The sequence below is a fragment of the Chryseobacterium sp. 22543 genome, from assembly GCF_052044565.1.
In the GTDB taxonomy this organism is placed as follows: Bacteria; Bacteroidota; Bacteroidia; order Flavobacteriales; family Weeksellaceae; genus Chryseobacterium.
This window is the reverse complement of record NZ_JBQENH010000006.1, coordinates 115,343-173,013: the sequence shown is the minus strand read 5'-3', so window position 1 is coordinate 173,013 and position 57,671 is coordinate 115,343. Positions and strand designations below refer to the sequence as shown.

Below are 57,671 nucleotides of genomic sequence, written 5' to 3'. Positions count from 1 at the left end.
CTCAAAGAATTTCTTTGAGGTTTGATTTATAAAAAATGTATGCCCAATTACGGTTTACATATTTCTTCTGTATTTACCACCCACTTCAAATAAAGCGTTGGTAATTTGTCCTAGAGAGCAGTATTTTACAGCATCCATCATCACTTCAAATAAGTTTTGCTGGTTGATGGCTGCATGTTGAAGTTGTTTCAGAGCTTCTTCAGATCTGTCGTCATTCGCTTGCTGGAAGTTGTGTAGAGATTCAATCTGTGATTGTTTTTCTTCTTCAGTAGAACGAATAACTTCTCCTGGTAAAACAGTTGGTGAGCCATCTTTTCCTAAGAATGTATTTACCCCGATAATCGGATATTCACCGGTGTGCTTCAACCATTCATAATGCATAGATTCTTCCTGGATTTTTGAACGCTGATACATCGTTTCCATGGCTCCAAGAACACCACCTCTTTCAGTAATTCTGTCAAATTCTGTATATACAGCTTCTTCCACAAGATCCGTTAATTCTTCAATGATAAATGATCCCTGAAGCGGATTTTCGTTTTTAGCCAGTCCTAATTCTTTATTGATGATCAACTGAATTGCCATCGCTCTTCTTACAGATTGCTCAGTAGGAGTCGTGATCGCCTCATCATAAGCATTGGTGTGAAGTGAATTACAGTTATCATAGATCGCATAAAGCGCCTGAAGAGTTGTTCTGATGTCATTGAAATCAATTTCCTGAGCGTGAAGAGAACGTCCTGAAGTTTGAATGTGATATTTTAGCATCTGGCTTCTTTCGTCAGCTCCGTATTTTAATTTCATAGCTTTTGCCCAGATTCTTCTTGCTACACGTCCGATTACCGAATACTCAGGGTCGATACCATTGGAGAAGAAGAAAGATAAGTTTGGTGCAAAATCATTGATGTCCATTCCACGGCTTAAGTAATATTCCACATAAGTGAAACCGTTGGCCAGGGTGAATGCCAATTGAGAAACTGGGTTTGCTCCTGCTTCAGCAATATGATATCCTGAAATGGAAACAGAGTAGAAGTTTCTTACTTTCTCTCGGATGAAATATTCCTGAACGTCGCCCATGAGTCTAAGGGCAAATTCAGTAGAGAAGATACACGTATTCTGAGCCTGGTCTTCTTTTAAGATATCAGCCTGAACGGTACCACGAACGGTAGCAATCGTTTTAGCTTTAATTTCTGCGTATACATTTGCAGGAATTACTTCATCACCCGTTAATCCTAAAAGCTGTAATCCTAAACCATTATTGGATGGAGGAAGTTCGCCTTTATATTTTGGTCTTTCTAAACCTTTATCGTCAAATTTCTCCTTAAGTTTAGCCTCTACTTTAGCTTCTAAACCGTTTTCTTTGATATATTTTTCAACATTCTGATCAATGGCAGCATTCATAAAGAAAGCCAATAGCATCGGTGCAGGACCGTTGATCGTCATGGAAACCGAAGTCAGTGCATTAACCAGATCAAATCCGGAATACAGTTTTTTAGCATCATCCAACGTCGCGATAGAAACTCCTGCATTTCCGATTTTACCATAAATATCCGGTGGTAAAGCAGGATCCTGACCATATAAAGTTACCGAGTCAAATGCTGTGGATAAACGTTTTGCAGGCATTTCTGCAGAAACATAATGGAATCTTCTGTTGGTTCTTTCGGGACCTCCTTCTCCAGCAAACATTCTTGTCGGATCCTCACCGGTTCTCTTGAACGGATAAATTCCTGCTGTATAAGGGAAACTTCCCGGAAGGTTTTCCTGTCCTTTCCATTGGATCAGATCACCCCAGTCATTGTATTTTGGTAATGCAATTTTTGGAATTCTCAAATGAGATAAGGATTCTGTAGAAGTTTCCACCTTAATCTCTTTTCCTCTTACAAAATAAGAGTAGAATTCTTCCTGGAAAGCTTTTTTAGTATCATCCCATGTCTTCAGGAAGTCGATATTATCCTGTTGAAGATGTTTTTCTGCCTTTTGATATTCAGCCTCTAACACCTCATTGGAAATTATTTTTTTTACGCCTTCAATATGATACATTGTTCTGGCCAGCTCAGCCTGTTTTTCGATATTGATGTCGTATTGCTTGTTGTTTTCAACAATTTCAGAAAGGTAACGAACTCTTTTTGGAGGAATAATTGTTACTTCGTCTGTGATTTCCTGTTCTACGAATGTATTTAGTTTTAAATCAGCAAACTTTTCGTTTACTTTAGAAACCAATCTGTTGTAGAGTTCCGTTGTTCCGTGGTCATTAAACTGAGATGCTTTTGTAGCATATACAGGCATATCTTCTAATGGACTTTCCCATAAAAGGTGGTTTCTCTGGAACTGTTTTCTTACCGCCTGAAGAGCATCAAGAGCCCCTCTTTTGTCAGATTTATTTAATGCGACAAGATCCGCATAGTCCAACATGTCGATTTTTTCCAGCTGTGTAGACGCTCCATATTCAGGAGTCATTACATACATAGAAACATCGGCAAAATCTGATACTTCTGAACCAGACTGCCCGATCCCTGAAGTTTCAAGGATGATAACATCAGGATGAGCCAGTTTCAGTACATTCAAAGCAGAATGAATGAATGGAGAAACGGAAACGTTATTTTCTCTCGTTGCCATAGAACGCATATACACTCTAGGATCATTGATCGCGTTCATACGGATTCTGTCTCCTAATAAAGCCCCTCCGGTTTTCTTTTTTGAAGGGTCAATAGAGATAATGGCAATTTTCTTATTAGTATTTGAACGTAAGAAACGTCTTACCAATTCATCTGTTAAAGAAGACTTACCAGCTCCTCCAGTACCTGTAATACCAATAATTGGAATGGTTAAATCTTTAGACTTTTCGTCAATTGCTTTTACAAGCTCAGGTTTTTCTTCTGAGAAGTTTTCAACAGCAGAGATAATACTGGCGATGCTTGTTGAGTTTTCAAAACTGATGGCATCCAGGTCTTCTGCAGTTACATCTTTTCCTGTCGCAAAATCTGATCTGTGCACAAGATCATCAATCATTCCCTGAAGACCAAGTTCACGACCGTCATCCGGAGAATAAATTCTGTCTATTCCATAAGACATCAGATCTTTGATCTCTTCCGGAAGGATTACACCGCCACCACCGCCAAAAATTTTGATCTGTGGTGAATTTTTTTCTCTCAACAGGTCGTAGATATATTTGAAATATTCTGTGTGACCTCCCTGATATGAAGTTAATGCAATAGCATTGGCATCTTCCTGGATTGCTGTATTTACAACTTCCTCTGCTGATTTATCGTGTCCTAAATGGATCACTTCGCATCCTGTTCCCTGAATAACACGACGCATAATATTGATCGCAGCATCATGCCCATCAAATAATGAGGCAGCAGTTACGATTCTTACCTTGTTGGTTGGAGTATATTTTTGGGTTTCCATAAAAATTCTAGAAAGTTTCTAAGTTTTCAAATATAACAATAAAAAAAGAACCATGTGTTTGATTTTATTCTTTTGATTGTCAATTGATTGTTTGTGTTTATTTAATTATATATCCCCTTTTTGAGCGGGATACTTTGAAAGTTGGGAAACCACAGAGTTAAAACAAGTTGCAGTGACTTCGCTTTCAAAGTTCCTCATCTTTACATTCTCAAATTAAATTCTCTACTTTTGCAGAATATTTTTACAGACATGCAAAAAGCTTTGATGTACTTTGGATTAGGAACCGTAATTAGCTTCCTGATCAACTATTTCTTTTTAAGTTCAGAGAATATCGGACTGGATATTTATTATGCTGTTGCCTTTGGTTCTGCCTGGGGACTTGCTTATTATCTTGATACACCCAATTTTTCACTACCTAAGAAATTAGGACTGTCTTTTATAGGAATGGGAATTCTTGTTCTTGTAGGAGCTTTAATTTTTAATCTTGAATTGGCAATTCCATCTATCCTGAAATTTTCTACCGTTTTCGTTGCGTATTATTTATTTGCGAGTTTCAGAGGGAATAAATCCCTTAGAAATTAATGAAGCATAATAAAGCTTAAGTACATCAGTATCATAAACATCAGAAGTAATCCGATATAGTTAATAATAAATAATAAGGAACCTTTGAGTATGCTTATTCTTTTTTTTGTTTCATATACCCTGTGATGTGCTACAAAGAAATAGATCGTCATATAGACTGCCAGTGCTATACAGGCTAAAACATATAACAGGGTAAGTATATTATTTTCAGGAAGAAAGCTTACTATCTTTTCTCCTACTATAAATACTAATATTCCTAATAAAAGGAAAGAGAAATAGTGAAGGGTAAATATACCGTGGTCAAAGTACCACCATTTTTTCTTGTTATGGAACAGCCATAAAAAGAATGCAAATATAGGAAGGTATACAAAGAGCGCTTTAGGAATCGTATGAATGAAATTGTCTTTATATTTTTCCCAGATCTGATGTTTGCTGTATCCTTCTTCCTTTAAAGAAAAAGCTTTTTCTGCCAGGGGTCTCGCTAATGAATATACCCCTGTTTTATCCTTTGCAAGTATAGAATCATACTGTTTTATTGTATAGGCATTCATAATAGACTCTTCTTTCGTATCGAACGTACGGTCAAAAAGTTCAGTCTTTTCTCGGGTGTCTTTAATTTTTAGGGTATCCAAAGTTTTTAAAGTATCCAACACCTTTTGAGTATTTGTTGCTACTTCATGGGACAGAACGCCTTCTTTTTGTAAATCTTTTACAATGTCTTGTGAAATTTCTTTTGGCTTTTTTGCCTTTGTTTCTTTTTTTATCTGGCTTGGTCTTTCTGTTTCTTCTTTGGCATGAGGTAAGATGTTGGGTAGAAAAAATGTAATGAAGCTTATGAATATGTACAGCTTTACAGGAGCAACATACAATTGTCTTTTACCAGCCAGATATTCTTTGGTAAGTGTCCCCGGACGGGTAAACAGATACTGCATAGTTTTCCAGAACTGCCCGTCATAATGGGTGAAATCCTCAATGAAATGAGTAAAGAGAAAATGAAAGGGCTGTCTGCTTTCAATATTTTCCTGTCCGCAGTGTGGGCAAAATCTTTCATCAACCTGATGTCCGCAGTTCAGGCAGGTTTTATCATCTCTTAGTTTTCCGTGGCTCATGGATTATGAAATATGATTGACACAAATATAATTATTTCAGCGAAACTGTAATTATATTAATGTCTTTTACGGAAATCTTTAAAGTAAATTTAATAAAAGAAAGAGTTGAGGGAATGAACTCTTTGCTGTATCACTTGTGTTTTTAGAATCTTCTGAGCGTTTTTTTCATCGCCACAACATTTTACAAGATGCATGCCAAATTATAATAGTGTTAAAATCTATTGATATAGGGGTGTGTAACCATGATTATATAGATAAAATAAAATATGTTTTTGGGTTACAAAAATAATGTGTACCTTTGCACACCCTTTTAGGGGTAAATTATGTTTAATCTTTAACTAAAACGTGTGAATACATTAAGTTACAAAACTGTTTCAGCGAACAAAGCTACTGCGAATAAAGAATGGGTTGTGGTAGACGCTGAAGGACAGCCGTTAGGTAGACTAGCTTCTACGGTTGCAAAGATTTTGAGAGGTAAGCACAAAACGAACTTTACACCTCACGTAGATTGTGGTGATAACGTTATCGTTTTGAATGCTGGGAAAATTACACTTTCCGGAAACAAGTGGGCTGATAAGACTTATATCTGGCATACAGGATACCCTGGTGGACAGAAGTCTATGACTGCGGCTGAACTTCAAAAGAAAGATTCTTTAAAGGTATTAGAGAAGTCTGTAAAAGGTATGTTGCCTAAAAACAGATTAGGATCTGCTATCCTTAAGAACCTTTATTTATATGAAGGAACTGAGCACAAACATGAAGCTCAACAGCCTAAAACAATTAATGTTAACGAATTTAAATAATTAATTATGTCTATAGTTCACAAAATCGGAAGAAGAAAAACTTCTGTAGCAAGAGTTTATGTAAGACCAGGTTCTGGTGTTATTACAGTAAACGGTAAAGATGCTAAAGAATATTTCTCTACAGACGTGATGGTTTATAAATTGAACCAACCGTTTATCCTTTCTGAGACTGTTGGCCAGTATGACGTTACCGTAAACGTATTCGGTGGTGGTAATACAGGTCAGGCAGAGGCTATCAGATTGGGTATTTCAAGAGCTTTATGCGAAATCAACGCTGAATTCAGATTAGCATTGAAACCAGCTGGTTTACTTACAAGAGACGCAAGAATGGTGGAAAGAAAGAAGCCAGGTCAGAAAAAAGCAAGAAAGAGATTCCAATTCTCAAAACGTTAATTTCGGGATTCAGGATATCAGGCACAAGATTCAAGACTTTGCTCTCAGATCTTGGCTCATGGTTCTTGGTTCTATTTTATCTAAACAAAAAAATTGCCCGTTACGTTTAGCATCCAAACGCTTCTCCCATCTAAAGAAGTTGTTGATTGTTTAAAAGACGGAAAGTAAACTAACAAAAACAGAAAACATGGCAAAAGCAAATGTAAAAGACCTTTTAGAGGCTGGCGTACACTTCGGTCACATGACTAGAAAGTGGAACCCAAATATGGCTCCATACATTTTTATGGAGAAAAACGGTATTCACATTGTAGACTTACATAAAACAGCAGTTAAATTAGATGAAGCTTGCAGCGCTTTAGAAAAATTAACTTCTGCAGGTAAAAAAGTTCTTTTCGTAGCTACTAAGAAGCAAGCGAAAGAAGTTGTTGCAAAACACGCTTCTGAACTTAATATGCCTTATATTACAGAAAGATGGCCAGGAGGTATGTTAACGAATTTCGTTACTATCAGAAAGGCTGTAAAGAAGATGAATGCTATCGACAAAATGAAAAAAGACGGTACGTTCGAAACTTTATCTAAAAAAGAAAGATTACAAGTTGACAGACAAAGAGCTAACTTAGAAAAGAACTTAGGTTCTATCTCTGACATGGTTCGTCTTCCTTCTGCAATCTTCGTTGTAGATATCTTGAGAGAACACATCGCTGTAACTGAAGCTAAGAAATTAGGTATTCCAGTTTTCGGTATTGTTGATACAAACTCTGACCCTAGAAAAGTTGATTTCGTTATCCCAGGAAACGATGATGCTTCTAAATCTATCGATATGATCTTGAGCATTGTTTCAGAATCTATCAAAGAAGGTCAGTCTCAAAGAAAAGCTGATAAAGAAAAATCTAAAGAAGAAGGAGAAGTAGTATCTGCTGATAAAGATGCTGACTTCGATGCAGAATAATTAAAGATTTTCTTTACTATAGGAAAAACGCTGGATTTCGATCCAGCGTTTTTTTTTTGTTTATAACTAAGGTTTTTTAGGGCATACCGTTAATTCAGGGAAATCAGGATCTGTTGTTGGTACAACGACTCCAATTCTGCATACGCCGCTGCAGCACATTTCTCCCATTTCTATATTACAGCCGTCTATACAACTTCTGTATCCTCCTTTGATGGTTCTTAGCTCACTTCTTGAGACTTTTTTTAAATTTTTCATGGTTTTAGTTTTAGCTTTTTTCCTACTCTATATGCTTTTCGGATACCGCAATTATATTTCTAAATATATGGAAATATTTTTATGTGTATGATTTACAATGAGATATTTTTTATTTTACTTCGTTTAAACTTTTAATAATGGGATTTTGTGATCGCTTTTAAAGCGATGAAATGAGTCTGTTCAGACGACTTTAACGTTTTTAGTTGGTTTAGAATAAGAAAGAACATTAAAAATAAAAACCCACAGAAATCTGTGGGTCATATTTTAGTTTGAAAGCTTTATAGAATATGAGGTTGTGACAAACTTTGTAGACTGATAGGTCGAGTTACAAATAAGTCCGGATAATCTGTAGTTTTGATTTTTAGGAACCATTGTATATCCTACTTTTCCAGAGCCGATAGGGATTTTCTTGAAGAAATTATTTCCGCTTACCGTAAGTACCATGTTGCATGGAGATTTGTTTTCTACTGAAATGGAGGTTCTGGGATTTTTCGGATCATCATTGTTAAGAAGATCATTAAGAACGTCTGCTGTTTCCGGTTTATAGGTCTTTATAAGTTCGTTATATTCTCTTTCCGTATTGGCTCCGTTACCTGAATTACTGGTAGAGGAAGGGTAGGAGGTTCTTACCGGATAACTGCCATAATTTACATTACAGCTGGCAAGGATCATTGAAATCCCGGCAAAAACTAATAGTCTTTTCATACTAGTTTACTTTTTGGTTTTTCTTTTTTTCGAAGACTTCTTTACTTTGGCAGGTTCCTTTTTGGAGGGTTTTGCTTCTGTGTCAAGGAGTCTTGGATTATCAATCGTTACAAATATACTTTTTTTAATGTCTTTCTGGGAGATGTATTTCATATCGCAGATATTGCTGTTGAGCATATATGAACCCTTATTGATCACAATGAAATTTTCTCCGTGAGCGGGAACGGCAAGATTGTAATAATCTTTTCCTTCAATCCTCAGTACAATATTGCAGTCTGAATTATTTTTGAATAAGAGTATTGCTTCCTTGCGGGTAATATCTTCATTGAACATTGCATTCAGAAGTTTCACCGTTTTTTCTTTGTGCTCAGCAGAGGTTTCAGCGATGAGCTTTTTAAACTCCTCAGCATCATCTGAATGAGGTTTTCTCATGATACTTTTAGGAATATCGGAGATAATAGGCCTTGCTTCCATCGGCTTGGCTGTACGGGCTCCTTTTGTCCATTCTGCGTTTTTTAAAGCGATAAGCTTAGGTTTTAGCACGCTTTTCTTTGGATCATCAGGATGGGTGTTCTTAATATACTCTTCAATTTCTTTAATATCAATGCTTTTCAGGATGTCATTACCTCCTTTATTCTGAGCAGATATTGAGTTGGGGAACAAAAATGTGAAGAATAAAAAGAAAACAGGGAAAAGTTTTTTTTTCATCAATTATTATTTTACTTCATCAGCTTATCCGGAATTTAATGTAAGTAATTGTTTTTCCTTTCGCTGAGAAAAGTTCTTCATAATAGGTTTTAATGTCTCTAAGGTGCTCCGTATCAGGGTCATATTCTGGTGCTCCGTAGATATCATGATGGGCACTAATGATTTCATAGCCAGCCCCCTGCAGATATCCCAGTGTATATCCATGTAAAAATTCTGAATCAGTTTTTAAATGAATAATACCGCCAGGCTTCAGAAACTTTTTGTATCGGTTTAAGAAATCAGGGTGAGTCAATCTGTGCTTTGTTCTTCTGTATTTGATCTGTGGATCCGGGAATGTAATCCAGATTTCATCTACTTCATTTTCAGCAAAAAAATGATCAACAAGCTCGATCTGTGATCTCAAAAAAGCCACATTATTCATGTTGCTGTCTACCGCTTCTTTAGCTCCAAACCAGAATCTTGCCCCTTTAATATCAATTCCGATAAAGTTTTTTTCAGGAAATGTTTTTGCGAGTCCTACAGAATATTCTCCTTTTCCACAACCTAATTCCAATACAATTGGATTGTCATTTTTGAAGAAATTTTCTCTCCATTTTCCCTTAAGTTCAAAACCTTGTAAGGCATCTTCCCTTGTAGGTTGGATTACATTTGGTAATATTTTGTTTTCTGCAAATCTTGCTAATTTATTCTTGCCCATTGAGTTATAAAATGAGTGCAAAAATAGTGAAAATTTATGGAGAATCTCTGTCTTTTGAAAGTAAAAGACAGAGAGATAATCCGTGTATGATTGTAGCTACTGGCTTCCTAAAGCCACCATAATAGGTCTTTCAATTGTTTTTTGTGAAGCATATTGAGCACCACAAACCAGGCTGGTGAAAAGATACTGGCCTTTTTCTATAACAATTGAACCTTCACCCTGAGCAGGTACTGCCAGTCTGTACTTGGTTGTACCTACACCTTCCATTCTTACAATGATATTACAATCTGATTTATTTTGAATCAGAACAATACATTCTTTAGAATTGGGGTCATTATCAAACAAAGAGTTGAGGATTTTTACCGTTTTATTTTTGTGCTCTATGGGAGATACAGTCATAAGCATATTGAATTCTTCTGCTTCAGTATTGGGAATTGCTGTATTGGCTGAAGCATTTACAACAAATGTATTCTGTGCGGTGCTCGGAGTATAAGCAGTGCTAGGCTGTTTTGCAGCTAATTCGGCCTTGTATTTGGCAATTTGCTTCTGCTTGATGATCGCATTCATTTCATCAAAGGTGATCTTTGTGGAAGGTCTTCTCCTTAGCATGGCAAGCATTTCCTGCATATCTTTTACTTTCTGATCGGCTGGATGTGCATCTTTGATGTATTCTTTCATCATATCCATTACCCTTGGTTTCAGAACAGATCTCCGCGGATCATCAGGATGGGCATCTCTTAAGAAGGCATTGATTTCATAGATATTCTTACTTTTCAGAATATTACTATAGTCTTTCCCTTTTTTTTGAGCAGACATAGTAAAGAAAAACATACAGCAAAGAAGTAAAAGTACTTGTTTCATTAATTAATATTAAGTTAAAAAATAGGTGCTTCTCTCTTAATTTGCGTTTTGGGTTGGTTAGTTTTTATTTGGATAACGAAATACAAGTGTTTTTATTTTTAAACACCTGTTTGTGAGATAAAATTAAACATATTTTTGAATATTGAAGAATGATATGTAATAAAAGTTGAATAATCTGTATCGGATGTAGTGTGGAAGGGTTATACCACGGAATTTCTGTTTATTTCAAAAAAAATAATCCATGTGAAAGACATGGATTATTTATATATATTGGAATTATTTCTTTAATTACTGCTTACAACTTCCTGAAGATGTGAACTTCTAAGTCTCTTCTGATAGATTGGCAGATATTTTTCAATAGGAATCTTTACGGCTTCAAAATTTCCGGCCAATACATAAGCCTGAATATTTTCAGAAGTATAAACGAATTGAAGGAAATTATCAATTAAATTCTCAGGAATTTTAAACCTTGTGAAATAATCTTTCCCCAGATAGTTTTTGATCTGTGTAACGGAACTGTTCATTCTTTCGTATTCCTGATAACGCTGTTTTTTCTTTCTCTCACCGGAAAGAATATCATAGATACTTTCAAGACTGAAGGTAAGCCCGCCATCTCGCAATCCGGCAACAGGAAGTTCAGGAGGAGTTCCGTCACCTTTGGGTTCCGGAAGCCCGATTACTTTCTTAAGAGCATGTGCTTTGTCTTCTTTTCTTAAAGAATTGACATCATACCGAAGGTTTCCGGTAGGTTTGAACCTGCTGAGTACAATTTCCTGAATTTCATAGTACGCAATTTTTAGCTCAACCAGATTTTTTTGTGTCATAGATTGAGGCGTGAGCTTAATATCTTTTCTTTCCGTAACAATAGAAGTAAACCGGATCACATCTCCGGTATTGGCAGGGATATTAAAATTACCATTAAAGTCCGTAAGAACGGTTTTCTGGGTATTTAGGTTAGTGACATATACCTGATTGAGATATAAAATAGAGTTGTCTCTCAGAAATACCTCTCCGGAATATATTTGAGCATTAATTTTTGCCAGAAAAACCAATAGCAGTAGAGTAAACAGTTTCTTCATATAATGCGCAAAATTACATAGAAATATAGCAATTTTGTCTAGTTAGATGAAGAATAGTGGTTAAAGTTATATTAAACTTTAACATTAAACTGTTAAGGACTGTTAGAAATTTACAGTTGCCTTAAAAAAGTGTGTATATAAGTAAAGAAGCCGGAAGAAAGAAAGCTGAATTTTCAGCTTTCTTTCTTCCGGCTTCTTTTTTACCTATGTTTTACAAGCAGCCAGCTTGAATATTTTACAGTGAGGGAAGAACCATACTCTGTCCAGGTGATAAAATACCAATAGGTTGCTGTAGGGACATATCTTCCACCTATCCTTCCGTCCCAGGTGTATCTGTTTTCAGGAGTTCCTCTGAAGACTTCCGCACCGTACCGGTCAAAGATCCTGAATACAAGATTATCATTGGCCATTAAAGCAGAATAGTCTATTCCTTCGTTATAACCATCTCCATTCGGAGTAATTGTGTTGATCAGGTTAATAATGGCAAATGGTTTCTTTACTTCTTCACACATTTTAGAGTCTCTTACAAATACATTGTGTGCTCCTCTTTGTACATTGTAGAATACATTGGAACTCTGCCATACCACACCATCCAAAGAATATTCATAAGGCGGGGTACCACCACTTACTCCGACTTTTACCGTTGTACCATCAATTTCAATAGATGTAATCATAGGAAGCGGCAATTCTGTAACATTCACATATTGTTTGTAAACACAGCCATTGAAGGTAAGCTCTACCCAATAACTTCCAGGGGCAACATTGGTGATGGAAGGGGTAGTAGCTCCCGTGCTCCATAAATATCTTTCAAAGCCAGGTCCTGCATCCAGTGTGGTAGTGGTTTTCGGACAAATGGCTTTATCTTGTAATACATCCGACTTTTTAGGAATTTTAATGTTGATTTTAAGAGTCCCTACTTCCGGACAAACCCCATTTTTTTCAAAACGGATATAATAGGTTTGTGAATTTGTAATATTAACAGGTGATGAAACGATGTTCACATTATTCTGAGCATCCGCCAAGGTTGCATGAAAAGTGAAAGTAACATTGGGATCTAAAGTAAACTGGGGGATAAACTGAGCCAGGTTCACACTTTTTATTCCATCCAGGTCATCATCACAAACACTTTCCGTAACAGTTTTGGTAATTAATGTTACTTTAGCTCCGATACTGAACTGTAAAGGCTTGATCACAGAAGCACAGCCATCCGGAGAATCTACTCTGATGTAAATGGTAGTTGTTGCGATATAACTCCAGCTGTTAGGAAGAGTATTATTGTTTCCTGCGTTAGCATCCGCCAGATTTGCATAATATCTTACATTGGTAAAATAATTAGGATTATTAAGTACAATAGGAGTGACATTGGAAAGGATGAGAGTAACAGTTCCGTCCAGGTTATCATCACAGAAAATACCATTGTAGTTGTCCAGGACAATCGCTTTATTGTAAAGAGACAATGTGATCTGCGCGATACTTTTACATCCAATATTGTTCTTTACAACAGCATATATGATTGTTCCATTAGGTGCAGGATAAGCTGTAGTATTGGTGATCAATGCTGCGGTATTTTCATTCTGAGCATCCAGAAGAGTCGGATAGTAAGTAATTGTAACGGGGGAGTTATTAGTAATATTTGCTGTCGTCAAATTGAATGTTCCCTGTCCGTTGATATCACAGGCAAATAATGTTGTATTCATTACTGTAAGCGCCTGAATATTGATGGTAACTGTTATTGTTTCACAATCCGGAAAGTCCGGATCATTTCCGCAGAATGTATAAGTGAATGTATCTGTTCCTGATGTACCGGGAGTATTTACAGTATAAGTAATGATTCCTGTAACAGGGTTTATCACAGCAGTACCCAAAGAAGGAGCTGTTGTAATCGCTACCGTGCCAGGAACAGGAGTTTGTGATGAAGTACTGAAGGCCGGTGTTATAGTCTGTGAAGTGCATACATTGTAGGAAGCATTGCTGAGTTTTGTACAATTCAGAACCTTAAATTTTTCAGTAATTAAAGGTGCGCAGCTTCCCATTGTTACAGAACAGGTATAATTTCCGGGTAGTGTAGGGGTAATTGAAGATGCCGTAGCTCCCGGAACAAGTGTGCCGTTTCTATACCATTGATAAGTGTCATAGATAAGTGGATCCACAGTAAGAACAATACCAGGAATACAGCCGTCGCCTGATTGTAAGATAACGGGCTGCGTAGGAAAACCGGCGAAAAAACCTCCATATCCTACGGCATCACTTCCGGCAGTTATGCCTGCCATAATGGCCTTGTTTGAAACCACAGTAATAGTACCCGTCACATTGGGAATTCCATAAGTAACCCAGTTGGTAGTTCCGGTCATATTGTAAGGACCTGTTACCGCAGGAGGATTGGCTCCATTTACTGTAATAATAGCTCCCCTTTCTGTTATAAGATTTAGTTTTGTTGGGATGTTCAGAATACCGCCGGGATTACCATTGGAATGAACAAAATTTTCATTGATAAGTCCCAGTTCATTAATCTGTTTCGGAAGGTAGCAGTTCAAAGCCGGAATGAAATTGAATCCTCCGGTAGCCGTTTCATTTCCCGAATTTGAATCTCCGGCTAAAATCTGGTAGACATAAGCATTTTTTGATGTTTTTAGATATAAATTATAATGTCCGTTTCCCTGAAGGATATATTTGGAATCAGGAATAACGAAGTATTTTCCTGCATTAATGGTAGCTACGGGAGGTATTTCATTATTGACAAAGATCTGAGTGTTGTCCTCTGTAGCAATAACAACAGCGCCTTCCATATTGGAACCAAGCGGGCCGTTACCTTTTACAAGGGCAAATTCATTTCCAAGCCTGTTGACAGGTACTGCCTGGTCCATTAAAATATCAGAACTGGAGGGGAAATTTCCTGCATATTGCCCGTTAAAATTTCCATTGGTAACATTGACAGGTTTGTTTGAAATAATTTTAGAGCCGATGAAACCATCAAAGTTTCCTGCTATATCCCCCATTCCGTCAATGATGTAAGACTGCCCTTTATTTAAAGTGAAAGTCATTGTCGGGTTGGTGGCTCCTGTTGTTCCATTAGAAAACTGAACGGCAGGGGTGTATCCGGAAATAGTAACGGTTGTGTTATCTTCAGTTGCCAGTACACTGGTCATGAAGTTCAGAATATTGTTGCTCACCGTAATAGGAGCGGAGGCTGCATAAAATGTTTTTCCTGTGGAAGGAATCCCTTTGGAAGTGATAATTTCTGCGTGGTTGAATACCGAGAACCTTAAATTGGCATAAAAAGGAAATTCTGCTTTAAGATATAACCCTTTGGTTGTAGGGGTAAATAAATCCGTCTGCTGTGTGGTAATTATATAATTCCTTAGTACATCGAATTTCTGTGGATTATTTTTACTGATGTTCACCGTTCCGATGAGAACATTATTGTTATAAATATTTACAGGAAAAGGAGTTGTTCTGCTGGTGGATAAATACAGTTTCTGATAAGGATTGGGAGCGCCGGTCCTGTCTACCATCGGAGAAAACCAATGCTCTCGGTCCAATTGGGCAAAAGCAGAGGTGAAAATATAAAATATAAATAAAAAAGATAGAATTTTCTTCATTCAGTAGTAGTATTTATCACAAATTTAATAATAAAAAGTATTAAATGCTTGAAAATGTAATAAAAAAGCCACGATTATGAAATCGTGGCTTACCATTATGGTTTTAACTAATTATTACTCTCTGTTTTTAACAAGAATCCAACCTGTATATTTTATTGGAGTCTTTTCTTTATTGGATTCAGTCCAGTTGATATGATACCAATATGTTCCTGTTCCAAGTTTCTTATCAAAGTGTTTTCCGTCCCATCTGTAGTTGTTGAATTTATTTCCGGTAAATACCATATTTCCATATCTGTCATATACTACAAAACTTAGGTTTTCTTTATAAGCAAGCTCACTGTAATCTATATAGTCATTTACGTTATCTCCATTAGGAGTAATGGCATTCAATAGATTAGGAACTGTAATTTCTACCTCAGTAGGAGTACAGTTATAGAAGTCTTTTACATAGAAAGTATGTTGTCCTCTTGTTAAGCCTGTGAAGGTATTTGAATCCTGCCAGTTAGCAGTTCCGTCAACGGCATATTTATAAGGTGCTTTACCTCCGCTTACAATTACTGTTGCGGTATTGTTGTTGAGCTCAATCGTTTGGATTACCGGATCTTCAACTTTTTTAACTTTTACTGTCTGAGTAAGGAAACATCCGTTCTTACCAAGTATTACCGTGTATTCTCCAACACCTATATCTCTGATACCTGAAGTGGTAGCGCCTGTGCTCCATTGGTAAGAGTCATATCCGGAACCAGCATCCAGGTTGGTTTTAGCATCCATACAGATATATTGATCTACCAATATCGGAGATTTTTTGATTGGAAGTACAATTAATTCGATTTTTGCATTTGCTGTACATCCTTCAGCAGTTGTTACTTTCACATATACAAATCCTCCTGTTGAAGGGAAGTTATCTGGTGTTGTGATTTCATTGATACCTGCAGTAAGGTCATTCAGAGTACGGTAGTATTTTTTAGTAACGGCATTATAATCTGTTACTTTAGCTTTCGTAAGATCAAAATAAGCGTATGGAGCTACATCATACCAGCATGCCTTAATAGAAGTATCCGTTACAATGAATGGTACTACAGTAAGGTTTAGTGTTATCTGCTCACAATCTGTAAACTCAACTGAGTTTCCACAGAATTTATAAACTATTTTATCAGGTCCTAAATATCCAGGATTTGGGGTATAAGTGATTGTTCCGTTTGGATTAACCACTGCTGTTCCTTTTGTAGGAGGAGTTAAAATTACTACGGTAGTCGGTACCACAGTCTGTGTTGACGAAGTAAACGCAGGGGTAATAATTTTAGTAGAACAAGCATTAAGCGCTTGAGTTGTTTCCTTTAAACAGGTTTGTACTTTATAGATAGGAGTTGTCACAGGAGGACATGTTCCCATTGTTACTTTTACGGTGTAATTTCCTGATTGTGTAGGAGTATAGGTATAAGAAGTTGCACCCGGAATAATTACTCCGTCACGGTACCATTGGTATGTTTCATACCCATCATCAAGTTCAAGAACGATTCCCGGTACACATTCACCTGTCTTTTTAGCAATTACAGGGATAGATGAGAATCCGGCAAAGTAACCTCCGTATCCTGCGGAACTAAATCCTCCGTTGATACCTGCTGTTACAGCCTTTGTAGAAGTAATTTTAATATTTCCTGTTACTCCGGTGATCCCATACGTTACCCAGTTAGTATTTCCTGCTACCGGATAGGGGCCGTCTGTCGCTGCAACTGGGTTATCATTTACCATTACTGTTGCTCCTGTCTCTGTTAAAATATTTAATTTTACAATAATATCCTGAACAGCACTGGCTCCTCCTGTACCAATAGGCATTTCATTGATCTTTCCGATTTCATCAATTTTTCTCGGAAGGAAACAGTTCAATGGGGGTATATAGTTGAATCCGTTCGTAGCATCACTTCCCATAATTCCAATAAATTGGTATAGGTATACATTTTTAGTAGTAGAAATGAACATATTTGAATGCCCTGAAGTACCTTGAGCCACATAGCTGGTTTCATTTATTCTGTACCATTCTCCGGCAGCAAGTGTCGCAACAGAAGTACCACCTCCATTTAAAAACACATCAGTATTATCTTCAGTGGCAACAATAAGCCCTCCTTCCATATTTAGGTTAGGAGCAGTAGACCTTGTTTTTACCATTGCAAAAGTATTTCCAAGCCTGTCAACAGGTACAGACTGATCCAGAACCGGATCACTTCCTGAAGGGGCAGTGGAGAAGTTAGCATTACAGCTTCCGTTGGTAAGTGTTACCGGTTTGTCAGCAACTATTTTTGCACCGATAAAGCCTGTCTTGTTTGCAGACTGAGTTCCGGATCCTGCAAGAATGAAAGATTGTCCTTTCTGCAATGTAAAAGATTGAGTGTTACCAGTAGGAGTTCCATTGATAAAAACTACTCCGGCAGTAGGGTTCCATGAAACGGTTACATTGGTATTATCTTCAGTGGCAAGTACACCTGCTGTAAAGTTTTGAATACTGCTGGTATTGGTATTGGGAGCAGTAGCAACAAAGAATGTTTTTCCAATTCCTGCCCTTCCTTTACTGGTGATTACTTCCCCGTGAACACTTTGAGCAAGTCTTAAACTGCAGTAGAAAGGTTTTGCTGCTTTTAGATAAAGTCCTTTATTGCCCACATTGAATGCATCAGTAGAGGTACCTGTAGAAATAAGGCTGTTAGTAACCTTATAGGTTTGTGGGTTAGTTTTACTGATGGTAACCGTAGTAACTACGGCGTTATTATTGTAAATGGTTACATCAATGGGAGTTGGTGAATCAGTGGATAGGTATAGCATATTGTTATACCCTCCGACACTGTCATAATAAGGAGCAATCCAATGCTCGGTATCCCTTTGTGCAAAGAGTGTATTAATTGTAAAAAAAATTAATACCAAACTGAGTAGAAATCTTTTCATGTGTATGGAATTAGGATTTCTACAAAATTAAAATAAAAAATGAAATACTTTTAATAAAATGTAAATAAATGTTAAAAAAATATTACCAATTTTTAAATAAATGCCATCTTGAATATGAAACTGGTAATTCGATTTCAAATCAGTCTGTCTGATAATATGTAAATATATCTCTTTATTAGGACTTATTTTATTCGGTTTTCCGATGAATACAATTTTATCAGAAAGGCTTATAAATGGATGCTCTTTACCGGCCAGCAGCTTCAATGGTGAGATTCTGCTTAATTCCGCCCGATATCAGTCTGTGTAATATTGTAGTTGAAGGGTTTTGTGAATAAAAAAATCCCGGTGAAATTCACCGGGATTCAATATTTTTTTGAAGATAATAAGCTTATAGGCTTACTCTTACAAATCCTGTTACTTTTAGATCTGCATTTACAGATTTTACATAATCAGCAACTGAGATACTTCCGTCTTTAATGAAGTCCTGGTGTACCAAAGTGTTATCTTTGTAGAATCTCTGCATTTTACCTTTAAGGATATTGTCGATAATGTTAGCAGGCTTACCTTCTTCAGTAAGTTTATGTCTTTCGATCTCTAATTCTTTATCAATAGTCTCCTGAGAAACTCTTGTTTCGTCCAAAGCAATTGGGTTCATAGCAGCAACCTGCATAGAAACAGCTTTAGCAGCTTCGTCAGCTCCGTCTACTTTAGCAGAAAGAGAAGAGATTGCAGCGATTTTGTTTCCAGCGTGGATGTAAGCTCCTAAGAAATCTCCCTGGATTCTTTCGAAAGATCCGATTTCGATTTTCTCACCGATAACTCCTGTTTGCTCTACTAATTTCTCAGCAACAGTCATTCCGTGGAAATCAGTAGCTAAAAGCTCTTCTTTAGTAGCAGCGAAGATAGCCATCTCAGCTAATTCGTAAGCTAGCTCGATGAAAGCTTCATTTTTAGCAACGAAGTCAGTTTCGCAGTTTAGAGAGATAACTACACCTAAAGTGTTGTCTTCGTTTACTCTTGCGATTACTGCACCTTCAGCAGATTCTCTGTCAGCTCTGTTAGCAGCAACTTTTTGTCCTTTTTTTCTAAGGATATCTACCGCTTTTTCGAAGTCTCCTTCAGCTTCAACTAGAGCTTTCTTGCAGTCCATCATACCTGCACCTGTTTGGTTTCTCAATTTTGCTACGTCTGCAGCAGCTGGTGTATAAGACATAATATCTATTATTTTTTTTATTTAAGATTAGTATTAATTTTTAGCTTAAATTTAGAGCAGTGCAAAGATAATGATTTTAATGATAAACTAAAAAATGACTTTTCACGTTATTAATATATTTAATACTATTTTAAAGATTTGATTAATGAAAAAAATCTTATTCCTTCTATTTATATGCATTTTCTCACTTGGTTTTTCCCAAAAAAAGAAAAAAACAAAATCTAAAGCTGTTGTTGAAAAAGAAACTGTAATTATCTATACAGAGCAGGAAGCTGAGATTTCAAAAGAAGCCAGAGTAATTGCAGGCTTTTTGAAGCAGAATCCTGGACATGCTAAAACTGATTATTTTAAAAGAAAACTTATTGATATTATTATGGCAGGTAATTCTCCGGAAGCAAAACCTACAATTAGACCAATCAGTAAAGAAAAAATTGAAAATATCGTTAAGAATAATGAGTTAAACAGCGGTAAAACACTTGCTGCAAATAAAACTTATACAGCGAATGGCAAGCCTGTTTCTAATAATACAGCAGCTGCTATTGAAGCTTTAAAAGAAGAAAGAAGAACAACTACGTTTGCATCGGTAGGTTCTGCCGGCTCAGCAAAAAGTGCCGGTACTTCTACAGGAGCATCTAAAGCAGGCCCAAGTGAAGAAAATAAAAGAACAGCAGCAATGCTTACCCATCTTTTTAATAATGACACTAGCAAAAATGAAGCTTATATCAATATTAAAAACAGATCTACCTGCAATCTTATTGTAAAGATAAGCGGTAAAAAATATTATAATCTGAGTGTTCCTGCAAAAGGAGAGAACTTTATTCTGGTAGATAAAGGAGAGTATGTCATGACAACAATGGTATGTGATGCCAAATATTCTGCTTTGAAAAAGATTAGCCAGGATATTGAAATAGCACTTAATGTTGCAGATTAGAATAGAAGAAAGCTAAAGTAAAAAAGGTTAAGAAGAAATTCTTAACCTTTTTATTTTTATCCTTTAAACTGACCCATCGCAATGAATTTATCTTGTCTCTGGGTTTCAAGCTCCTGTCCTGTAAATTTGGAGAAAGCTTTGATGTTTTGTAAAATTGAATTTTTCAGATTTAGGTAGGTAGTCTCCTGATCATACTGAGCTCCACCAAGTGGTTCCTCAATGATTCCGTCGATGAACTTTTCTCTTAAGGCATCTGCTGGAGTAAGGTTCAATGCATTGGCTGCATCTTCCTTGTGATCCCAGTTTCTCCATAAGATAGAAGAGCAACTTTCCGGTGCAATTACAGTATACCATGTATTTTCCAACATATACACTTTATTTCCAACACCTATTCCTAATGCACCACCACTGGCACCTTCTCCAATGATGTAAGTGAAGATAGGAGTTTTCAGCTGAACCATTTCAAAAATATTTCTTGCAATAGCTTCTCCCTGTCCTCTTTCTTCAGCTTCCAATCCTGGATATGCTCCCGGTGTATCTACCAAAGTTACCACAGGAATATTGAATTTTTCAGCAAGCTTCATTAGTCTTAAAGCTTTTCTGTATCCCTCAGGATTTGGCATCCCAAATCTTCTGTACTGTCTTTCTTTAGTTGTTCTTCCTTTTTGAGTCCCTATGATCATTACTTTTTGACCATCAAGGGTAATCAATCCTCCAATCATTGCCGGATCATCAGCGAAATTTCTATCTCCATGAAGTTCTAAGAAACTGCCTTTGTCTGCCATTCCGTTGATATAATCCAATGTATAAGGACGATCCGGGTGACGGGACAGTTGTACTCTTTGCCAAGGTGTAAGATTTCCATAGATTTCTTTTTTCTTTTCTAAAATCTTATCCTCAATCTGGCTGCATGCTAATTTTACATCAACACCACTTTCTTCTCCTACTAAAGAACACGTCTGGTATTGATCCATCAATTCTTTGATAGGAAGTTCGAAACTTAAATATTCCATTTCTTGAAGTAAATTAAATCTTTCAAATGTATGAAAAATTATGGTTATTCTATTTAAAATTATTTATAGCATTGCTTATTCTGGAGGTACTTTCCTCTTTACCAAGGGTTTCCAGGATATCGGGAACGTCCGGTCCTTTTAATTCTCCTACTAAAGCCAAACGTAGCGGCATCATTACTTTACCCATACCCAGTCCTTTGCTTTCCGCGAAATCATGCATTGTATGTTTCAATGTCTCTGAAGTAAAGTCTGTAGATGCAAAAGCTGATGCCAATTCTGCTAAAATTGCAGATGTTTCATCATTCCATGCTTTTTTAGATGCTTTTTCATCATAAGAAGCCGGAGCTTCAAAGAAGAATTTTCCGTTTTCATAGATGTCTTTAGGGAAAGTTGCTCTTTCTTTCATCAGATGAATTACTTTCAACAGTTTTTCATCAGAAGCTCCTGCAAAATCAATAGCTGTGTTTTTCAATATCTGAAGAAGCTCTTCGTCAGATTTCATCTGAATATACTGATGGTTGAACCACTCCGATTTTTCTTTACTAAATCTTGCTCCCGCTTTATGTACTTTATGAAGGTCAAATTCCTTAATCATTTCCTCTAAAGGAAGAATTTCTTTATCATCTGCCGGAGACCATCCCAATAATGCTACCATATTGATGAAAGCATCAGGAAGATAACCGTTTTCTCTGTATCCTTTGGAAACTATGCCAGTAGCTGGATCTTTGAAGTCAAGCGGGAATACCGGAAATCCAAATTTATCTCCATCTCTTTTACTTAGTTTTCCTTTTCCTTCAGGTTTTAAAATTAAAGAAAGGTGTGCAAACTGTGGTGCTTCCCACTGCATTGCTTCATATAATAAAGTGTGGAGTCCTAAAGATGGCAGCCATTCTTCTCCACGGATGACGTGAGAGATTTCCATTTCATGGTCATCAATGATGTTGGCGAAATGATAAGTCGGCATTCCGTCATTCTTTACCAAAACTTTATCATCTAAAGTATTTGTATTTACAGAGAATTTTCCACGAATGATATCCTCAAGATTTAATACTCTGTCAACAGGCATTTTGAATCTTACGACATACGGAGTCTTTTCGTCTAGTAGTTTTTTAACTTCTTCTTCAGAAAGTGTCAGGCTGTTTCTAAGACCGTTTCTTGTTTTATTGTCATATGAGAAAACATCACCTTTGGCTTCATATTGTGCACGAATGGCATCCAGTTCTTCTGCAGTATCAAAAGCAATATAAGCATAATCTGTTTTTAAAATCTGCTCCGTATAGCGGTCATAGATGTCTCTTCTTTCAGACTGTCTGTAAGGAGCAAATTTTCCTCCTTTCTTAGGACTTTCATCCGGGATGATTCCGCACCATTCCAAAGCTTCTTCAATATATTCTTCAGCTCCTTCCACATATCTGGCAGTATCTGTATCTTCAATTCTCAATACAAATTCCCCTCCCTGGTTTTTAGCAAAAAGATAATCATATAATGCGGTTCTTACGCCTCCCAAATGTAATGGTCCTGTAGGACTTGGAGCAAAACGTACTCTTACTTTCTCCATTTCAATTTTAATTTTTGCAAATTTACTTAAAATTATGCGTTTAAGAGGTGATTTATGACCTGGTATTCTTTTTTTTAATTCCAATTTTTGTATTTATTTCTGCGGATTTTCGTGAAATACTGTTTTAAAGCTTTCAATCTTATTATTTCGGATTATGATTTTAATTCATGGAGGATCATGTATGACTGATCATATTATGAAAATTAAGCTCATAAAGGAAAAGTATTATATTAATGTTTGTGTCTTCTAATGGATGTAATAAAGTTGGTTTTTATAATTTGTTTTTGTTATTAAATCACAAATAAATGATATATTGTTTCTTTATTAATGGTGTGTTAAACCATATTTGAATTCACTAAATAATGATATATATCATTGTGTGATTCCTTTTTTCACTAAGTGTTGAATATTATATTTGCCGGAAACTTTTAATTAATACTATGAAAAAACAAATTTTATTTTGCTTCAGTAGTTTACTGATGCTTTTCATGAGTTCATGTTCAACGGAAGAACTGAGCAATGAGGCAACACCTGAAAGCCCGGCGGCAAAAGCTAATCACCGATTATCAGCAGCCAAATTTGCAGGAGATGGAATTTACGATGTCTTAGGGCATGGTTATAATGTTGCCGGTGAATATGCCAATGCAACTGCAGCTGGTTTTAAAGTGATTGATATTGATCGTTTTAAAGTGGAGCAGACAAACAGATTGATCAGCGAAAACACTTTCTCACAGGAATATACTGAAGAATATGGTGAAAATGCTGAGGCATATTCTAAAATGGTTTCAACCAAAGTGAATGTTACTGCCGGTATTCCATTATTCAAGAAAACACTTTCAGTAGGATTTAACTCTGCAGTAACTACAAACAATAAGTTTGAAGGAAAATACATCTACGGAAGTTATAACCTTACCATTAAACAAAAAAGAGTAAGATTCAATGCAACTACAGACATGTTGGGAGACTATCTTACTCCAGAATTTGTTCAGGATCTGCAGACAAAAACGCCACAACAAATTGTACAGGACTATGGAACTCACGTAACACTTGATATCTATACAGGAGCAAAACTTGATGTTTTATTCCAGGCGGAAACAAGAAGCCAGAGCCGTGACCGTGCTGCAAGAATTGGAGTAAAAGTAGGAATGAAAGATATCTTTGATGTAGATGTAACCAATGATGTGAATACTTCAGAATCCTCTATGAACTATTCTAAAAAATTATCCTTTAAAACAAGAGGAGGAGATCCATCAAAAGGGTTATTAGGAGAACTGAATCTTGATATGTCAAATCCAAAAATCAACTTTTCCAACTGGCAGAACAGCTCTAATACGAGCAATTCTGTTTTGGTAGATTTCGGAAACAACGGATTGGTTATTATCTATGACTTAGTGAAAGATGCTGCTAAAAAAGCTCAGCTTAAGGCTTATGTAGATCAGTATCTGATAGACAATAAAGTTTATATGGAATTCAATACCATTCCGGTATACAGATATTACAACGGAGTAGATCATTATTATACAAAAACTCAGGGAAGCTACAGTGGCTATTCTTATGAAGGAACAGAGTTCAACGCATTCTTATATAAAGCTCCAAATACAGTTCCTGTTTATAGATATTATAATGGGAAAGATCACTACTATACAAAAACTCCTGGATATTATCAGGGGTATGTAGATGAGGGAATTGAGTTTAATGCTTTTGCTACTCAACAGCCTAATACAGTTCCTATTTATAGATATTGGAATGGGAAAGATCATTATTATTCAAGATCAAGTGTAAGACCTTCTGGTTATGTTTCTGAAGGAATTGAATTCTACGCATACTAACTAGATAATATTAATATTTTACAAAAAACCGTCTCAGCTTTGAGACGGTTTCTTTATACAACGAAAAACCAAAATAAATATTTGTAAAATATTTTCGTTGATATTAGGAACACTGAAAGAATATTTCCGGCAGTCTTATCATTAAAAATGTATTTTTGTACCTTATAAGTTTAGTTTATCAATGAAAGAGCATTTTGTCTTTACAGATGAAATCTGTGTCAGAAACTACAGAAATAAGATTATCGTATTCCTGTTTCTGTCATTGAATAGGATAGAAGCTAAATAATTTAACTTATTTACTAACAAATGAAAATTATTTTCCACGAAAATCAATTATGTTATAGAGGGACTTCCAATGCCCTTTTTGATTACGCTTATTATAATGAGGAAATGCTTGGCAATGAATCAATGATTCTTTATCCCCAAAATAGTCCGAATAATGCAGAAGAAGCTATCGGGCGTTTTAAAAAGAGGTTTAATGTTGTTGGATATAGTGATATAAAGGAAAGAGATGCTCTTATTAAGAAATCAAATGCTGATCTTTTTTATGCGATAAAATCTGGTGAAAAGGAAACGGATACCCCACAAGATCTTATTAAAACGGTTATTCATGCGGTTTTTAAGTATAATGAGCCTTACGGTGATGTCTACGCATATGTCTCCGAATGGCTGGCAAAAACCATGAGTGATGGAAAGCTTCCTTTTGTTCCTCATATCGTAGATCTTCCTGAAATAGGAGGTGATCTTCGGGCCGAATTGAATATTCCGAAAGATGCTGTGGTATTTGCAAGATACGGAGGAACCGAAACTTTTGATATAGATTTCGTAATGGATGCTGTAAAGAAAACAGCCCTGAAAAATAAAAATATATATTTTGTTTTTATGGGAACCGATGCATTTGTAAAGAGAAACTTTTTCAGGTCTTACAAGAATATTATTTTCCTTCCTCCTACAACAGATGTTGAAAGAAAAGTGAAATTTATTAATACTTCTGATGCATTTTTGCATGCCCGTAGACAGGGAGAGAGTTTCGGAATGGCGGTAGGCGAGTTTTCCATTAAAAATAAACCTATTATAACATGGTCCGGATCTGATGAAAAGTCACATCTTGAGATTTTGGGAGATAAAGCGTTCTTATACAGCGATAAAAAAGATATCCTGCAGATTCTGAATAATTTTGAACCGGATCCTGATAAAAACTGGGATTGTTATTCTGAACTTTTCAATCCACGGACAGTCATGGAGAAATTTGAGAATGTTTTTATCAAATAATAAAAAAGGCTAGTGTTACAACAACATTAGCCTTTATATTTTTGGTCTGAAGGAATTAAAAAAGGCTTTTAATTCTCATCTTTATTTTTTTTGTGAAAGATAAGTTCAGATTGAGTTTTTGCTGAGGATATTTCTTAGAAAAGGACAGAATAAATTCATCAATGTTTTTTGCCGGGAAAAAAGAAAGTTCTTTCCAGATCCCTTTATATAATGGATGGAAATCTATGAATGTTTTGTAATTATCAGAATTGACCTCTTTCCAGGAATTTAAAAATTTTGAAGTGTCAAAATCATTTTTATGCCCCCAGTTATTGATCTTTTCTGAAATTTCCATTTCTTCACGCGCCCAGGACTGATGAATTAAATAAAAATCTAATGGGAGAATTCTTCCCTTATTGGTATTTCTGGCATATTCATATTTAGGATAGTTTGTAATAAGCATACACTTCTCATCAAAAGGTGTAATAACGAAGAAACCTTCAGTATTATGTTTGAATAATGTAACGAAGTTTACCTGAAAATTAAAAGGATTTTTAGCTGGATTCTTCAATAAGAATTTATTTTTTTTCAAAAACTGAGCTAATACCTTGAAATCATAGGCATATTCATCACCATCCATCTGGATATGCCATCCGGCAGACCCCATCTTTTCAGCCATCATATTTCTTTGTCTGGTCTCCAGATCCATCGGCTGCATACCTTCAATAAAAAAAGTGTCTTTATAAAAGATGATTTTATTCTTAATATCCAATTTTTTGATATCACTAAAAACATTTTCAGGAATATGGATGTCATTTCCCGCCCATGTTTTATTATTGGCATCATAGCTTATCACGATACAGTCTGCATGCTCATAAATATGCTGAAGAGATGTAAAGATGTAAGAGTAGTCATACGATAAAAGATATCCTACTTTAATAATATTTTTTTTATTACTCATTTTTTATTTTCTCTAAATTGGAATAAAGACCGTCTAATATACCTTTAATGTATGCTTTCGCCATAGAAAATTTTCCTTTTTTAAGTGCTTTCCTTGCGAATTTCCATCGTTCTTTGGTTACATATTTTATATTTCCATCGTATAATCTGCACATCCAGATTCGGTTTCTGGTGATATAATATTCGTAAAAACTGCCTTTATCACTGGCAAGGTTGAAAGCTTCACATTGGGTATTCACCGCAATCTTCCATTTGTTATTCCTAAGGAGGCGCAGACACCATTCAGACTCTTCATAATACATGAAAAAACGGGTATTCATTAAACCCACATCATCTAATATTTCCTTTCTGAACATTAATGCACTTCCATCTACATATTGTATGTTGTAGTTATAATGAGGAGCATTTACATGATTCTTATCCTTTTCAGAATTGGTATGTCCACCCTGAAAACCCTCTTCAGGGAATAGCAGTCCGCCGTCTGAAAATATTCTGTCACGAATGTTTCTGTAGCAGATGCGGGGACCTATTATTCCAATATCTGGAAGCTCTTTTAAATCTTTGTATAATTGGCAGATCGTACTACGCGATATTTCAATGTCCGGATTTAATAATAAAAAATAATTCTTACCGTCTTCTATCGCTTTTTTTATGGCCAGATTATTACCGAAAGCGTAACCTCCATTATAATCACTTAAAATATAGTCTATGTGTTTTTGAGATCCCAGTTTCTCAATTTCTTTCCTGTCTTTTGAATTATTATCTACTACATAAATAGATTTTTGAGAAATTCCTTCGCTTAATAATGAATTAACTTCCCTGTTGGTGTCATCAAAAGAATTGTAATTCAATATGATAATTGCTAAATCATCCATTAATGTAAAATGTTTTTCCATTTTTCTATCGCTTTTTCTTCAGAAAAATTATTCTTAAAATAGACTTCAGCCTGTATTTTCATTTCCTGATAAGAAGATTCATTTTGTAGTAAAGACATTATCTGATCCCTAAAAAATTCCGGATTGTCAGTTACTAAGCAGCCATTTGAAATTTTTGACGGAAAGCCATCAATAGCTCTTTCAGTTCCTACAACAGGAAGACCGTAAGATAATGCTTCTATTACTTTTATTTTGATACCCGTACCTTCCAGCATCGGGCAAATTGCAATTTTCGACTGGTGGTAATATTCTTCTAAATTTTCTGCAAATTCTACCAATTTGACCCCTTCCCGTTCTTGGAAGTGTTTGCATATCCTTCCAATAATTACCATATGAATGTTTTTGGGAAGTAATGGATATACATGATCAAAAAACCATTGCATTGATTGTATATTGAAAATATTTTCAGACCCCACAAAAATTAAATCATACTTTTTATCAGTGTCATTTTTCTCGAAATGAGGGGTGAAAGAAGGAGGAATATTGATTACCTTTTCTCCTAAAAATCTTTTAAAAACAAGATGTTCATCTTCTGATATGGTGATCACCTTATCAAATTTTGAAAGGTTATTTATCTCCTCATTGAAGCGCTTTCCAATATCTAATGATTTATTTTTGTAGAATTCATTGAGTGTAATCCAATCATGAGTGTCAATGATTTTTAAAGTATCTTTCATAGACTCATTATCAATTAATCCGGCCCAGAACTCATAATTGATGACGATGGCATTATATTTTTCTTTATTGAAGATATTCGTAAATTCTTTCTTTGCAAAATCTGTCAATAAGTGGTTATACTCATTAGATTTTTTAGAAAATTTTGATATTTTGTATTTCCAGTAATCTGATGACGTTTTTATTTTCGGTGGTTTCTGATTGATTAAGAACAGATTGTCAACAATACTTTTATCAATTTCCGTAGTGTCGTTTTGTCCCTTATAAATCTCAGCAGCCCCCACCAGATCAATACTATAACCCAGATTTTTTAAAACAGTAAGAGTCGTTTTTGCTCTTGTGGTATTTCCGGCCCTGTTTGAAAAAGGATTTTCAGGGAAAAAGAATAGAATTTTTCTTTTCATTATAAAGATTTGATGGCTGAATTAAATTTATTGATAATAGTGTCCCATGAATAGTTTTTCAAGACGTAATCTTTTGCTTTATTACCCTCTGAAATCAGATTTTCCTGTGTTTGCTGTAAGTAAAAAGTCAGAGCCTCGGAAAATTCATTACTGTCTGTGAAGCTTTTCCCGGTTTCACTCTTTTCAATATGCGAATACAGTACTTCACAGTTTTTGTTTACAATGACAGGAACTTTCAGTAACATGGCTTCTAATGTAATTAATGACAGACTTTCATAAAACGAAGGCATTATAAGTGCACTTGCATTTGCCAGCAACGCATTTTTAAGCTCATGATCTACAAATCCTGTCAGGATAATATCATCTCCCTGAGTTATTTTTTCATCAAGAGAATTTTTACCTACCAAAACTAACTTTATATCGCGATATTCAGGTTTTTTTTCTTTAAAATCTTTAAAATATTCAATCATCATGACACAGCCTTTGTCTTCAACAATTCTTCCAATATAAATGAAATATTTGTTCTGATAAAGATCCTGCGGTAATGTGCCTGATGTAACGTCATAATCATCGAAACCAATTCCTGCAATTTCAGATTTTAATTTTTGGGCCTGAGGGTAAACTTTCTCCACAAAATCCTTTTCAATCTGAGTATTATACATGATGAATTCTGGAAGAGAAAACAATTGAGAATAGCCATCAAGATAAAACTGAGGCTCATCGTGTGCCGTAGGAATGAGAATGCTTTTATCAGCAACTTCTCTTATACCTATATTGGTAGGGTGGTATAAATAGGTGAAGAAAATAAAAGCCTTATAATTTTCTTTTTTGTCTTTTATAAATTGAATTAAATCATTGGAGTAGGGTCCCTGTACTTCTAACCATTCATTGAAATTAAAATCTTTTTTGTTGTATTTAAATCTCTTATAAAGCAAATAAGGGAAGTTTAGAACACTTAGCTTTCTGCTATAATACTTATATAAGTTACGAGCTATTTTACTTAGCTCGTTGAATTTTTTTAAGTCTTTTTTTAAAGTTTTAAATCTTCTTACTTTAATGTCGTTGATGATTTCAATTCCTTCCGGATAATGATTATCCCAACGTTCGAATTCTATAGCACAGGTTGTAATAATTTCAATATCATAGATGGCAGATAATTTTTCAGCTAGTAATCTTGCGTGAAGCTCTGCGCCTCCGTTGATCTCCAATCCATATCTTTGGACTACTATTGCAATTTTGTCTTTCATATGAAACATGATTATTATTTCATTATTAATCTATAGACCTGTCCATTGGATGACGGCCCGGAAAATTAACCAAATAAAATTATTTTCTGCCTTTTTTAAAAAACGCGTTTACTTTTTTTCTTATTTTATTATAAAGAGTACGTTCAAGATAATTGACTCTGGTGTTTAATCTTTCAATTTCGCTCAAATAGAAAACATTATTTACATCACTGCCTCCGCTGCTTTCTTTTTTACCAAAACCATCAATGAAACCCAGTCTTATTTTGAATAAATCCCCGATAGACTGGATAGAAAAATTCTCAGCGATTTGTGATTTTGCCTTTTCTCTCATTGAGGTCAGGCTATCAAAATTGTTTTTGATGTATTGGAGTTTTTCAACAGCATCTTTCAGACTTGGTTTAGCAAGTGTTAAACCTTCGTCGATCAATCCTTTTGTATTGGAGGTTTTGATGAAATCATACTGAATGAGAAAACTGTTATTTACATTCATGAAATCAAGGTTTCCGGAATAACCGGTTCCGACTACAATTTTTCCATAAGCCATGGCTTCTGCCATTGTAAGCCCGAAACCTTCCGAACCATGAAGAGAAATCAAAACATCAGACTGCTGAATCAGAGAATGCAGCTTTTCCTTTGAAAAATGTTCATTAATGATAACCACGTTCTGGATATTATTGTAGGCTTCCAAAGCTTTCTGAGCATCTTTGCTTCTTTCAAGATTGTGTGTTTTTACAATAAGAACACTGTTTTTATCCTCTTTGAAAACCGTTGTGAAAGCTTCAAGTGTCGCTTCCGGGTTTTTTCTGATGGTCGTACTCAAAGAGTCAAAAATCGTAAGATAGATCTTTGAATCTGAAGAAATAGTATACTGGCTCAGTTCAAAATCCTTAGATTCTGCCATCTTTTGAATCGGGTGAGAAAATCTGATGACCGGAATTCCCGTATATTTTGTGAATATATTGACACAGAAATCACTTGGAACCCAAAGCTCATCAAAAACATTTAATATTTCGACAACTTTATCGGAAACTTCGGGAAATTCCCAGGCCCAGTAAATAATGTTATAATGATCCTTAAGATTCAGATCCTGATTCTTAGAGAAAAAATTGTTAATAAAATTGATGTTAATGTGGAAAACATTAGTCGAAGATGATGTTTCGGAACCTGTATCAATTCTCTCAAAAGTTTCGCTGGAATAATTAATCCGGTTTACTTTGATACCGATTGTTTCCAATGCTAAGGCATTCAGTCTGGTTGCTTCAGAAATTCCAAAATTTCCGTCAAAAAAACCATGGTAATTTACACTTAATGACATGGATTATAATGTTTTAAGTTTTTCTTTTACTTCTTCCGGTGAAAATGCTCTCAGACTGTCCACAGAATGTTGGCTTAATGTATTCCAAAGTTCTTCATTAGTATTCAGCTGAATGATTGCTTCTGCAAAACTGTTTTCGTCATTGGCAATCAATACATTTTTTTTATCTGTAAGCTTCATCCCTTCAGCACCAATGTCTGTGGTAACCACCGGGAAAAAGTATTCAAAGGCTTGCCCTATTTTTCCTTTTACCCCAGCCCCAAACCGTAAAGGAGCCACCATGATTTTAGAATTCATGAAATGCTCTTCAATGCTTTCTACAAACCCTAAAAATTTAAACTTAGGATATAGTTTAAGGTCCAATTTTTCGGAAACATTTCCAATGATACTTACTTCCAGTTCAGGATTTGTTTTCCAGACAATGGGCATTATTTTTTCATAAAGGAACTTTACCGCATCAATATTCGGTTCATGGATAGACCCGATGAAGGTGATTCCTTTACTTTCACTAAAGTTCTTCCTTTCTGAAATATCAATTTTAGGATAGTGAATGTTCGATATGGTAATGATCTTATTTTTATCCGCGTACTGGCTCATAATCTCTTTCTCTTTATCCGAGATGGCAATAATGTAGTCCAGCTGTGGTGCAACAACCGTTTCCAGGCGGAAGAAATGCTTGTAATTTTTCTTTAAAGAAATACGGGTTGGTTCCAGTTCAATCGCTCTTTTAAACCTTAAAAAATGAATATCCACCATATCATAAATGAATCGGGTAGAAGGGAGAAGAGCCTTCATTTTTTTGTAAAACAGATTCAGGGCAAGGGGCCCATTAAACCAAATATAATCTACCTTTTTAAAGGAAGACAGGAAATCATAGATATTCTTATATTTATTGTTCTCTATATACACGATAACATCATGCTGCTGATAAAACTTTACATATGAATCGTCTTCAAAAATATGAGGAGCAAATAAAATGCAGTTGTATCCTAATTCTTTGTAGATTAATATGAGTTCTTTCAGTCTGTTAGCCCCGGATTCTTTATCATGGGCAGGAAAATCTCTTGAAGCAAACAGAATTGTTTTTTTGGAATCGTCAAACAGATTGATATTGACTATATCCTTAGATTGAAGATATTTGAGCTTTTCTTTTCTTTCGAAGTGTTTTTTTATTTTTTTTAAGATTCCCATTTGCTAGTTTTTAGTATCAAGTTCAAAAACTTTGTTTACCCAACTATCCAAAGTATATCTGTGATAGATTTCCTCAGGAATTTTTTCGTAAGGTGTTTCAAAAAAAGATTTGTCAAGATTACTAATATTTTTGTTTAAAATCAAAATATTATTGGGATTGTAAAAATCATAGGTTTTAATGGCTTCATTATCAGTAATGATTTTCTTCTCCAGAGACATCGCTTCAAAAACTCTGAAACTAAGCCCATATTGACCTTCACGCATCAGGTCAAGCAACACTTTTGAATTTTTATAATACTTAGGAAGATCATTATGAGGAATCTTTTTGATGCTGAAAATCAGAAAGAGGTTTTTAGGTACCGTCATGAAAATATTCGTCAGCTGATGTTTCCATGATTTTTTCCCGATAATCATAATCTGGAATTTCAGACCCTGCTCAATCAACTTTTTAGCCAGTAATTTTATCAGCGAAACCCTTCTGTTATCATAAGAGGTGATATAGAAAAGATCCATTTCAGGCTGCTGGATTTCTTTTGCGCAGTGGGGCAGATAAATATAATTCGTTAGTTTTTCAAATCCATGCTTTTTAACATCTATATAGTCAAAGGAAAATACTTTGTCAAAAAGGTAGAGTTTGTCTTCTACAGGAACTCTTTCAAGGTTGTCATAAAGATAGGTAACGAGGCGGTCTGTATATTTTCGGATTTTTTCAAGGGTTGAAAGATCAAATGTATCAGGGTTCATCACTAATATCTGATCCTGATGTCCTAATTTTTCCAAGGCATCCAGAACATATTTCTGTCTTTTTTCAGTCTTAAGATTTTTGTTTAAAAAGGTTTTGCTTAAAGCATTTACAGCTCTTTCATTGAAATTGGAATGAGTAACGGTACTGATCTTTATATGATGGGCATCAATACCCCGTTTGCATAATGTTTCAACAATATACTTATCATAATCCCAAAAATCATAACTAATGATACAAATCTTCATTCAACTAATTTTGCTCTTTTTTTAATGATTCATAGGTTTTGAAAACGCTTAAAGATTGCAGGTAAGATAACTGATACCCTTCTTTTCCGTCTAAAATACCTAATCTCATTATGTAGGCTTTAAAGAATTTAAAAGCTGTTTTAAGATATTGCACTAAAACATTGTACTTTTTCCCTTTTGCAGCCAGTTCTTTCCCCTTTAAAACTCCGTAATGAATCATTTTTTTTCTATAAGATTCATAATCTGAAACGGAGTAATGTAGTAATTTATTTTTTAAAATCCCAATGGTTCCGTTGACTTCCAGAGTTTCGTGTACCTTTTTCCCTGCCATGTATCTGGCCTTCGATTTTCTGAAAAGCCTGAAATTTTTATCAGACTGTGTTCCTGAAAAATGAATCGGTTTCTGAGCAAAAAAGAATTTCCTGTAAAAATAATAGGCATCTTTTTGCCCGGGTTTATTCAGCTCACCTATAATTTCCTGCTTCAGGGCTGGTGTAAGCCTTTCATCACCGTCCAAAAATAGAACCCAGTCATTTTTTGCAGAATCCAGAGCCAAATTTCTTTGCTTTGTAAAGTCTTCAAATGTATTTTGAACCACTTTTACATTAGGGAATTTCTTTGCAATTTCTACAGTTTTATCCGTGCTAAATGAGTCTATCACTACTATTTCATTACAGAAATCAAAAGACTCAAGGACAGCCTGTATATTTTTTTCTTCATTATATGTTATGATTAAACCACTTATATTCATCACAACGATTTGTTTGATAGAGGAGTACATCAAAATACTCCTTTAAAATTGTTTTTTAAAATAGTTTTAATCTTCCAAAGATAAGTTTTAATTTGAACTTTATGATCGAATCTTTGCCTTTTATATCAACTCTACACAGTTCGTATGGGTGCTGTGTTGGGTAGTAATTAACTCTATTTCCAATTCTTACTGCAAAATCAATTCCTATTTTTTTCAAAATAGAAAAAAAAGCAGATTTTTCCTCTTTTTGATTAGGATATTTTCCATAAGGGTACGCTAAAACCTTTGAATACGGTATCTTTTGGGCATCGAGAATTTGCATATTCTTTTCTAGATCTTTTTCTATAAGATCTAAAGACATGTTTTTCAGATTTTCATGGGCATGGCTGTGAAGAGCAATCTCAAAATATTTTTTATCCAGACTTCTGATCTCATCAAAGGTCATCATCGGATAATTTTGATATCCTTTTTCGATAAATCCTGTGGGAATAAAAATGGTTGCTTTGAGATTATATTTTTCCAGTAAAGATGGCAGATATTCAAAATTGTTTCTGTAACCGTCATCAAAGGTGATAACAATATTTTTTTTCGCAGAAACACTGAGTTCTGAAAAAAACTTTGAAGTATATTTTTTATGGCTTAGATATGAAAACTGTTGTTCAAGGTTTTCTAAACTTACCGTAAGGTCTTCATGACTTTCTTTTTCAACCTGATGGTACATGAGGATGATCAGTCTGTTGTGTGGGAAGGTAAAGAGATACAGACGAAAATATATGACGATAAATACCGCCAACAAAACAGGAATAAGATAAAAGATCATGCTATTTTACCGTGTTTTTTTCAATTTCCAGTAGTCTTACTTTTTCGCGCAATTTAATATATTTCAAAAAGGTGTAATAGGACATTGTTTTGGCAATATAATATCCAGGGAATCCGTCCAGAAACCCCAATTTGAAAATAAATACCTTGATAAATTCAAAAACAGGACTTACAATGATTTTAAATCTATTGATTTTTTTTCCTCTTTCAAACATTTTCTCCGCCATCATATCGGAATATTTATTGATTTTTGAGACATGATGGTGAATACTTTTGTAAGTATAATGATTCAGCCTTCCGTCCAATAACCCCACTTTTTCATAGGTAATCAAAAATTCATGAACCTTGTCATGTGAATACGCGGCATATTCTTTTTTGAAAAGCCTTTCACGGCATACATTTCCCCAACCACCGTGTTTGATCAGGTGGGGGCCTAGATGATTATTAAATCTGGCCTTATACACATTGAATTCTGTACTTGCTGAAGAAACGATTCTCTGTACGGATCTTTTCAGATTTTCATCAGGAACTTCATCAGCATCCAGAAACAGAACCCATTCATGAGAACATAAATTAAGGGCATGGTTTTTTTGTTCACCATACCCGTTAAATTTTTTCTCAAAGAATTGTACCTGTTGATATTTTTGAGTGCAGATTTCTTTTGTCTTATCTGTTGAAAAGCTATCGACAATGATAATCTCATCAGCTATATCTACTAATGAATCTAAAAGTCTTACGATGTTTTCTTCTTCATTATAAGTGATGATTGCAAGGGAAAGAGCCATTTATTTATACTCGAGAATAGTCTTTTCAATAATCTTTACACAATCTAGTAATTGCTCTTCAGTAATTACCAATGGTGGTGCCAATCTGATGATATTACCATGGGTAGGCTTTGCCAGTAATCCGTTTTCTTTTAGTTGCAGGCAAAGGTTCCATGCAGTAGAACTGTCAGGGGTGTCGTTGATCAGGATAGCATTTAAAAGTCCTTTTCCTCTTACTTTGGTAATAAGATCTGACTTTTCGATCAATTTTTCAATTTCAGATCTGAACAGTTGGCCAAGTTCTTCAGCTCTTTCAGACAATTTTTCATCTGCTACTACATCCAATCCTGCTACGGCTACCGCACAGGCAATCGGGTTTCCTCCGAATGTAGAACCATGTTGTCCGGGCTTAATGACATTCATGATGCTGTCATTTGCTAAAACAGCGGATACTGGGTACATTCCTCCGGAAAGTGCTTTTCCTAAAATTAAGATATCCGGCTGTACATCCTCGTGATGGCATGCAATCAGTTTTCCTGTTCTTGCGATACCCGTCTGAACTTCATCTGCAATGAAAAGAACGTTGTATTTTTTACATAGTTCAGAAGCATTTTTAAGGAAGTTTTCATCCGGAACATATACTCCAGCTTCTCCCTGAATAGGTTCTACAAGGAATGCAGCAATATTATCTGCTTCTCTGCTCAAAACTTCTTCTAAGGCGGCAATATCATTGTAAGGAATTTTGATAAATCCTGGTGTAAAAGGTCCGTAGTTCTGGTTAGCATCCGGATCATTAGAGAAAGAAACGATAGTTGTCGTTCTTCCGTGGAAATTATTTTCGCAAACGATTATTTTTGCTGCGTTTTCCGAAATCCCTTTTACTTCATAACTCCATTTTCTTGCTAGCTTTACTGCGGTTTCCACAGCTTCAGCTCCGGAATTCATTGGTAAAACTTTATCAAATCCGAAAAGAGTCGTGATTTTTTGTTCGTATTCTCCCAATTTAGAGTTGTAGAATGCTCTTGATGTTAAAGCCAGTTTTTTTGCCTGCTCTACCAATGCTTCTACAATTTTAGGGTGAGAATGCCCCTGGTTCACAGCAGAATATGCTGAAAGAAAATCATAATACCTTTTGCCTTCTACATCCCAAACGAAAACACCTTCTCCACGATCCAGAACTACTGGAAGCGGGTGATAATTGTGTGCTCCATGTTTGTCTTCAAGGTCAATAAAATACTGTGAGTTTTTTGTTTGTTCTGCTGTTGACATATATTTTGGTTTTCAACAAATTTACACAATATTAATGATATGCCTGAACAAATACCTTGTGTCGTATGGAGGTCTAATTAAAGTAGATTTTAAGGCAAAATAATGAGGTGTCAAAAATATTTTCTTTGTCAACAGGTTGTTTTAGGTTTTATATCTTTCTTATGGCAGAATTTTATTTTTATTAAATTTTCATTAAATAATTAACGATAGATTACTTTTAATTGTTTTTATGATATGTAGTCTGAGATACTGTATGATGGGTGGAAAAAAAAACTGCCTCAAAAAGAGGCAGTTTCATTATATATTTTAAAATAATCTTAGTGATTATCATATTTTCTATCCATTACAAAATCTTCCATGAATTTTGTCGTATAGTTTCCTGCAAGATAATCTTCATTATCCATTAGTTGTCTGTGGAAAGGAATAGTTGTTTTTACTCCTTCAATATAGAATTCCTCAAGAGCACGTCTCATTTTTGCAATAGCTTCTTCACGGGTTTGAGCCGTTGTGATAAGCTTAGCAATCATAGAGTCATAGTTGGAAGGAATGCTGTATCCGGAATATACGTGAGTATCTACTCTGATTCCGTGTCCGCCAGGGATGTTTAATCCTGTGATTTTTCCTGGAGATGGTCTGAAATCTGCATAAGGATCTTCTGCGTTGATTCTACACTCAATTGAATGTAATTTAGGGTAATAATTGATTCCTGAAATAGGAGTTCCCGCAGCAAGAAGAATCTGTTCTCTGATCAGGTCATAATCAATTACCTGTTCAGTAATAGGGTGCTCTACCTGGATTCTTGTATTCATTTCCATGAAATAGAAATTTCTATGTTTGTCTACAAGGAATTCGATAGTTCCTACACCTTCGTACCCAATGAATTCAGCAGCTTTTACGGCAGCATCACCCATTTTCTCACGAAGTTCATCTGTCATGAAAGGAGAAGGTGTTTCTTCAGTTAATTTCTGATTTCTTCTCTGTACAGAACAGTCTCTTTCAGAAAGGTGGCATGCTTTACCGAATTGGTCACCGGCAACCTGAATTTCGATGTGTCTAGGCTCTTCAATCAGTTTTTCCATATACATCCCTCCGTTTCCGAAGGCAGCTACGGCTTCCTGAATGGCAGACTCCCAGTGATCTTTAAGGTCTTCAGCTTTCCAAACAGCTCTCATTCCTTTTCCACCACCACCAGCAGTTGCTTTGATCATTACCGGGTATCCTGTTTCTTCAGCCACTTTTACAGCGTGTTCGTAAGATTCTATCAATCCGTCAGAACCTGGTACACATGGTACACCTGCAGCTTTCATGGTAGCCTTAGCATTAGCTTTATCTCCCATTTTTTCAATCTGCTCAGGAGAAGCACCAATAAATTTGATGCCGTTCTTTTGACAGATTCTTGAGAAGTTAGCATTTTCAGATAAGAATCCATACCCTGGGTGAATAGCGTCAGCATTGGTAATTTCCGCAGCTGCAATAATGTTAGGGATTTTAAGATAGGAGTCTTTACTCATTGCAGGGCCAATACATACCGCTTCATCAGCAAATCTTACGTGAAGACTGTCTTTATCAGCAGTAGAGTATACCGCAACGGTTTTTATCCCCATTTCTTTACAAGTACGTAAAATACGCATTGCAATTTCGCCACGATTGGCTATTAATATTTTTTTGAACATCTCCGAAATTTTAAATTATAAATTTTGAATTTTAAATTATTTTAAATGAAAAAGATTCATCTAAAATTTATAATCTTTAATCTAAAATTCCTTAAGATGGATCTACTAAGAATAAAGGTTGGTCATATTCTACAGGAGTAGCATCGTCAACTAAGATTTTAACGATTTTTCCGCTGATTTCAGATTCAATCTGGTTGAATAGCTTCATTGCTTCAATAACGCAAACTACTTTACCAACAGAAACTTCGTCACCTACATTTACAAATACATCTTTATCAGGAGATGGTTTTCTATAGAAAGTACCAATCATAGGAGACTTGATTGTTACATACTTGCTGTCATCAGATGCAGCTTCAGCTTTCTCAGCAGCAGCAGGAGTTGCAACAGGTGCCGGAGCCGCTACAGCTTGTGGCGCAGTGTGATATACTGCAGGCTGTGCATATACAGCGTCGCTTCCAGCTAATGGAGTTTTAATAGTGATTTCGAAATCTTTAGTCTTGTATTTTACTTCTGAAACTTCAGCTTTAGATACAAACTTAATAAGATTTTGTATGTCTTTAATGTCCATAAATTTGATATTTGATTTTGGGTCAAAGATACCAAAAAAACGTAAAAAACAACAAAAAACCGCCAAATTTTATCAAAATTGGGCGGTTTTTGTATTAAAACGAGGCTTTTTCAATGAAAAGCAACTCTTAGTTTTCTTCAGTAGCAGCTACTTCTTTTTCCAATACTACTTTACCTCTGTAGTAAAGTTTTCCTTCATGCCAGTGAGCTCTGTGGTATAGGTGAAGCTCTCCTGTTGTTGCATCTTTAGCTAATTGAGGAACTACAGCTTTGTAGTGAGTTCTTCTCTTATCTCTTCTTGTCGACGACTGTCTTCTCTTTGGATGTGCCATTTTCTAATAACTTTTTTAATTGATGAGCGATGAGATTCATCATCTCATCATATTTAAATTATTCTATTTAATTATTCTCTCTTAACTTTCTTAAGGCATCCCATCTGGGATCGCTTTCATGTTCTTCCTCTTCTGTTTCCTCAATATCTTTCGGACTGAACTGGTCAAGAATTTTAAGATCTTCATTGCTTACATTCGGTGAAATCTTTTTCATCGGGATAGAAAGCATTACATTTTCATAAATCAAATGTGCTACGTTGAAAGCATGCTCTGCGGTAGGAATGGTAATAACATCTTCATTGCTGTCATCATATTCTTCCCCGAAATTCACCAAAATCTTGATTTCATTTTCAATAGGATAGTCAAAATCTTCGTTTGTAATATCACAAACCAATTCAACCAATCCATTAATTTTAATCTCAAATTCTAAAAAAGTAGTGTGTTTATCAAGTGATACATTCACTTCTATTCTAGGATTTGTAAATTCCTGCTCAGTGTCAAATAATTGAAAGAACGTTTTATCTATCTCAAACTTGAACCCGTGTTTTCCGTTTTTTAGTCCGGAAAAGCTTACGTCATAGTTTCTTAACTTGTCCATAAAATGAGTGTGCAAAAATATGCATTTTTTTTATAATAACAAATAAAATTTAAAACAAATTAATTTAAAATTTGTTTTAAAGATTTATCCTTCAGTTTCATCCGGTAGATCCTCGTCTATTCCATTGTCTACAACCATTTTTCTAGGCTGCATGCGGTCGTTCATAAGTTCGCTGTATTCACTTCTGTTCTTGAAAATTTTAATAGCTGTAAATATTGCTTCCGTAAAACTCTGCTCATCAGCAATATTTTTTCCTGCAATGTCATAAGCTACGCCGTGATCCGGAGAAGTTCTGATAAAAGGAAGTCCTGCTGTATAGTTCACACCTTCTTCATATGCTAAGGTTTTGAAAGGAGCTAATCCCTGATCATGATACATTGCTAAAACCGCATCGAAATTTTTATATTTGCTTGGCTGGAAGAAGCTGTCTGCCGGGAAAGGGCCAAATGCCAATGTTCCGTTGTCCGAAAGTTCTTTGATTGCCGGGCTGATGATTTCAATTTCTTCATTTCCAATAACACCACCATCTCCGGCATGAGGATTTAATCCCAATACGGCAATTTTAGGCTTTTGGATACAAAAATCTTCTATAAGGGTTTGGTTCAGAACTCTGATCTGTTTCTTTATTTTTTCCTTGGAAATATTTTCAGCGACCTGTGCAATTGGAATATGGTGTGTGGATACAGCTACTTTAAGATCTTCAGTTACAAGGAACATTAATCCCTTTTTGCTGAATTTCTCTTCAAAATATCCTGTATGTCCGGCATGTTTAAAGCCCATTTTCACCATTTCATCTTTGTTGATAGGAGCAGTTACCAAAACATCAATCTCTCCTTTTATCAAAGCTTCAGTAGCTGCTTCCAAAGAATCAATAGCCATTTTGGTGGACTCTTCCGTGGGAACTCCCAGTTCTACATTAACGTTTTCCTTCGTCAGGTTAAGCATATTAAGTTTCCCTGCCTGAGCCTGCGAAGCCTCATTAATATAGTTGAAATTAAGATTCAGCTTAAAAATATTTTTCTGATAAGTGAATAATTTTCCCGAACCAAAAATTACAGGAGTGAAAAAATCCGTAATGGTTTTGTCTTTCAGAGACTTCATAATGATCTCCGGGCCTATGCCGTTGAAATCACCGATTGAAATTCCTACTCGTACTTTATGGTTTTTTGGGCTCATTTTGATTATCTTTGAAGATTATAATTTACAAATTTAGCAAAAAATAATATGTTCACAGGAATTATTGAAGCAGTTGGTGTTATTGAGAAGATTGAAGAAAAAGGAAGCAATATAGATTTTACCTTGACATGCCCCTTTACAAACGAATTAAAAATAGACCAGAGTCTTGCACACAACGGCTGTTGCCTTACAGTTGTTGAAATAAAAGACAATCAATATGTGGTAACCGCAATCAACGAAACACTGGAAAAAACCAATCTTGGAAAATGGGAATTGGGAACCGTTGTGAATCTGGAGCGCTGTATGAAGATGGACGGAAGACTGGATGGACATATCGTTCAGGGACACGTTGATAAAACCGGTGAAGTTGTGGGTATTGAAAATAAGGACGGAAGCTATTTTATTACCATGAAATATGATCAAGACGGAAGTTTTGTAACGGTACCTCAGGGGTCAATCACGGTAAATGGAATCAGTCTTACAGTTGCAAAAAGTGAAGATACTCAGTTTTCTGTAGCCATTATTCCTTATACATGGGAATTTACCAATATGAAACATTTGAAAATTGGTGATAAAGTAAACCTGGAATTTGATATCATTGGTAAGTATATTGCTAGGTTAATTAAAAAGTAGAATGTCGATTAATAAGTATAAAGGATATAGCTTAAGGAACCGTGTGTTTTTCGGTTTCCTGCTGGTATGTTTTTTAAGTGTTGTAGCTACATCGCTTGTCCCTTATTTTGTACTGAGAAATCACTCTCTGCAGCAAAGTAATATCGATATGCAGGATAAGACGAATGCTGTAATGAGATATCTGGACTACGCGGTAAGCCAGACACTTATTGAAACAAAAGATCTTCCGGAAGTTTTGGGAAATAAAATTTTCGAAATAGCGGATATCAATCAGCATGACATTTTTATTTACGATCTGAAAGGAAACTATTTACTTTCCAATAAAGATGAAGCTTTAGTTGAGCAGAAAACGATTCCTATCGAAATCATCAACAAGATTCTGTCTACTGATGCAAGAGTAGATATGATCAATTATGATGCTGCTAAAGATGCTAAGCTTACTTCTTCATATCTTTTGTTGAAAAATAATGAGCTGGAACCGATCGGAATTGTCTATATTCCTTTATATCATAATGAATCTGCTTACCTGGAGGTTCTTCATCAATATGTAAAATATATTCTTTTAGTCGATATATTTCTTATTCTGTTTAGTATCTGGATTAGCTGGGTGACGTCCAATAGTCTTGCGAAAACAATTACGAAATTCTCTGATATGATTACCCGTATTACATTATTTGAAAATGAAATGCGCCCTATCAGATATTACAAAAATGATGAGCTTAATGCTTTGGCAAGAGCTTATAACAGAATGATTCTGCAGATTCAGGACCAGAAAGAAAGACTTAGATTCAAAGCCTCTGAAGAAGCCTGGAGGGAAATGGCTAAACAGGTTGCTCATGAGGTGAAAAACCCGTTGACACCGATGAAGTTGACCATTCAGAATTTTGAAAGGAAATTTGATCCGGAAGATCCGAATATCAGAGAAAGGGTGAAGCAGATGAGTAAAACAATTGTAGATCAGATAGATCTGATTGCAACGGTAGCTTCTGCCTTTTCAGAATTTGCGAAACTCCCAGAAAAAAATAATGAGGTTATCAATCTGAATACCGAGGTTGAAGATATTCTCCGTGTCTTCAATGACGACAGTATCTTTATGCATGCCAATAAGACTAATATTATGATCAATATGGATAGAATTTATCTTTCCAGGATTATAACCAATCTTGTTACCAATGCAAAACAGGCAGAAAGTGATGAAAGAAAACTGATCATCAATGTAGATGTGGAGCAGCATCAGAGAAGGGTAATTATTTCTGTTCAGGATAACGGAATAGGAATTCCTGAAAGTATGTACGAAAGAATCTTTGAACCTAATTTTACATCTAAAAGCAGTGGAATGGGACTGGGGCTATCTATGGTAAGAAAGATGATTGAAGATTATAAAGGAGAAATCTCGGTGAAATCCGAAGTAGGAAAGGGTTCTACATTCATTATTACACTGCCTACCAATTTATAGTGAAACCTTTTACATTTAAACAATTTAAAATTGAACAGTCTAAAGACGTCTTCCGTGTAGGAACAGACGGTGTTCTGCTTGGTGCTTTAGCGGATGTTCACGGCGCTTCCAGTGTTTTGGAAGTCGGGACGGGAACAGGGCTGATCTCCTTAATGCTGGCGCAAAGAAATCCACAGGCTTATTTTCTTGGACTGGATATTAACGAAGATGCAGCAGCGCTTACTAAGCTTAATTTTGAAAATGCACCCTTTCATGCAAGGCTAAAAAACAGGCATCAGGATTTTAAAACTTTCGAGACAGAAGAACAGTTTGATCTTGTTGTTTCCAATCCTCCATATTTTGAAGAATCAGGATCAGAAAAAGACAAGATTGCACGCCAGACTGTAGAATTAAACTTCAGACAGTTAATTGCCAATTCGGCGCAATTATTATCTGAGAACGGGATTTTTTCCGTAATTATTCCTGTTGAAGCCGGAGAAATTTTTATTTCAATAGGTAAAGAAAATCATCTGTTTTTACACAGAAGGATTAATATCAAAGGAATTGAAAATTCAAAAGCTAAAAGGTTGATTCTGGAGTTTTCATTACAAGAGAAAGAAATCAATGAATCTGACTTTATTATAGAAAAAAGTCCGAGGCAATACTCGGACCAATATCTTGAACTCACCAAAGAGTTTCATGTTTTTAAATAGAAATTAGAAAGGGCTATTATACAAATCCTGTAAGTCTGAATTTCTTAATCTCTCTATTTTTAAATTCTTACTCAAACAATTCTGCTGTATCCAATACGGATACTTTTCCATCTTCACATCTGATAGCTTCACCAGGGAAGTTTTGAATCATGTGGTAATCGTGTGTTGCCATTACTACGGCAGCGCCATTTTCAAGGGCAACCTGCTTCAATAGTGTCATAATTTCGTTGGAAGTTTCAGGATCCAGGTTTCCTGTAGGCTCATCCGCCAAGATAAGATCTGGATGGTTAAGAAGAGCTCTTGCGATGGCAATACGCTGCTGTTCACCTCCGGAAAGCTCGTGTGGCATTTTGTGCTTTTTGCTTTTCATGTTCACGCTTCCCAAAACCTCATTGATGCGGTCTTCTATTTTTACTTTATCATTCCAGCCTGTTGCTTCAAGAACAAATTTTAAGTTTTTTTCAACCGTTCTGTCAGACAGTAACTGGAAATCCTGGAATACAATTCCTAATTTTCTTCTTAGGTTAGGGATATCAGAAGGTTTTAGCTTTGCCAGGTCAAATCCTACAACAGTTCCGTGTCCTGAAGCCAATGGAATGTGTCCGTAAAGCGTTTTCAGAAGGGAGCTTTTTCCGGAACCTGTTTTTCCGATAAGATAGCAGAATCTACCTTTTTTAATGTTAAGATTTACATCAGAAAGTACAGTGAAGTTTTTTTGCGCAATCTTTGCGCTTTGTAAACTTATAATATTGTCTCCGGAGATATTTGTATGTGGCATAATTTAATTTTAAAGACTGTTTCTAACAAAAATATTTCAACTTTTAAAAATAGAAAAAGATGTTGATCTAGCCTAAATTTTAGTAAATTTTAACAACAAAAAATGCCTGAAAAGAAACTTCTCAAGCATGTTTTGTATATGATAATAAAAAGATTATCTCTTAGCGCGTGCAGCACTTACAGTTAAACTCTTTCTGCCTTTAGCTCTTCTCGCAGCCAAAACTCTTCTTCCATTTGGCGTAGACATTCTTTCTCTGAAACCGTGTTTGTTTCTCTTTTTTCTTTCTGATGGCTGGAATGTTCTTTTACTCATTACTATATGTTTAAATCGTAATTAATCTATTAATTTTCAGGTTGCAAAGATATATAAATTTTTATAAGTTACAAACTTTAATTATTTTTTTTTAAAATTAAATGCAATGTTTTTTTATTGAAGAATGGCAAACCCCTGATAAGAATACCATTTCTCTGTGCAAAAATAATATTTAAATGATTTATATAAAAGCTCTATCTTTGAAAACTTTAATTTTAACGAAAATAAACACCAGATGTTTACACCAGCAGAACTTTTAGATATCAATACATTACTTACTCAAGAGAGCAAAATAGTTATCCTTACCCATTACAACCCGGATGGAGATGCTATTGGTTCAAGTTTGGGATTGAAGCACTATCTGAAAGCAAAAGGAATTCATGCTGAAGTTATTGTACCTAATGATTTTCCGAAATTTCTGAAATGGATGCCGGAGTCTAAAAAAGTTATTATTGCAGAATATAAAAGAAAGCTGGCATCTGATATGATTGCAGGAGCAGATGTTATTTTCTGTCTGGATTTTAATTCTCCATCACGAATTGGATTATTAGGAGATTGGCTGGTGAAAGCTCAGGGGAAGAAAATTCTTATTGATCACCACCAGCAGCCGGAAAAATTTGATTTTGTTTATTCTGATACCGTAATTCCGGCAACTTCACAGATGATCTATCATTTCATTGAAGCAATGAATGATGAGAAACTGGTGAATCAGGATATGGCAGAATGTCTTTATACCGGAATTATGACTGATACAGGAGGGTTCCGTTTTCGTTCTACCAGTGCTACGACACACAGAATTATTGCTAACCTGATTGAAAATGGTGCAGATCCGGCGATGATCACATCCAATACCTGGGATACCAATACTGTTTCCCGTCTGCATTTGCTTGCTTTGGTTCTGGGGAGAATAGAAGTGGTGAATGATGGAACGGTAGCTGTTTTAAGCCTTACACGAAACGAATTAAAAGAATTGGGCTTCCAGAAAGGAGATACGGAAGGTTTTGTAAACTATGGTCTAAGCATTGGAGGCGTAAAAATGTCTGCATTTTTCATGGAAGATCTGTATGAGGATTTTGTTAAAATTTCGTTCAGAAGTAAAGATGATGTGGATGTAAACCAATTCTCAAGAAAATATTTCAATGGAGGCGGACACATCAATGCCGCCGGAGGAAAGTCTTTGGAGTCTTTATCCGGAACTATAGAAACCTTCAAAAATAAAGTAAAAGAGGAAGGCCTGTAACCGGCAAAAAGAAAGTCCCTGATCTGATAAACTTCCGGAACTTTTCAAACTCACAAAACTTTACGAAATCCTTTCTCTTCAAGTTCCTGACATGTATATTCATACACCTGCTGAAACATTTCATCCATATATCGTTTGTTGAAAAGGCTGTATTTCGTCATCTTAGGCGGATCTAAAAAAATATTACAGTATTTTGCCTTAGAATACACAGATTTTGCAATGGCTAAGTGAAGGATTCTGTCAAATTCTTTCATCAGACTCATTTTGTTTAATTGATCGTAGCTGATGGAGTTCACATGGGATGCAATAAGGAAGTTGCATTTATCCATGATAGGTTCAATGGGAAGATTATCCAGAACACCGCCATCTACATAAATTTTTTCCCCTATCCTTACCGGAGGAAGAATAAAAGGAACACTGGAAGAAGCCAGTAATGGACCGAAAAGTTCTCCTTCAGAGAAAAAGTCCACAATACCATGGGTCATCTCTGTCGCAGCAACATATATAGGGATTCCTAAAATGTTGAAATTGTCTTCCGGTAAATAATCTTTAAGCAGTTTTAGAATAAAATTGGAACTGAAAATTCCGTTTTTTGATAATTTTAAAGCTGATCGGGAAAAAAAAGAGGTCTGACGTACAATTTCCATCATCTCATCCGGTGTTTTTCCAAAAGAATAAAAAGCACCAATAATAGAACCTGCACTAGTTCCGGAGATAATGTGCGGTTTCAGATTATATTCTTCAAGAGCTTTCAGTACGGCAATATGGGCAATCCCACGCATTCCTCCGCCTGAAAGTGTAAGCCCGATAACCGGTGGTGCCGGTGGTTTCTTTTTTTTGAATGAAAATAAAGCCATTGACAAAATTATCCTCTACTAATATACAGGATTTTTTATTAAAGGCGATTTTAATCTATCAGGAAACTGATGTTATAAAACAAGTTTTTTAGGAAGGTTGTGGAGAAGTTCCGTATTGATGATTTCAGCACAGATGCCAGGCTTTTCCCAATGTCCGTTGTGTCCGCAGTCCAGAATATAAGATTTGATATTTGTCCTGTCTGGAAGATGTTTGATCATCATGTCAGTTTTCACTGCGTTATCATGCTTGCCGGCTAATACTAAAATTTTAGCTTCCAGATTTTCCAGGATATGTTTTTTGTCGGTTCTTTCTACCATGCCTTTTACACAGGCAAGAGCCCCCAGATTATTGGTAGATAGGGCTGTTTCAAGAGCAATTTCAATTTTCCCTTCCAGAATATCTCTTTCATTAGGATTAAATAAATTGGGAATGCCAGCCCTTACATAATGGGCAAATGCATCCTTAATGATCCTGTAGCTTTTGATGCGCTGTTGTTTTTTCTCTTCATCATCCGGAAAATAAGTAGAGAAAAATAAAGTTAAGCTTTTTAAAGAGTTGGGGTATTTTTCTGCAAAAGCAAGAGAGGTGTATCCTCCCATAGAATGTCCCAAAAGGTGAACTTTTTCTACATGCTGATTGTCTAAAACTTTTTTTACTTCTTCGGCCATCAGTTCCATGGTATGAACTTCCGCAAGAATTTCAGACTGTCCGTGGCCGGGAAGGTCAATTTTGAGCAGTGAAAAATCTTTGGAAAGATGATGCTCCATATCGCTCCAGATGGATAGGTTTTCCATAAATCCGTGAAGAAGTACCAATGTTTCTTTTCCGTTTCCTTTTCTTTCAAAGTTCAGCATGATTTCAAAATTATAGAAGGTTAAAAATAATATAGCTCTTACGTACTGCAGATCAATTTTCCTTTCAAATGTAAACAAAAAAGAGCATTTTAAAAATGCCCTTTATCTTTTATTGAGTTAATTCCTTGTAAATCTTTGTTTCCCAAGGCTTGATATCGGTCACGCCATATCGTTCTTTTTTGGAAATGGCCAGGTTGTCCAGCATATCCACAAAATTCTTATAATTGGCTTCGTCTGTTGGCTTCACAATTACGGTGAAGTTTTTAGGTGCCGGTGCATTTTTATAAGCTTCAGAAATAATTTTTGAAATTTTTATTCCACTGAAATCTGTTTCTTTAAGATTTCCTGTAGTTAAGTCTGTAGCATTACTTTGATGATAAAACACACGGTTGTCTTTTCCAAGGATAAATGTAATCTGGTCTTTATCTCCAATTACGGGAATGTCCGTAGGATGAGGGTTTGGATCTTTTGCTGGTAATCCTAAATCCATTACATTAGGTTTTGTAAAGTTTGTGGTGAACATGAAGAACGTGATGAGTAAGAATCCCAGATCTACCATAGGGGTCATGTCTACTCTGATCATTTTTTTCTTTTGTTTGCTGCCTTGTTTTTCTTGTGCAATTACTTCTGCCATGATTGAAAGTTTTTAAATGTTAAACGGTATTTGTTGTAGAATTCTTGCAAAACACATGCCTTGTTTGATGAATAATTAATAGATTCATGAATTTATTGATTGTTTTTATGGCGATTTTAAACTTTCCTGTTTCTTCTAATCTATTTTTTTAAACCGATAATCATGATGTTGTTGGTTTACTGATTATTGAATTTTCAGGATACTCTTTGTCTGAAGATTATAAAAAAAACTCGCACAATAAAGTGTGAGTTTTTCAATGATAAAGAAATAATTATTTTGTTAAGCTTAAATATTTACCAATAACTTATCTGCTGACTGTTATTTTCTTGGAGAGAATGATTCCGTCTTTGTTTTTGATCTGCACAATGTAGATTCCTTCTGAGAATGTAGATGTATTGATTTTTATTTTTTCTTCGTTATATTTTTGAGAGAAAAGTTTTCTTCCGGACATATCCGTGATGCTGATAACTGTTTCTTTGGGAAGATGATCCGCATAAAAGAAATCCTTTGAGGGGTTAGGGTAGAGGTTAGGCTTATTTGTCGGGTGGTTTTCTGAGATTCCTAATTGTTCCGGGCTTAGTTTCACAACCCAGGCATCAATTAACCCATGATTTCCTGTAATATCTCCACTTGTAGAAAATGTATTTCCTGAAACAATATATCCATTATCATTGGTTAGCTCAATAGAGCTAAAGTATTCGGTGTCTGGACCTCCCAGAGTTTTTTCCCATTTCAGGTTTCCATTAGTATCCAGTTTTACGATCCAATAGTCCAGATCGCCATGATTTCCAGTTACCTGTCCGTTATTGGAAATTGTCCAGCCTCCGACAATATATTCCCATTCAGGGGTTTGTCTTATTGTTATTGCGTTGTCATGAAGGCTTCCCCCCAAATATTTATCCCACTGTATAACTCCGCTATTATTTAGTTTTACTACCCAATAATCAGGAAGACCGTTTTCAATGTTTGTGGGGTCATAAGAAGTACCCACCACAATATAACCGCCATCGAAAGTCTGTTGTGCAGAATATCCCAAATTATCACCAATATTACCCAGTGTTTTTTCCCATTGTATATTTCCGGAAAGATCAAGTTTTACCACCCAAAAATCGTTGTTTCCGTAGCTTACAGTAATATGGCCATCTGTAGATACGGTGGTTCCTGCAATAATGTATCCTCCGTCAAAAGTTTGCTGAACAGAATTCAGCTGATCGCTGTCACTTCCTCCCAATGACTTCTGCCATTGTATATTTCCGGAGCTATCCAATTTTACAGCCCAATAATCCTGTCCTCCCTGATTCCCACTCACATCCCCATCATTAGAACTGGAGGTTCCGGCAACAATATATCCTCCTTCGGCGGTCTGCTGAATAGATTGAGCTTCATCAATACCGCTTCCTCCTAAAGATTTCTGCCATTGTATGTTTCCGGAGTTATCCAATTTTACCACCCAGAAATCAAAATTCCCATGGTTTACAGTAGTATCTCCGTCTGTAGATTTAGAAGATCCGGCGGCAATGTATCCTCCATCTGTAGTCTGGCGGATAGACTGAAATATATCATTATTACTTCCTCCCAGTGCTTTTTGCCATTGTATATTTCCACTGCCATCCATTTTTACTACCCATCCATCTCCTTCACCATGGTTTCCACTAACATCTCCGTCGTTTGATGATGTATCTCCGGCCATGATGTACCCTCCATCAGAAGTTTGCTGGGTATAATGCGCGGTTTCGCCCTGAGTTCCTCCTAAGGCTTTTTGCCATTCTATCGATGGAGCAGTCTGAGCAGTAAATAATGAATAGGTAAGGAATGAAAAAGTAAATATATAATATCTCATATGTATTTGAATTGGTGATAGTTATTCAAATATAATTAATTTTACACTACGCTTGGTGTTTTATTGTTTATTTAGTTGATTATAATAAAAATAATTATTTTTCTAAGCTTAAATAATGTATTGATGTTATTGGTGAATGACTGAATTTTATCAATAAACTATCTGCTGACGGTTATTTTCTTTGAGAAAATGATTCCGTCTTTGTTTTTTATTTGCACAATATAGATTCCTTCTGAGAATATAGAAGTATTGATTTTTATTTTTTCCTCATTATTTTTTTTGGATAAAAGTTTTCTTCCTGACATATCAATAATGTCCATAACAGTTCCTTTTGGAAGATGGTCCACATAAAAGAAATCTTTTGCCGGATTTGGGTAGAGGTTAGGTTGATTCATTTTCTGACTTTCCGAGATTCCTAATTGTTGCGGGCCTAATTTTACGATCCACCCGTCAATGTTTCCGTGGTTCCCTGAAACATCTCCATTGTTGGAGCTGGAATATCCAATAATAATATATCCACCATCCACTGTCTTTCGGATAGATCCTGCGCTCTCATTACCAGTTCCGCCTAAAGATTTTTGCCATTGAAGCGTTCCGGTATTATCTGTTTTTAAAATCCAGAAATCACTGTTACCATGATTTCCTAGCACGTCGCCATTGTTAGAATTGGAAAATCCTGCAATAATATATCCCCCATCAGCGGTTTGCTGAATAGAGTTGGCGACCTCACTGTTGCTTCCTCCAAAAAATTTTTGCCACTGTATATCTCCATTACTGGCTAGTTTTATGATGCCATAATCGGAATTTAGAGCATAGGGAGGAATTGCCCTTTCGTATACTCCAGCAACAATATAACCTCCATCAAAAGTCTGTTGGATAGAATGGACAACATCAAATCCGGTTCCGCCTAAAGATTTCTGCCATTGTATATTCCCATCCGAATCCAGTTTTACGATCCAATAGTCTGTTCCTCCATATATCTGTGTGACATCTCCATCTGCAATATTTCCGGTGGTCCCTCCAATAATATATCCATTATCAGAAGTTTGTTGAATAGATTGTACTTCTTCGGCTGAACTACTGCCTAAAGACTTTTGCCATTGTATATTTCCTGTGGAATTTGTTTTAATGATCCAGATATCTGAACCTCCATGGCTTCCCAGTATATCACCATCAGTAGAATAGCTTGTTCCGGCAATAATGTATCCTTCGTCAGACGTTTGCAAAATATCTTGTGCAATATCACGATCGCTTCCACCCATAGATTTTTGCCATTCTATATTTCCAACTGAATCTAATTTTACAATCCAATAATCTTCAAGACCGTTGTTGTTGGTAAGATCGCCATCTACAGAAGTTGATGCTCCTGCGAGAATATAACCTCCATCGGAAGTTTCCCGTATAGACTGGAATAATTCTGCCTGGCTGCCTCCTAATGATTTTTGCCACTCTATGCTTCCGTTGAAACTCAACTTAAGAATCCATGCGTCCCTGCTGCCAAAATTTCCCGTAAGGTCTCCATTATTGGAAAAGGTAGAACCTGAAATAATGTATCCCCCGTCGGAAGTTTGCTCAACAAAATGAAGCATATCTACATTACTTCCGCCCATAGATTTTTGCCATTGAATGGAAGGAGCAGTCTGGGCGGACAAAATAGAAGTTAAGAATAATGATAGAATCACCGTAAAGTTTCTCATTTTTTTTGATTGGGTATTAGTTTGCTCTAATGTAATTAATTTATTTTGATGTTTATTCAAGTCATTAGAAATAAAAAAACTCACACGGTAAAGTGTGAGTTTTTCAATGATATGTAAATGTTTTATTTACTCTTTTTATAGTAATTAACACCGCATTCCAAGAATTTCTTGAAATCCTCTTTTGGCATATATCCTGAAACCGGAGTATTGATTACTTTTCCGTCCGGAGTTATCAAAACATAGTGAGGCTGCGAGTTATTGTTAAAGTTAACCTGCTGGAATAAACTCCATCTGTCACCGATTGTTTTTACCTTTTTGATCTGCCCTTCACCAAGGTCAATTTTAGTTTTTTGATCCTCCGGAAGCTCTTCTTTGTCATCCACATACAGAGATGCTAATACTACATCGTTCTGAAGGATAGGTAAGATATCTGGTTCGCTCCATACAAACTCCTCCATTTTTCTACAGTTTTCACAACCGTATCCGGTGAAGTCAATTAAAATAGGTTTATCTTCTTTTTTGGCAAGTTCTATTGCTTTGAAGAAGTCGTGTTCCGGATGCATTCCTAAAATTCCATCTTTTTCATCATGGAAATAACTTACGTTCAGTGGAGGTAAAATCCCGCTTAACAACTGCAGTTTTGGACGGTCAGATGGTATTAATCCCTGGATTAAATAGATTACAAAACCTATTCCCAATGCGCCTAATATCTTTCTTGTAATGGATATTTTAGGCTTTTTATCATCATGCGGGAATCTGATGAATCCTAATAAATATAATGCTAATCCTAATGCTACTATGATCCAGATTGCAATGAAAAGTTCTCTTTTTAAGAAGAATGTCTTAGAAACAAGATCTGCTTTAGATAAGAATTTCAAGGCTAAAGCCAATTCTACGAAACCTAAAACTACCTTTACCGTATTCATCCATCCTCCGGATTTCGGAAGACTTTGTAATGCTTGCGGGAATAAAGCCAATAGTCCGAAAATGATTGCCCAGGCAAGACCAAATCCTGCCAATGCAAATGTCAATAACATCGGAACGTTAGTAGAACCCGTTACTGCACTTCCTAGTAAACTTCCTAAAATTGGCCCTGTACAGGAGAAAGAAACAATCACCAATGTCAATGCCATGAAGAAAATACCGATAAGTCCTCCTGCTTCTTCCGCTTTAGAAGATTTATTAGCGATTGAACTCGGTAAAGTGATATCATAATATCCGAAGAAACTTCCGGCAAAGAAAATGAAAATGATAAAGAAGGCGATATTCAGCCATACGCTGGTAGAAATCTCGTTGAAGATATTTCCTGCAATCCCGTCGATAATGTGGAAAGGAATACTTAATAAAACGAAGATAAGAAGAATGAAAAACCCATAAATAAGAGCATCTCTTTTTCCTTTCGCTTTGTTCTTGCTGCCTTTCGTAAAGAATGAAACTGTTAATGGAATCATTGGGAAAACGCAAGGCGTAAGCAACGCGATCAGACCGCCTATAAATCCTAGGAATAAATAGGTCCAGTAATTTTCGTCCACTTTAGTAGAAGCAGTACCACAATCTGTTAATGGTTTTTTGAAATCTATCGTTTCAATTTTCAGCTGCTTAGGATCCAGTTTTGAAGTTTCTGTGATCGCAACTTCTGTTTTGGCAGGATTCTCAGTAACCGTTTCAGTTATTTTTACAGAGTCTTTTACAGGAGCCGCTGTTTCCTCAGTTGCGGCCTCTTCTGTTGCCCCTTTTGGGGTAACTTTTTGGTTGAATTCTAATGTATTGGGAGCAAGACAAACTCTGTCGTCACAAGTCTGATAAGTAATTTCAGACGTGACATCTGCAGGTTTTGTCGGATCTTTTAATTTAAATTTCTGCTTAAATCCTGCTGAATTGGAGTAGAAGACAATTGTTCCACCAAAAGCTTCAGAAAACTCTTCATGTTTTTTACCTACTTCGGTAAACTTCCCAATCAGTTCAATATTCTTTCCCGTAACTTTATACTCAGTAGGAATTCCGGTATCTTCCGGTAAATCTTTTGAGTAAATGTGCCATCCGCTTTCCATAGTAGCATTCAATACCGCTTCGTACTGATTGTTTCCCAGGTCGTTGATGGTGAATTTAAACTTTACAGGATTTTTTATCTGCGCATTAATCCCTGTCGCTAAAAATAGTAGAATTAATAAAAACCAATTTCTAAATTTCATTGTTCATTTCATTAAAAATTTTGAGACTCCATTTTGTCTTCTCATTCTTTGCATATATTCTATCCTGTCTGAAGGGAATGATCCCTAGTACAGAATCATTACTGTCAGTCAGTATCCAGATTTTTTGCCTCGCTAAAATAGATAATTTTTCGTCCCTAAAAAACTTAGAAACTTTCTTTTTCCCGGAAAAACCGGTTGGATACAACTCGTCACCCTCTTTTTGTTTTCTCAAACGTAGTGGGAAATGAAGTTTGTCAGCATCAAAATCCCATTCAAACCCCTTATTGATTCCATCAATGCTTTCAATGTAATCTACGAGATTGATGTTGATTTGGTTTTCGGAAAAATCAAAATGATCAATCAGTACAATTTCCTCTTCGATTTCCTTTTCATTGCTTTTGTCAATAAAAATCAGTTCATCACGATTGACAATCAACTGATATTCTTTTGAAAAAAATGAACTGTTGTTTTCGGCTTTAAAAATTTTTGGTATTTCTTCCTCCTGGTTGAATCCGTATTTTTTTAAAATTTCAAATTTTACGAAGTCGCTTTCCTGATCCAGCTTTTCCTTTGATAAGATTTTATTGTTTTGGTTAAATACCGTAAGACGATTTTCTATCTCCTGAATCTGTTTCTGGACAAAATCTTTAGTTTGGTTCAGGTACAAAGAACTTTTTTTGAAGTTTTCCAGAAAATGGTCGTTGGTTTCCATCAGCATCGGAACAATCTCATTTCTAATCTTATTCCTCAGGTAATCATTTTTTTTATTAGACAAATCTTCCCGGAATTCAATCGTATTTTCCTCAGCAAACTGATAAATTTCTTTTTTTGAAAAATTCAATAGCGGTCTGAGAATATAATTGTCATTTGATGGAATCCCACTGAGTCCGTTGATGCCAGCAGCTTTGGAAAGGTTGATGATGAATGTTTCCAGCTGGTCATTCAGATGATGAGCGGTAACCAGAAACTCCAGTTTTTCCTTTTCCTGAATTTCTTTAAAAAAAGTATATCGAAGTTCCCTCGCCCAAAGCTGAATAGAATTCTCAGGTTTTCGATCCTTTTCCGAAACTTCATACAAATGAAATTTTATATGATTTTTCTCACAAAAATCTTGCACTGTTTTTTGATCCAGATCCGAATCATTACCACGAAGTTTATAATTGATATGGGCAACGTGAAACTGGAATTCTGAATCTTGGTTTTTGTTCCCAAAATCCCTGAATAAAGAGGCAAGAACTATAGAATCTGCTCCTCCGCTTACCGCCAGAAGATACGTATGATTTTCCGGTTCGTTAACGAGATTTTTTAATTGACTGATAAAGCTTGATTTTTCCAACATAGATGTTGAGAATTTCTTTTATGCAAAGATAACCGATATAATTCAATTGAATTTTCCTAACTTTGAGTAGTCTAAAAATGATTATTTATGAAGATTTTAAAAATTGTAGCAGTTTCTGCAATGGCGCTGGGAATGACATCTTGTGTCAGCAAGAAGCAGTATGATGCTTTGAGCTCAAACTATAAGCAGTGTATTGAAAATATCGGAGAAAGACAGAGAGAAATTCAGGATTTGAAGTCTCAGAACTCTGCATTGTCCGGTGAAAACAACTTGCTGAAAAGCCAGCATGATGCTTTAAAATCATCACTTGATGCATGTCTTTCCAATACCGGAAAAAGTTCTGCTAATATTGATAAACTGGTAGGAGAAATCAATGCTTCCAATTCTTATATCAAGCAATTGATCTCTAACAATGCTAAGAATGACAGCCTGAACCTGGCATTGTCTAACAAGCTGAAGAGATCTTTAGATAATGTATCAGATCAGGATGTACAGGTGAAGGTATTGAAAGGAGTGGTAATGATCTCTCTTTCAGATAATATGTTATACAAAACAGGAGATTACAACATTCTGCCTGCTGCTCAGGAAGTGTTAGGTAAAGTAGCAAAAGTAATCAATGACTACGATAAATATTCAGTATTGATCGAGGGTAATACAGATAATGCTCCACTGAACTCTCCAAATCTTCCGAGAGACAACTGGGATCTTTCTGCATTGAGAGGTACTTCTGTGGCTAAAGTTCTTCAGACTCAGTTTGGAGTAGATCCGGCAAGAATTACAGCTGGAGGTCGTTCTGAGTACAACCCGAAAGCAACGAACATGAGCGTTTCAGGTAGAGGCGAAAACAGAAGAACGGAAATCATCATTATGCCTAAGCTTGATGAGTTTATGAAACTGATGGATATCGCTCCTAAGAAATAATCACTCAACCATACATACAAATAAATCCCGAAGCAATTCGGGATTTATTTTTTTATGAGTTAATTTGTTTCGGAATATAATGAGCTGATATTTTTTTCTTTGAATAAGGAACTGCTTTTTTCGCTGTTTGCTCAAAATAAAAATTGGTGATATTCCATACGATCATAATAGCTGAAAAGTAGTATAAATTAAGAACGAGTGCGATTCCTATATGCATAGAAATTGTTAGGAAAAGCCATGTCTTCTGAGTCGGTTTGTACCAGATGAAAAACGGGTAGCACATCTCGATGATAATGGTACTCCATCCCATGAAACTTAAGAGATAAGAATGTTCTGTAAGCCAGCTGAAATCAAAATTCAGATCTCTGTTGGAATAGGGCAGATGAATGGCTTTCCAGATAGATTCTCCGTTCCACCAGTTGAAACCTAAAGCTTTATCCAGTCCGGAAAAGAAGTAAGCAATTGAAATATGAATCTGAAATAATCTTTTTACCGGTGTGGTATTTATCTCTCGTGATTTTCTACTGAAAATAAAATTCCTGAGTGAAAAATGTTGGTCTGAAGGAAAAAGGATGAGATAAAATAAAGACATGCTTGTGAAAAAGTCTGCACCATATGCAAAGAAAGAACTTCCTTTGAGTAATGCAATTTGAAGTATAAGTAAAAGAAGTGCAGAGCCTCTGGA

51 protein-coding genes (1 of these 51 cut by a window edge) are annotated in these 57,671 nt (G+C 35.7%); 12 read left to right on the top strand and 39 right to left on the bottom strand.

Translation table 11 applies throughout. The annotated features are described in order from the left end of the window. Positions 1 to 54: 54 nt before the first annotated feature. Complete coding sequence (locus ACTJIP_RS19725; protein ID WP_219071849.1) at positions 55 to 3,402, bottom strand: methylmalonyl-CoA mutase family protein; 3,348 nt, start codon at positions 3,400 to 3,402, stop codon at positions 55 to 57. Between the two features lie 249 nt (positions 3,403 to 3,651). Here ACTJIP_RS19725 and ACTJIP_RS19720 point away from each other — a divergent pair, with 249 nt between their 5' ends. Beyond that, a complete protein-coding gene (locus tag ACTJIP_RS19720) occupies positions 3,652 to 3,984 on the top strand; it encodes a hypothetical protein (protein ID WP_077419348.1) in 333 nt (110 codons plus the stop codon). Here ACTJIP_RS19720 and ACTJIP_RS19715 read toward each other — a convergent pair. Next, positions 3,981 to 5,093: a DUF3667 domain-containing protein gene (locus ACTJIP_RS19715; protein ID WP_440704985.1), complete on the bottom strand. Its 1,113-nt coding sequence runs from the start codon at positions 5,091 to 5,093 to the stop codon at positions 3,981 to 3,983. The two genes, ACTJIP_RS19720 and ACTJIP_RS19715, sit on opposite strands and share 4 nt — an antisense overlap. Positions 5,094 to 5,440: 347 nt before the next feature. Between ACTJIP_RS19715 and rplM the strand changes: the two genes are divergently transcribed. The 3 genes from rplM (at position 5,441) to rpsB (ending at position 7,238) form a co-directional block, all read left to right on the top strand. Beyond that, positions 5,441 to 5,896, top strand: a complete 456-nt coding sequence (gene rplM, locus ACTJIP_RS19710) for a 50S ribosomal protein L13 (protein ID WP_047385928.1) — start codon at positions 5,441 to 5,443, stop codon at positions 5,894 to 5,896. Positions 5,897 to 5,902: 6 nt separating this feature from the next. Next, positions 5,903 to 6,289 (top strand): 30S ribosomal protein S9, encoded by a 387-nt coding sequence (gene rpsI, locus ACTJIP_RS19705; RefSeq protein WP_047385930.1) that lies wholly within the window; start codon positions 5,903 to 5,905, stop codon positions 6,287 to 6,289. A gap of 187 nt (positions 6,290 to 6,476) precedes the next feature. Then, complete coding sequence (gene rpsB / locus ACTJIP_RS19700; protein ID WP_047373581.1) at positions 6,477 to 7,238, top strand: 30S ribosomal protein S2; 762 nt, start codon at positions 6,477 to 6,479, stop codon at positions 7,236 to 7,238. Positions 7,239 to 7,304: 66 nt separating this feature from the next. Here the strand turns inward: rpsB and ACTJIP_RS19695 are convergent, their stop codons facing one another. The 9 genes from ACTJIP_RS19695 to tsf form a co-directional block, all read right to left on the bottom strand. Further along, positions 7,305 to 7,493, bottom strand: coding sequence for a bacteriocin-like protein (locus tag ACTJIP_RS19695; RefSeq protein WP_139348586.1), 189 nt, complete (start codon positions 7,491 to 7,493; stop codon positions 7,305 to 7,307). Positions 7,494 to 7,757: 264 nt separating this feature from the next. Further along, positions 7,758 to 8,198: a DUF6759 domain-containing protein gene (locus ACTJIP_RS19690; protein ID WP_077418788.1), complete on the bottom strand. Its 441-nt coding sequence runs from the start codon at positions 8,196 to 8,198 to the stop codon at positions 7,758 to 7,760. Between the two features lie 6 nt (positions 8,199 to 8,204). Continuing rightward, positions 8,205 to 8,906, bottom strand: coding sequence for a DUF6759 domain-containing protein (locus ACTJIP_RS19685; RefSeq protein ID WP_440704984.1), 702 nt, complete (start codon positions 8,904 to 8,906; stop codon positions 8,205 to 8,207). Between the two features lie 19 nt (positions 8,907 to 8,925). Beyond that, a complete protein-coding gene (gene trmB, locus ACTJIP_RS19680) occupies positions 8,926 to 9,603 on the bottom strand; it encodes a tRNA (guanosine(46)-N7)-methyltransferase TrmB (RefSeq protein WP_440704983.1) in 678 nt (225 codons plus the stop codon). Between the two features lie 96 nt (positions 9,604 to 9,699). Beyond that, a complete protein-coding gene (locus ACTJIP_RS19675; protein WP_440704982.1) occupies positions 9,700 to 10,464 on the bottom strand; it encodes a DUF6759 domain-containing protein in 765 nt (254 codons plus the stop codon). 284 nt (positions 10,465 to 10,748) lie between these two features. Next, positions 10,749 to 11,543, bottom strand: a complete 795-nt coding sequence (locus ACTJIP_RS19670; protein ID WP_219071845.1) for a hypothetical protein — start codon at positions 11,541 to 11,543, stop codon at positions 10,749 to 10,751. A gap of 200 nt (positions 11,544 to 11,743) precedes the next feature. Continuing rightward, positions 11,744 to 15,142 (bottom strand): T9SS type B sorting domain-containing protein, encoded by a 3,399-nt coding sequence (locus tag ACTJIP_RS19665; protein ID WP_440704981.1) that lies wholly within the window; start codon positions 15,140 to 15,142, stop codon positions 11,744 to 11,746. A gap of 114 nt (positions 15,143 to 15,256) precedes the next feature. Beyond that, entirely contained in the window at positions 15,257 to 18,079 is a 2,823-nt protein-coding gene (locus ACTJIP_RS19660) for a gliding motility-associated C-terminal domain-containing protein (RefSeq protein ID WP_077418793.1), read from the bottom strand. Positions 18,080 to 18,467: 388 nt separating this feature from the next. Beyond that, positions 18,468 to 19,292, bottom strand: coding sequence for a translation elongation factor Ts (gene tsf, locus ACTJIP_RS19655; protein ID WP_047385945.1), 825 nt, complete (start codon positions 19,290 to 19,292; stop codon positions 18,468 to 18,470). 145 nt (positions 19,293 to 19,437) lie between these two features. Here tsf and ACTJIP_RS19650 point away from each other — a divergent pair, with 145 nt between their 5' ends. Next, positions 19,438 to 20,223 carry a DUF6759 domain-containing protein gene (locus ACTJIP_RS19650; protein WP_077418794.1) on the top strand — a complete coding sequence of 262 codons (786 nt, stop codon included), beginning with the start codon at positions 19,438 to 19,440 and terminating at the stop codon, positions 20,221 to 20,223. A gap of 56 nt (positions 20,224 to 20,279) precedes the next feature. On the opposite strand, the gene ACTJIP_RS19645 is transcribed toward ACTJIP_RS19650, so the two are convergent. After that, entirely contained in the window at positions 20,280 to 21,236 is a 957-nt protein-coding gene (locus ACTJIP_RS19645; RefSeq protein ID WP_047385949.1) for an acetyl-CoA carboxylase carboxyltransferase subunit alpha, read from the bottom strand. A gap of 49 nt (positions 21,237 to 21,285) precedes the next feature. After that, on the bottom strand, positions 21,286 to 22,794 hold the full coding sequence (gltX, locus tag ACTJIP_RS19640) for a glutamate--tRNA ligase (protein ID WP_180564707.1): 1,509 nt from the start codon (positions 22,792 to 22,794) through the stop codon (positions 21,286 to 21,288). A gap of 440 nt (positions 22,795 to 23,234) precedes the next feature. On the opposite strand from gltX, the gene ACTJIP_RS19635 reads away from it, so the two are divergent. Further along, entirely contained in the window at positions 23,235 to 24,623 is a 1,389-nt protein-coding gene (locus ACTJIP_RS19635; RefSeq protein WP_440704980.1) for an MAC/perforin domain-containing protein, read from the top strand. Positions 24,624 to 24,929: 306 nt separating this feature from the next. Beyond that, positions 24,930 to 25,895 (top strand): glycosyltransferase family 1 protein, encoded by a 966-nt coding sequence (locus ACTJIP_RS19630; protein WP_077418797.1) that lies wholly within the window; start codon positions 24,930 to 24,932, stop codon positions 25,893 to 25,895. 55 nt (positions 25,896 to 25,950) lie between these two features. Here ACTJIP_RS19630 and ACTJIP_RS19625 read toward each other — a convergent pair whose 3' ends face one another. The 16 genes from ACTJIP_RS19625 to pdxA form a co-directional block, all read right to left on the bottom strand. After that, on the bottom strand, positions 25,951 to 26,835 hold the full coding sequence (locus ACTJIP_RS19625; RefSeq protein WP_077418798.1) for a hypothetical protein: 885 nt from the start codon (positions 26,833 to 26,835) through the stop codon (positions 25,951 to 25,953). Then, positions 26,828 to 27,730, bottom strand: a complete 903-nt coding sequence (locus tag ACTJIP_RS19620) for a glycosyltransferase family 2 protein (RefSeq protein WP_228408897.1) — start codon at positions 27,728 to 27,730, stop codon at positions 26,828 to 26,830. The genes ACTJIP_RS19625 and ACTJIP_RS19620 overlap by 8 nt, the downstream gene beginning before the upstream one ends. Beyond that, complete coding sequence (locus ACTJIP_RS19615) at positions 27,709 to 28,848, bottom strand: glycosyltransferase (RefSeq protein ID WP_077418799.1); 1,140 nt, start codon at positions 28,846 to 28,848, stop codon at positions 27,709 to 27,711. Before ACTJIP_RS19615 ends, ACTJIP_RS19620 begins: the two co-directional genes overlap by 22 nt. Then, a complete protein-coding gene (locus tag ACTJIP_RS19610; protein WP_175627283.1) occupies positions 28,848 to 30,095 on the bottom strand; it encodes a glycosyltransferase family 4 protein in 1,248 nt (415 codons plus the stop codon). Before ACTJIP_RS19610 ends, ACTJIP_RS19615 begins: the two co-directional genes overlap by 1 nt. A gap of 79 nt (positions 30,096 to 30,174) precedes the next feature. After that, the gene (locus ACTJIP_RS19605) at positions 30,175 to 31,410 is read right to left on the bottom strand and encodes a glycosyltransferase (protein ID WP_440704979.1); all 1,236 of its coding nucleotides are present in this window, start codon (positions 31,408 to 31,410) and stop codon (positions 30,175 to 30,177) included. Positions 31,411 to 31,413: 3 nt separating this feature from the next. Beyond that, positions 31,414 to 32,601, bottom strand: coding sequence for a glycosyltransferase family 4 protein (locus ACTJIP_RS19600; RefSeq protein ID WP_077418802.1), 1,188 nt, complete (start codon positions 32,599 to 32,601; stop codon positions 31,414 to 31,416). Positions 32,602 to 32,604: 3 nt separating this feature from the next. Beyond that, positions 32,605 to 33,591, bottom strand: a complete 987-nt coding sequence (locus ACTJIP_RS19595) for a glycosyltransferase family protein (RefSeq protein ID WP_077418803.1) — start codon at positions 33,589 to 33,591, stop codon at positions 32,605 to 32,607. Between the two features lie 4 nt (positions 33,592 to 33,595). Next, complete coding sequence (locus tag ACTJIP_RS19590) at positions 33,596 to 34,342, bottom strand: glycosyltransferase family 2 protein (RefSeq protein ID WP_232539108.1); 747 nt, start codon at positions 34,340 to 34,342, stop codon at positions 33,596 to 33,598. Positions 34,343 to 34,397: 55 nt separating this feature from the next. Next, the gene (locus tag ACTJIP_RS19585; RefSeq protein ID WP_180564700.1) at positions 34,398 to 35,162 is read right to left on the bottom strand and encodes a polysaccharide deacetylase family protein; all 765 of its coding nucleotides are present in this window, start codon (positions 35,160 to 35,162) and stop codon (positions 34,398 to 34,400) included. A 1-nt stretch (position 35,163) separates the two neighbouring features. Further along, positions 35,164 to 35,946, bottom strand: coding sequence for a glycosyltransferase family 2 protein (locus ACTJIP_RS19580; RefSeq protein ID WP_440704978.1), 783 nt, complete (start codon positions 35,944 to 35,946; stop codon positions 35,164 to 35,166). Next, entirely contained in the window at positions 35,947 to 37,194 is a 1,248-nt protein-coding gene (gene rocD / locus ACTJIP_RS19575) for an ornithine--oxo-acid transaminase (RefSeq protein ID WP_440704977.1), read from the bottom strand. A 317-nt stretch (positions 37,195 to 37,511) separates the two neighbouring features. Beyond that, positions 37,512 to 38,867 (bottom strand): acetyl-CoA carboxylase biotin carboxylase subunit, encoded by a 1,356-nt coding sequence (accC, locus tag ACTJIP_RS19570; protein WP_047385963.1) that lies wholly within the window; start codon positions 38,865 to 38,867, stop codon positions 37,512 to 37,514. A gap of 91 nt (positions 38,868 to 38,958) precedes the next feature. Further along, positions 38,959 to 39,435, bottom strand: coding sequence for an acetyl-CoA carboxylase biotin carboxyl carrier protein (gene accB / locus ACTJIP_RS19565; RefSeq protein WP_077418808.1), 477 nt, complete (start codon positions 39,433 to 39,435; stop codon positions 38,959 to 38,961). A gap of 127 nt (positions 39,436 to 39,562) precedes the next feature. Further along, the gene (rpmF, locus tag ACTJIP_RS19560) at positions 39,563 to 39,766 is read right to left on the bottom strand and encodes a 50S ribosomal protein L32 (RefSeq protein ID WP_002976251.1); all 204 of its coding nucleotides are present in this window, start codon (positions 39,764 to 39,766) and stop codon (positions 39,563 to 39,565) included. 67 nt (positions 39,767 to 39,833) lie between these two features. Beyond that, positions 39,834 to 40,364, bottom strand: a complete 531-nt coding sequence (locus ACTJIP_RS19555; RefSeq protein WP_219071837.1) for a YceD family protein — start codon at positions 40,362 to 40,364, stop codon at positions 39,834 to 39,836. 84 nt (positions 40,365 to 40,448) lie between these two features. Continuing rightward, positions 40,449 to 41,540, bottom strand: coding sequence for a 4-hydroxythreonine-4-phosphate dehydrogenase PdxA (pdxA, locus tag ACTJIP_RS19550; protein ID WP_077418810.1), 1,092 nt, complete (start codon positions 41,538 to 41,540; stop codon positions 40,449 to 40,451). A gap of 48 nt (positions 41,541 to 41,588) precedes the next feature. On the opposite strand from pdxA, the gene ACTJIP_RS19545 reads away from it, so the two are divergent. Genes ACTJIP_RS19545 through ACTJIP_RS19535 form a run of 3 tightly spaced genes read left to right on the top strand, consistent with a single transcriptional unit; the run spans position 41,589 to position 44,321 of the window. Next, a complete protein-coding gene (locus ACTJIP_RS19545) occupies positions 41,589 to 42,173 on the top strand; it encodes a riboflavin synthase (protein WP_180564696.1) in 585 nt (194 codons plus the stop codon). Position 42,174: 1 nt separating this feature from the next. Further along, a complete protein-coding gene (locus ACTJIP_RS19540; RefSeq protein WP_077418812.1) occupies positions 42,175 to 43,629 on the top strand; it encodes a sensor histidine kinase in 1,455 nt (484 codons plus the stop codon). Continuing rightward, the gene (locus ACTJIP_RS19535) at positions 43,629 to 44,321 is read left to right on the top strand and encodes a tRNA1(Val) (adenine(37)-N6)-methyltransferase (RefSeq protein ID WP_077418813.1); all 693 of its coding nucleotides are present in this window, start codon (positions 43,629 to 43,631) and stop codon (positions 44,319 to 44,321) included. Before ACTJIP_RS19540 ends, ACTJIP_RS19535 begins: the two co-directional genes overlap by 1 nt. Before the next feature lie 67 nt (positions 44,322 to 44,388). Here the strand turns inward: ACTJIP_RS19535 and ACTJIP_RS19530 are convergent, their stop codons facing one another. Both ACTJIP_RS19530 and rpmH read right to left on the bottom strand, forming a co-directional pair. Then, entirely contained in the window at positions 44,389 to 45,099 is a 711-nt protein-coding gene (locus ACTJIP_RS19530) for a cell division ATP-binding protein FtsE (protein WP_077418814.1), read from the bottom strand. A 153-nt stretch (positions 45,100 to 45,252) separates the two neighbouring features. Next, positions 45,253 to 45,411 carry a 50S ribosomal protein L34 gene (gene rpmH, locus ACTJIP_RS19525; protein WP_034701860.1) on the bottom strand — a complete coding sequence of 53 codons (159 nt, stop codon included), beginning with the start codon at positions 45,409 to 45,411 and terminating at the stop codon, positions 45,253 to 45,255. Positions 45,412 to 45,646: 235 nt separating this feature from the next. Between rpmH and ACTJIP_RS19520 the strand changes: the two genes are divergently transcribed. Continuing rightward, complete coding sequence (locus ACTJIP_RS19520) at positions 45,647 to 46,651, top strand: DHH family phosphoesterase (protein ID WP_077418815.1); 1,005 nt, start codon at positions 45,647 to 45,649, stop codon at positions 46,649 to 46,651. Between the two features lie 50 nt (positions 46,652 to 46,701). Here ACTJIP_RS19520 and ACTJIP_RS19515 read toward each other — a convergent pair whose 3' ends face one another. The 7 genes from ACTJIP_RS19515 to tilS form a co-directional block, all read right to left on the bottom strand. Further along, positions 46,702 to 47,508, bottom strand: coding sequence for a patatin-like phospholipase family protein (locus ACTJIP_RS19515; protein ID WP_077418816.1), 807 nt, complete (start codon positions 47,506 to 47,508; stop codon positions 46,702 to 46,704). 72 nt (positions 47,509 to 47,580) lie between these two features. Next, positions 47,581 to 48,363 (bottom strand): alpha/beta fold hydrolase, encoded by a 783-nt coding sequence (locus ACTJIP_RS19510; protein ID WP_428168241.1) that lies wholly within the window; start codon positions 48,361 to 48,363, stop codon positions 47,581 to 47,583. A gap of 109 nt (positions 48,364 to 48,472) precedes the next feature. Then, the gene (locus tag ACTJIP_RS19505; RefSeq protein ID WP_180564694.1) at positions 48,473 to 48,997 is read right to left on the bottom strand and encodes a biopolymer transporter ExbD; all 525 of its coding nucleotides are present in this window, start codon (positions 48,995 to 48,997) and stop codon (positions 48,473 to 48,475) included. 304 nt (positions 48,998 to 49,301) lie between these two features. Then, positions 49,302 to 50,837 carry a T9SS type A sorting domain-containing protein gene (locus ACTJIP_RS19500; protein ID WP_428168230.1) on the bottom strand — a complete coding sequence of 512 codons (1,536 nt, stop codon included), beginning with the start codon at positions 50,835 to 50,837 and terminating at the stop codon, positions 49,302 to 49,304. A 158-nt stretch (positions 50,838 to 50,995) separates the two neighbouring features. Next, on the bottom strand, positions 50,996 to 52,534 hold the full coding sequence (locus ACTJIP_RS19495) for a T9SS type A sorting domain-containing protein (protein ID WP_440704976.1): 1,539 nt from the start codon (positions 52,532 to 52,534) through the stop codon (positions 50,996 to 50,998). Positions 52,535 to 52,656: 122 nt separating this feature from the next. Then, on the bottom strand, positions 52,657 to 54,726 hold the full coding sequence (locus ACTJIP_RS19490) for a protein-disulfide reductase DsbD family protein (protein WP_077418820.1): 2,070 nt from the start codon (positions 54,724 to 54,726) through the stop codon (positions 52,657 to 52,659). Next, a complete protein-coding gene (gene tilS, locus ACTJIP_RS19485) occupies positions 54,716 to 56,065 on the bottom strand; it encodes a tRNA lysidine(34) synthetase TilS (RefSeq protein WP_440704975.1) in 1,350 nt (449 codons plus the stop codon). The genes ACTJIP_RS19490 and tilS overlap by 11 nt, the downstream gene beginning before the upstream one ends. 87 nt (positions 56,066 to 56,152) lie before the next feature. On the opposite strand from tilS, the gene ACTJIP_RS19480 reads away from it, so the two are divergent. Beyond that, positions 56,153 to 56,986 carry an OmpA family protein gene (locus tag ACTJIP_RS19480; RefSeq protein WP_047385985.1) on the top strand — a complete coding sequence of 278 codons (834 nt, stop codon included), beginning with the start codon at positions 56,153 to 56,155 and terminating at the stop codon, positions 56,984 to 56,986. Positions 56,987 to 57,038: 52 nt separating this feature from the next. Here the strand turns inward: ACTJIP_RS19480 and ACTJIP_RS19475 are convergent, their stop codons facing one another. After that, positions 57,039 to 57,671, bottom strand: the 3' portion of a protein-coding gene (locus ACTJIP_RS19475; RefSeq protein WP_440704974.1) for a hypothetical protein. It continues 351 nt past the right edge of the window; the window shows 633 of its 984 coding nt (coding positions 352-984); its start codon lies off the right edge, out of view — the gene reads right to left on this strand; the stop codon is at positions 57,039 to 57,041.

Bases quoted from the DNA above. Each gene is read 5' to 3' on its own strand.
- ACTJIP_RS19495 (WP_440704976.1), bottom strand. From the start codon at position 52,534: ATGAGAAACTTTACGGTGATTCTATCATTATTCTTAACTTCTATTTTG.
- ACTJIP_RS19480 (WP_047385985.1), top strand. From the start codon at position 56,153: ATGAAGATTTTAAAAATTGTAGCAGTTTCTGCAATGGCGCTGGGAATG.
- ACTJIP_RS19620 (WP_228408897.1), bottom strand. From the start codon at position 27,730: ATGGAAAAACATTTTACATTAATGGATGATTTAGCAATTATCATATTG.
- ACTJIP_RS19665 (WP_440704981.1), bottom strand. From the start codon at position 15,142: ATGAAGAAAATTCTATCTTTTTTATTTATATTTTATATTTTCACCTCT.
- ACTJIP_RS19635 (WP_440704980.1), top strand. From the start codon at position 23,235: ATGAAAAAACAAATTTTATTTTGCTTCAGTAGTTTACTGATGCTTTTC.
- ACTJIP_RS19715 (WP_440704985.1), bottom strand. From the start codon at position 5,093: ATGAGCCACGGAAAACTAAGAGATGATAAAACCTGCCTGAACTGCGGA.
- ACTJIP_RS19625 (WP_077418798.1), bottom strand. From the start codon at position 26,835: ATGAGTAATAAAAAAAATATTATTAAAGTAGGATATCTTTTATCGTAT.
- ACTJIP_RS19650 (WP_077418794.1), top strand. From the start codon at position 19,438: ATGAAAAAAATCTTATTCCTTCTATTTATATGCATTTTCTCACTTGGT.
- ACTJIP_RS19580 (WP_440704978.1), bottom strand. From the start codon at position 35,946: ATGGCTCTTTCCCTTGCAATCATCACTTATAATGAAGAAGAAAACATC.
- ACTJIP_RS19695 (WP_139348586.1), bottom strand. From the start codon at position 7,493: ATGAAAAATTTAAAAAAAGTCTCAAGAAGTGAGCTAAGAACCATCAAA.
- ACTJIP_RS19670 (WP_219071845.1), bottom strand. From the start codon at position 11,543: ATGAAGAAACTGTTTACTCTACTGCTATTGGTTTTTCTGGCAAAAATT.
- ACTJIP_RS19490 (WP_077418820.1), bottom strand. From the start codon at position 54,726: ATGAAATTTAGAAATTGGTTTTTATTAATTCTACTATTTTTAGCGACA.
- accB (WP_077418808.1), bottom strand. From the start codon at position 39,435: ATGGACATTAAAGACATACAAAATCTTATTAAGTTTGTATCTAAAGCT.
- rpmH (WP_034701860.1), bottom strand. From the start codon at position 45,411: ATGAGTAAAAGAACATTCCAGCCATCAGAAAGAAAAAAGAGAAACAAA.
- tilS (WP_440704975.1), bottom strand. From the start codon at position 56,065: ATGTTGGAAAAATCAAGCTTTATCAGTCAATTAAAAAATCTCGTTAAC.
- ACTJIP_RS19720 (WP_077419348.1), top strand. From the start codon at position 3,652: ATGCAAAAAGCTTTGATGTACTTTGGATTAGGAACCGTAATTAGCTTC.
- ACTJIP_RS19600 (WP_077418802.1), bottom strand. From the start codon at position 32,601: ATGGGAATCTTAAAAAAAATAAAAAAACACTTCGAAAGAAAAGAAAAG.
- rocD (WP_440704977.1), bottom strand. From the start codon at position 37,194: ATGTCAACAGCAGAACAAACAAAAAACTCACAGTATTTTATTGACCTT.
- pdxA (WP_077418810.1), bottom strand. From the start codon at position 41,540: ATGAGCCCAAAAAACCATAAAGTACGAGTAGGAATTTCAATCGGTGAT.
- ACTJIP_RS19520 (WP_077418815.1), top strand. From the start codon at position 45,647: ATGTTTACACCAGCAGAACTTTTAGATATCAATACATTACTTACTCAA.
- ACTJIP_RS19555 (WP_219071837.1), bottom strand. From the start codon at position 40,364: ATGGACAAGTTAAGAAACTATGACGTAAGCTTTTCCGGACTAAAAAAC.
- rpmF (WP_002976251.1), bottom strand. From the start codon at position 39,766: ATGGCACATCCAAAGAGAAGACAGTCGTCGACAAGAAGAGATAAGAGA.
- ACTJIP_RS19510 (WP_428168241.1), bottom strand. From the start codon at position 48,363: ATGCTGAACTTTGAAAGAAAAGGAAACGGAAAAGAAACATTGGTACTT.
- accC (WP_047385963.1), bottom strand. From the start codon at position 38,867: ATGTTCAAAAAAATATTAATAGCCAATCGTGGCGAAATTGCAATGCGT.
- rpsB (WP_047373581.1), top strand. From the start codon at position 6,477: ATGGCAAAAGCAAATGTAAAAGACCTTTTAGAGGCTGGCGTACACTTC.
- ACTJIP_RS19530 (WP_077418814.1), bottom strand. From the start codon at position 45,099: ATGCCACATACAAATATCTCCGGAGACAATATTATAAGTTTACAAAGC.
- ACTJIP_RS19590 (WP_232539108.1), bottom strand. From the start codon at position 34,342: ATGAATATAAGTGGTTTAATCATAACATATAATGAAGAAAAAAATATA.
- ACTJIP_RS19660 (WP_077418793.1), bottom strand. From the start codon at position 18,079: ATGAAAAGATTTCTACTCAGTTTGGTATTAATTTTTTTTACAATTAAT.
- ACTJIP_RS19545 (WP_180564696.1), top strand. From the start codon at position 41,589: ATGTTCACAGGAATTATTGAAGCAGTTGGTGTTATTGAGAAGATTGAA.
- ACTJIP_RS19630 (WP_077418797.1), top strand. From the start codon at position 24,930: ATGAAAATTATTTTCCACGAAAATCAATTATGTTATAGAGGGACTTCC.
- tsf (WP_047385945.1), bottom strand. From the start codon at position 19,292: ATGTCTTATACACCAGCTGCTGCAGACGTAGCAAAATTGAGAAACCAA.
- ACTJIP_RS19645 (WP_047385949.1), bottom strand. From the start codon at position 21,236: ATGGAATATTTAAGTTTCGAACTTCCTATCAAAGAATTGATGGATCAA.
- ACTJIP_RS19595 (WP_077418803.1), bottom strand. From the start codon at position 33,591: ATGAAGATTTGTATCATTAGTTATGATTTTTGGGATTATGATAAGTAT.
- ACTJIP_RS19605 (WP_440704979.1), bottom strand. From the start codon at position 31,410: ATGTCATTAAGTGTAAATTACCATGGTTTTTTTGACGGAAATTTTGGA.
- ACTJIP_RS19515 (WP_077418816.1), bottom strand. From the start codon at position 47,508: ATGGCTTTATTTTCATTCAAAAAAAAGAAACCACCGGCACCACCGGTT.
- trmB (WP_440704983.1), bottom strand. From the start codon at position 9,603: ATGGGCAAGAATAAATTAGCAAGATTTGCAGAAAACAAAATATTACCA.
- ACTJIP_RS19540 (WP_077418812.1), top strand. From the start codon at position 42,175: ATGTCGATTAATAAGTATAAAGGATATAGCTTAAGGAACCGTGTGTTT.
- ACTJIP_RS19505 (WP_180564694.1), bottom strand. From the start codon at position 48,997: ATGGCAGAAGTAATTGCACAAGAAAAACAAGGCAGCAAACAAAAGAAA.
- ACTJIP_RS19675 (WP_440704982.1), bottom strand. From the start codon at position 10,464: ATGAAACAAGTACTTTTACTTCTTTGCTGTATGTTTTTCTTTACTATG.
- ACTJIP_RS19615 (WP_077418799.1), bottom strand. From the start codon at position 28,848: ATGAAAAGAAAAATTCTATTCTTTTTCCCTGAAAATCCTTTTTCAAAC.
- ACTJIP_RS19725 (WP_219071849.1), bottom strand. From the start codon at position 3,402: ATGGAAACCCAAAAATATACTCCAACCAACAAGGTAAGAATCGTAACT.
- ACTJIP_RS19610 (WP_175627283.1), bottom strand. From the start codon at position 30,095: ATGAAAGACAAAATTGCAATAGTAGTCCAAAGATATGGATTGGAGATC.
- ACTJIP_RS19685 (WP_440704984.1), bottom strand. From the start codon at position 8,906: ATGAAAAAAAAACTTTTCCCTGTTTTCTTTTTATTCTTCACATTTTTG.
- ACTJIP_RS19690 (WP_077418788.1), bottom strand. From the start codon at position 8,198: ATGAAAAGACTATTAGTTTTTGCCGGGATTTCAATGATCCTTGCCAGC.
- ACTJIP_RS19585 (WP_180564700.1), bottom strand. From the start codon at position 35,162: ATGATCTTTTATCTTATTCCTGTTTTGTTGGCGGTATTTATCGTCATA.
- rpsI (WP_047385930.1), top strand. From the start codon at position 5,903: ATGTCTATAGTTCACAAAATCGGAAGAAGAAAAACTTCTGTAGCAAGA.
- ACTJIP_RS19500 (WP_428168230.1), bottom strand. From the start codon at position 50,837: ATGAGATATTATATATTTACTTTTTCATTCCTTACCTATTCATTATTT.
- gltX (WP_180564707.1), bottom strand. From the start codon at position 22,794: ATGGAGAAAGTAAGAGTACGTTTTGCTCCAAGTCCTACAGGACCATTA.